The organism is Chryseobacterium sp. 2VB, assembly GCF_005503635.1.
Classification (GTDB): domain Bacteria; phylum Bacteroidota; class Bacteroidia; order Flavobacteriales; family Weeksellaceae; genus Chryseobacterium; species Chryseobacterium cupriresistens.
This window is the reverse complement of sequence record NZ_SCNC01000003.1, coordinates 115,343-173,013: the sequence shown is the minus strand read 5'-3', so window position 1 is coordinate 173,013 and position 57,671 is coordinate 115,343. Positions and strand designations below refer to the sequence as shown.

General features: G+C 37.6%; 47 protein-coding genes (1 of these 47 cut by a window edge). 28 read left to right on the top strand and 19 right to left on the bottom strand.

Features of this window, described 5'->3' with window-relative positions; genetic code table 11:
* The 11 genes from FFS26_RS04815 to FFS26_RS04765 all read left to right on the top strand — a co-directional run.
* Nucleotides 1–2,375: the 3' portion of a SusC/RagA family TonB-linked outer membrane protein gene (locus FFS26_RS04815; RefSeq protein ID WP_120232472.1), read on the top strand. Its footprint begins 592 nt before the window's first position; only the last 2,375 of its 2,967 coding nucleotides appear in the window; its start codon lies beyond the left edge, outside the window; its stop codon occupies nt 2,373–2,375.
* A 17-nt stretch (nt 2,376–2,392) separates the two neighbouring features.
* Nucleotides 2,393–4,018 carry a SusD/RagB family nutrient-binding outer membrane lipoprotein gene (locus FFS26_RS04810; protein WP_137904431.1) on the top strand — a complete coding sequence of 542 codons (1,626 nt, stop codon included), beginning with the start codon at nt 2,393–2,395 and terminating at the stop codon, nt 4,016–4,018.
* Between the two features lie 172 nt (nt 4,019–4,190).
* Nucleotides 4,191–5,492 (top strand): MFS transporter, encoded by a 1,302-nt coding sequence (locus FFS26_RS04805; RefSeq protein WP_137904430.1) that lies wholly within the window; start codon nt 4,191–4,193, stop codon nt 5,490–5,492.
* A gap of 31 nt (nt 5,493–5,523) precedes the next feature.
* The gene (locus tag FFS26_RS04800) at nt 5,524–6,495 is read left to right on the top strand and encodes a glycoside hydrolase family 130 protein (RefSeq protein WP_047376309.1); all 972 of its coding nucleotides are present in this window, start codon (nt 5,524–5,526) and stop codon (nt 6,493–6,495) included.
* A 128-nt stretch (nt 6,496–6,623) separates the two neighbouring features.
* On the top strand, nt 6,624–8,855 hold the full coding sequence (locus FFS26_RS04795; protein ID WP_137904429.1) for a GH92 family glycosyl hydrolase: 2,232 nt from the start codon (nt 6,624–6,626) through the stop codon (nt 8,853–8,855).
* Between the two features lie 33 nt (nt 8,856–8,888).
* The gene (locus FFS26_RS04790; protein WP_110008363.1) at nt 8,889–10,316 is read left to right on the top strand and encodes a glycoside hydrolase family 125 protein; all 1,428 of its coding nucleotides are present in this window, start codon (nt 8,889–8,891) and stop codon (nt 10,314–10,316) included.
* Nucleotides 10,317–10,425: 109 nt separating this feature from the next.
* Nucleotides 10,426–12,576: an endo-beta-N-acetylglucosaminidase H gene (locus FFS26_RS04785; protein ID WP_110008364.1), complete on the top strand. Its 2,151-nt coding sequence runs from the start codon at nt 10,426–10,428 to the stop codon at nt 12,574–12,576.
* A gap of 58 nt (nt 12,577–12,634) precedes the next feature.
* Nucleotides 12,635–15,043: an endo-beta-N-acetylglucosaminidase H gene (locus FFS26_RS04780; RefSeq protein WP_137904428.1), complete on the top strand. Its 2,409-nt coding sequence runs from the start codon at nt 12,635–12,637 to the stop codon at nt 15,041–15,043.
* A gap of 130 nt (nt 15,044–15,173) precedes the next feature.
* The gene (locus FFS26_RS04775) at nt 15,174–16,034 is read left to right on the top strand and encodes an ROK family protein (protein WP_110008366.1); all 861 of its coding nucleotides are present in this window, start codon (nt 15,174–15,176) and stop codon (nt 16,032–16,034) included.
* Nucleotides 16,035–16,055: 21 nt separating this feature from the next.
* A complete protein-coding gene (locus FFS26_RS04770; RefSeq protein WP_137904427.1) occupies nt 16,056–18,338 on the top strand; it encodes a GH92 family glycosyl hydrolase in 2,283 nt (760 codons plus the stop codon).
* 24 nt (nt 18,339–18,362) lie between these two features.
* Nucleotides 18,363–18,860 (top strand): phosphoheptose isomerase, encoded by a 498-nt coding sequence (locus FFS26_RS04765; protein ID WP_137904426.1) that lies wholly within the window; start codon nt 18,363–18,365, stop codon nt 18,858–18,860.
* A gap of 269 nt (nt 18,861–19,129) precedes the next feature.
* On the opposite strand, the gene FFS26_RS04760 is transcribed toward FFS26_RS04765, so the two are convergent.
* From FFS26_RS04760 to FFS26_RS04740, 5 genes are all read right to left on the bottom strand, one after another.
* Nucleotides 19,130–21,835, bottom strand: a complete 2,706-nt coding sequence (locus tag FFS26_RS04760) for a TonB-dependent receptor domain-containing protein (protein WP_137904425.1) — start codon at nt 21,833–21,835, stop codon at nt 19,130–19,132.
* A 67-nt stretch (nt 21,836–21,902) separates the two neighbouring features.
* Nucleotides 21,903–22,265, bottom strand: coding sequence for a hypothetical protein (locus FFS26_RS04755; protein WP_171006242.1), 363 nt, complete (start codon nt 22,263–22,265; stop codon nt 21,903–21,905).
* 19 nt (nt 22,266–22,284) lie between these two features.
* Nucleotides 22,285–22,923: a hypothetical protein gene (locus FFS26_RS04750; RefSeq protein WP_228449389.1), complete on the bottom strand. Its 639-nt coding sequence runs from the start codon at nt 22,921–22,923 to the stop codon at nt 22,285–22,287.
* 78 nt (nt 22,924–23,001) lie between these two features.
* Complete coding sequence (locus tag FFS26_RS04745) at nt 23,002–23,688, bottom strand: response regulator transcription factor (protein WP_002982671.1); 687 nt, start codon at nt 23,686–23,688, stop codon at nt 23,002–23,004.
* A gap of 159 nt (nt 23,689–23,847) precedes the next feature.
* The gene (locus FFS26_RS04740; protein WP_062673264.1) at nt 23,848–25,392 is read right to left on the bottom strand and encodes a sensor histidine kinase; all 1,545 of its coding nucleotides are present in this window, start codon (nt 25,390–25,392) and stop codon (nt 23,848–23,850) included.
* A gap of 201 nt (nt 25,393–25,593) precedes the next feature.
* Here FFS26_RS04740 and FFS26_RS04735 point away from each other — a divergent pair, with 201 nt between their 5' ends.
* Nucleotides 25,594–26,085 (top strand): SRPBCC domain-containing protein, encoded by a 492-nt coding sequence (locus FFS26_RS04735; protein WP_110008371.1) that lies wholly within the window; start codon nt 25,594–25,596, stop codon nt 26,083–26,085.
* A gap of 114 nt (nt 26,086–26,199) precedes the next feature.
* Here the strand turns inward: FFS26_RS04735 and FFS26_RS04730 are convergent, their stop codons facing one another.
* From FFS26_RS04730 to FFS26_RS04715, 4 genes are all read right to left on the bottom strand, one after another.
* On the bottom strand, nt 26,200–26,538 hold the full coding sequence (locus FFS26_RS04730) for a hypothetical protein (protein ID WP_110008372.1): 339 nt from the start codon (nt 26,536–26,538) through the stop codon (nt 26,200–26,202).
* 182 nt (nt 26,539–26,720) lie between these two features.
* Complete coding sequence (locus FFS26_RS04725; RefSeq protein WP_110008373.1) at nt 26,721–28,763, bottom strand: S9 family peptidase; 2,043 nt, start codon at nt 28,761–28,763, stop codon at nt 26,721–26,723.
* 171 nt (nt 28,764–28,934) lie between these two features.
* On the bottom strand, nt 28,935–29,675 hold the full coding sequence (locus FFS26_RS04720; protein ID WP_034691594.1) for a uroporphyrinogen-III synthase: 741 nt from the start codon (nt 29,673–29,675) through the stop codon (nt 28,935–28,937).
* A 12-nt stretch (nt 29,676–29,687) separates the two neighbouring features.
* A complete protein-coding gene (locus FFS26_RS04715; protein WP_110008374.1) occupies nt 29,688–30,356 on the bottom strand; it encodes a DUF4271 domain-containing protein in 669 nt (222 codons plus the stop codon).
* A 240-nt stretch (nt 30,357–30,596) separates the two neighbouring features.
* On the opposite strand from FFS26_RS04715, the gene FFS26_RS04710 reads away from it, so the two are divergent.
* The 4 genes from FFS26_RS04710 to FFS26_RS04695 all read left to right on the top strand — a co-directional run bounded on the left by FFS26_RS04710 (nt 30,597) and on the right by FFS26_RS04695 (nt 34,004).
* Nucleotides 30,597–31,313: a polyprenol monophosphomannose synthase gene (locus tag FFS26_RS04710; protein WP_110008375.1), complete on the top strand. Its 717-nt coding sequence runs from the start codon at nt 30,597–30,599 to the stop codon at nt 31,311–31,313.
* Between the two features lie 5 nt (nt 31,314–31,318).
* The gene (locus FFS26_RS04705) at nt 31,319–31,687 is read left to right on the top strand and encodes a DUF4296 domain-containing protein (protein ID WP_228406427.1); all 369 of its coding nucleotides are present in this window, start codon (nt 31,319–31,321) and stop codon (nt 31,685–31,687) included.
* Nucleotides 31,688–31,754: 67 nt separating this feature from the next.
* The gene (gene tgt / locus FFS26_RS04700; protein WP_047097445.1) at nt 31,755–32,885 is read left to right on the top strand and encodes a tRNA guanosine(34) transglycosylase Tgt; all 1,131 of its coding nucleotides are present in this window, start codon (nt 31,755–31,757) and stop codon (nt 32,883–32,885) included.
* Nucleotides 32,886–32,891: 6 nt separating this feature from the next.
* On the top strand, nt 32,892–34,004 hold the full coding sequence (locus FFS26_RS04695) for an LptF/LptG family permease (protein WP_034691587.1): 1,113 nt from the start codon (nt 32,892–32,894) through the stop codon (nt 34,002–34,004).
* On the opposite strand, the gene FFS26_RS04690 is transcribed toward FFS26_RS04695, so the two are convergent.
* Nucleotides 33,998–34,711, bottom strand: a complete 714-nt coding sequence (locus FFS26_RS04690; RefSeq protein ID WP_137904422.1) for a biotin--[acetyl-CoA-carboxylase] ligase — start codon at nt 34,709–34,711, stop codon at nt 33,998–34,000. The two genes, FFS26_RS04695 and FFS26_RS04690, sit on opposite strands and share 7 nt — an antisense overlap.
* Nucleotides 34,712–34,798: 87 nt before the next feature.
* On the opposite strand from FFS26_RS04690, the gene rsfS reads away from it, so the two are divergent.
* The 9 genes from rsfS to FFS26_RS04645 all read left to right on the top strand — a co-directional run bounded on the left by rsfS (nt 34,799) and on the right by FFS26_RS04645 (nt 43,838).
* Nucleotides 34,799–35,164: a ribosome silencing factor gene (gene rsfS / locus FFS26_RS04685; protein ID WP_047097448.1), complete on the top strand. Its 366-nt coding sequence runs from the start codon at nt 34,799–34,801 to the stop codon at nt 35,162–35,164.
* Nucleotides 35,165–35,185: 21 nt separating this feature from the next.
* Entirely contained in the window at nt 35,186–37,207 is a 2,022-nt protein-coding gene (gene ftsH, locus FFS26_RS04680) for an ATP-dependent zinc metalloprotease FtsH (protein ID WP_120232489.1), read from the top strand.
* Between the two features lie 136 nt (nt 37,208–37,343).
* Nucleotides 37,344–37,925 carry an LUD domain-containing protein gene (locus FFS26_RS04675; protein WP_110008379.1) on the top strand — a complete coding sequence of 194 codons (582 nt, stop codon included), beginning with the start codon at nt 37,344–37,346 and terminating at the stop codon, nt 37,923–37,925.
* Between the two features lie 24 nt (nt 37,926–37,949).
* Entirely contained in the window at nt 37,950–38,822 is an 873-nt protein-coding gene (locus tag FFS26_RS04670) for a phosphatidate cytidylyltransferase (RefSeq protein WP_110008380.1), read from the top strand.
* A 4-nt stretch (nt 38,823–38,826) separates the two neighbouring features.
* Nucleotides 38,827–39,483 (top strand): phosphatidylserine decarboxylase family protein, encoded by a 657-nt coding sequence (locus FFS26_RS04665; protein WP_110008381.1) that lies wholly within the window; start codon nt 38,827–38,829, stop codon nt 39,481–39,483.
* A 438-nt stretch (nt 39,484–39,921) separates the two neighbouring features.
* A complete protein-coding gene (locus tag FFS26_RS04660) occupies nt 39,922–40,914 on the top strand; it encodes a helix-turn-helix transcriptional regulator (protein ID WP_110008382.1) in 993 nt (330 codons plus the stop codon).
* Nucleotides 40,915–41,011: 97 nt separating this feature from the next.
* Nucleotides 41,012–41,425, top strand: coding sequence for a transposase (locus tag FFS26_RS04655; protein WP_137904421.1), 414 nt, complete (start codon nt 41,012–41,014; stop codon nt 41,423–41,425).
* 1 nt (nt 41,426) lies between these two features.
* On the top strand, nt 41,427–41,750 hold the full coding sequence (locus FFS26_RS04650; RefSeq protein ID WP_110008384.1) for a transposase: 324 nt from the start codon (nt 41,427–41,429) through the stop codon (nt 41,748–41,750).
* Nucleotides 41,751–42,035: 285 nt separating this feature from the next.
* A complete protein-coding gene (locus FFS26_RS04645; RefSeq protein ID WP_110008385.1) occupies nt 42,036–43,838 on the top strand; it encodes a hypothetical protein in 1,803 nt (600 codons plus the stop codon).
* Nucleotides 43,839–43,887: 49 nt separating this feature from the next.
* Here FFS26_RS04645 and FFS26_RS04640 read toward each other — a convergent pair whose 3' ends face one another.
* The 4 genes from FFS26_RS04640 to FFS26_RS04625 all read right to left on the bottom strand — a co-directional run bounded on the left by FFS26_RS04640 (nt 43,888) and on the right by FFS26_RS04625 (nt 47,779).
* Complete coding sequence (locus FFS26_RS04640) at nt 43,888–44,235, bottom strand: DUF1801 domain-containing protein (RefSeq protein WP_137904420.1); 348 nt, start codon at nt 44,233–44,235, stop codon at nt 43,888–43,890.
* A gap of 17 nt (nt 44,236–44,252) precedes the next feature.
* Nucleotides 44,253–46,091, bottom strand: coding sequence for an ABC transporter ATP-binding protein (locus FFS26_RS04635; protein ID WP_110008387.1), 1,839 nt, complete (start codon nt 46,089–46,091; stop codon nt 44,253–44,255).
* Between the two features lie 234 nt (nt 46,092–46,325).
* A complete protein-coding gene (locus FFS26_RS04630) occupies nt 46,326–47,246 on the bottom strand; it encodes a M28 family peptidase (protein WP_110008388.1) in 921 nt (306 codons plus the stop codon).
* Nucleotides 47,247–47,389: 143 nt separating this feature from the next.
* Nucleotides 47,390–47,779, bottom strand: a complete 390-nt coding sequence (locus FFS26_RS04625; protein ID WP_137904419.1) for a DUF4293 family protein — start codon at nt 47,777–47,779, stop codon at nt 47,390–47,392.
* Nucleotides 47,780–47,923: 144 nt separating this feature from the next.
* Here FFS26_RS04625 and rho point away from each other — a divergent pair, with 144 nt between their 5' ends.
* Complete coding sequence (gene rho, locus FFS26_RS04620; RefSeq protein ID WP_137904418.1) at nt 47,924–49,753, top strand: transcription termination factor Rho; 1,830 nt, start codon at nt 47,924–47,926, stop codon at nt 49,751–49,753.
* Nucleotides 49,754–49,781: 28 nt separating this feature from the next.
* On the opposite strand, the gene FFS26_RS04615 is transcribed toward rho, so the two are convergent.
* A complete protein-coding gene (locus tag FFS26_RS04615; RefSeq protein ID WP_137904417.1) occupies nt 49,782–50,531 on the bottom strand; it encodes a 4-hydroxy-tetrahydrodipicolinate reductase in 750 nt (249 codons plus the stop codon).
* Between the two features lie 281 nt (nt 50,532–50,812).
* Here FFS26_RS04615 and FFS26_RS04610 point away from each other — a divergent pair, with 281 nt between their 5' ends.
* The gene (locus tag FFS26_RS04610; RefSeq protein WP_110008392.1) at nt 50,813–51,409 is read left to right on the top strand and encodes a superoxide dismutase; all 597 of its coding nucleotides are present in this window, start codon (nt 50,813–50,815) and stop codon (nt 51,407–51,409) included.
* A gap of 133 nt (nt 51,410–51,542) precedes the next feature.
* On the opposite strand, the gene FFS26_RS04605 is transcribed toward FFS26_RS04610, so the two are convergent.
* The 4 genes from FFS26_RS04605 to FFS26_RS04590 all read right to left on the bottom strand — a co-directional run bounded on the left by FFS26_RS04605 (nt 51,543) and on the right by FFS26_RS04590 (nt 54,542).
* Nucleotides 51,543–52,310, bottom strand: coding sequence for a GLPGLI family protein (locus FFS26_RS04605; RefSeq protein WP_110008393.1), 768 nt, complete (start codon nt 52,308–52,310; stop codon nt 51,543–51,545).
* A 57-nt stretch (nt 52,311–52,367) separates the two neighbouring features.
* A complete protein-coding gene (locus tag FFS26_RS04600; RefSeq protein WP_137904416.1) occupies nt 52,368–52,631 on the bottom strand; it encodes a hypothetical protein in 264 nt (87 codons plus the stop codon).
* 249 nt (nt 52,632–52,880) lie between these two features.
* The gene (locus FFS26_RS04595; RefSeq protein ID WP_137904415.1) at nt 52,881–53,300 is read right to left on the bottom strand and encodes a DUF6146 family protein; all 420 of its coding nucleotides are present in this window, start codon (nt 53,298–53,300) and stop codon (nt 52,881–52,883) included.
* Between the two features lie 51 nt (nt 53,301–53,351).
* Nucleotides 53,352–54,542 (bottom strand): endonuclease, encoded by a 1,191-nt coding sequence (locus FFS26_RS04590; RefSeq protein WP_110008396.1) that lies wholly within the window; start codon nt 54,540–54,542, stop codon nt 53,352–53,354.
* Nucleotides 54,543–54,789: 247 nt separating this feature from the next.
* On the opposite strand from FFS26_RS04590, the gene FFS26_RS04585 reads away from it, so the two are divergent.
* On the top strand, nt 54,790–57,666 hold the full coding sequence (locus FFS26_RS04585) for a carboxypeptidase-like regulatory domain-containing protein (protein ID WP_137904414.1): 2,877 nt from the start codon (nt 54,790–54,792) through the stop codon (nt 57,664–57,666).
* Nucleotides 57,667–57,671 lie beyond the last annotated feature (5 nt).

Genomic DNA, 57,671 nt, shown 5'->3' with positions numbered 1-57,671 from the left:
GTCTTCCAAAACTACAGCACAGTTATCTGTCTTATGACCCTTCTGTATCGGGATCACAGCCGGGACAGTCAGTAGAAAGCTGGGGCGCAAAAGGATCTTCTAAAGATTATCTTAAAGACTTCCTTCAGACAGGAACAACTTGGGTAAATAGCCTTTCTTTCCAGTCAGGAAATGAGAGATCAACAAGTTATTTCTCAATCGGAAATACCACCAACAAAGGAGTGGTTCCCATGTCTTATTTTGATCAGTATAACGTTTCTTTCAGAAATTCAAGTAAGTTTCTGGATGATAAGTTAACATTAGATGCCAACTTCATCGGTTCATTACAGGAAAGTAAGAACAGACAGACTCCCGGAGCATCTTTTTCTCCTTTGACGAGTTTGTACTGGTTGCCAAGAGGAGTAGATTTTGATCAGTATGGTCCAGATAATTACACTTATTTAAATAAAGAAAGATTTTTACCTGCTCAAAACTGGTGGGAGGTTAATCCGGATGGAAGTTTTAAAGGAAACCCACCAACACAGAACCCTTATTGGATTTTAAACCGTAATCCTGTTACTGTAAGCAATAAAAATACCTATGGAGCGCTTTCATTATCTTACCAGATCAATCCTTGGTTAACGGCAAGAGTGAGAGGAAATTATAGCTGGAATATTTCAGACAGTCAGCGTGATATTGCTGCTTTTTCAGCACCTACTTTACTGGCTGTTAAGGAAGGAATTAATGGAAGAATTCTTAAGAATACCTATGAAAACTCTTCAACATATGGGGACGTGTTGCTTATCGGTAGTCCTAAAATTAGTGAGTCTTTCTCTTTAGATTTTACGTTAGGAGGAAGTATCAATACAACAAGAAATAAAATAGGACAAATTGATAACGCATATCTGACAAACCCTAACCTTTTCACTGTGAGTAATCTTGAATGGGGTAAAAAAAGATCCCCTGGTGATGGATATCATAATATCTATACCAATATGAAGAAGCAGGTACAATCTGTATTTGCAAGTGCTACAGTAGGGTATAAAAATATGTTTTATGTGGACATGACTTTTAGAAATGACTGGGATTCCAGTCTGGCCTTAACAGGGAGAACGGGATTTGACTATGAATCTGTAGGAGCTAATGCTGTGTTATCTTCTGTTTTCAAACTTCCGGAAGTCATTAGTTTCTGGAAAGTAAGAGGATCTTATGCAACGGTAGGATTAGGGTTGCCTACCAATATTTCCAATGCTATGATTGAATATAATAAAGGATATACTGTTGGTGTAGATGCGGGAACACTTGTGTTTCCAAAGAGTTCATTCATTACTGATCCTAAGTATAAAGACCTGTTTCCGAAACCTGAATTTAATAAAACTTTTGAAGTTGGAACAGAGCTAAGGATGTTTAGTAATAAATTAAGTTTTGATATTACTTACTACAACTCCAATACGAGTAATCAATTGTTAGAAACAAAAATAGATTCTTATTTCGGAGGAATAGCTCCTGGATCATATTATATCAACGCAGGAAAAATCCGAAATACAGGTTTTGAATCTTCATTGTCATATAAGGTCTTCAGTTCAGAAAAATTTGGATGGACAACTACATTAAATGCATCGGCTAACAAAAATACTATTGTTGAATTATTTCCACCAAGCTTACCTATATCAGAAAACCAACTTTTCTCATTAACAGGTGGAGGGGAATACACCAAACTGAAATTGGGAGGATCTTTCGGTGATCTTTACGGAATCAAGTTCAAAAGAGACGATCAGGGACGTATTTTAGTGAATGAAAAAGGAATCCCATTAGCAGAAGGTACTCCTTCTTATCTTGGCAATCCGAATCCTAAGTTTATTATGGGATTCAATAACTCCTTTAATATTGGTAAGCTGGGAATCTCTTTCCTTATTGATGGTAAATTTGGAGGGAAGGTACTTTCCCTTACAGAAAAAGCAAACGATATCTATGGAGTTAGTCAGTCTACAGCTGATGCAAGAGATGCTGGAGGTGTATCTATTCCAAATGCAGTATATGCACCGGGAACACCAAATGCGGGACAGGCTTACACGGGTTTAACCAATGCAAAAGATTACTATAAAGCAGTAGGAACAACAGAAGGGTTTGGAAAAGGTATTGATGAAGCCTATCTGTACAGTGCTACAACAATACGTTTACGCCAGGCTTCCATTTCATATACTTTCGATATTCAATCTAAATATATGAGAAACGCAACCGTAAGCTTAGTAGGAACCAACTTATTTTTCTTCTACAAAAAAGCACCATTTGATCCTGAGCAGGTATCAGGAAATACACCTGGTGGAGTAGGGGTAGATTCATTCGGATTACCGGTTACCCGATCTATTGGATTATCATTAAAAGCTAACTTCTAACTTTTACAATTAAGAAAATGAAAATCAATCATATTAAAATATTGGCATTCGGAGCTGTACTGTTATTTTCTGCTTCAGGATGTACAAATGACTTTGAACAGTATAATCAGGAAAAAGCAGGAGGTCCTGAAAATTTTTACGCTGATTTCATCGCTGTTGTTGATCCGATGAAATCCATGCAGAGAGGATTACAGTCAGATTATCAGCTGTACCCTAACCTTAGTGCAGATATGTACAGTGGAATGTTCAGTACAGCAACACCATTTAATGGAGGGGTAAATAATCTTACTTATTCGATGATGGACGGATGGAATAACAGAATCATTGCCAGACAACAGGATATTTTCAATTACTCCCTTATCATCGATAATACGGCTAAGGAAATCTATAAAGGTGTAGATTTTACAGGAACATTTGCTGTTAAAAAAATTCTGAAAGTTATTACGGCAGCAAGAGTTTCAGACAGTCACGGCCCGGTAGTCTACAGCAAATATGAAAAGCCCAATCCGAATGGAGTTACAGATTTTGATTCTCAACAGGAAGCTTACAATTATTTTATTGCTGATCTTAGCGCAGCTATTAACGATTTGCAGAAAGTAATTGCCATGCCAGCGACACAGAACGTAGAAGATAAATCGGCATTGAAAAAAGCAGATTTAGTATACGGCGGAAATATGGCGCAATGGGCAAAATTTGCCAATTCATTAAAGCTGAGGTTAGCCATGAGAATGAGCTACGCTGATCCTGCGAAATCTAAACAATATGCAGAAGAGGCACTGGCTTCAACAGCAGGATTGATTACGGATAACGCGGACAATGCATTGATCAGCGTAGGACAGTCAGAATTGAGTTTTATCATTTACTCATGGGGAGACTGTTTAATCGGAGCCCCTTTGATGGCATATATGAACGGATATAATGACCCAAGACTTCCAGCATATGCTATTCCGGCATCTGACCCAAGCTTGCAGGGAAAATATATAGGAATCCGCCAGGGAATTGATTTATTAAATGGTAAATCAACATACGGAGGGTTCTCGCAGCCACAGGCAAAATCTGCCAGCGGAGATTATTTTTCCGGTACCGACGGTAAAATGAAATTGTTCACCGCTGCAGAAACGTGGTTCCTGAAGGCCGAAGCAGCTTTAAGAGGATATGCCGGAGCAGGTGACATTCAAACCAACTATACTACCGGTGTTCAGCAGTCTTTCGGGGAATGGGGGAAAAGTGCAAGTGTTGCCACTTACCTTGCTGATACAACCTCTACAGAAGCTCCTTATATTGATCCGAAAAATCCAGACAATAACGTACCTGTTGGAAATCCACAGTTAAGTACCATCACCATTGCATGGAATAACGGTGATACCAACGAAAGAAAATTAGAAAGAATCATTACCCAAAAATGGCTTTCACTTTATCCCAACGGACCAGAAGCATGGGCTGAGCAGAGAAGAACAGGATATCCGGTTCTTTTCAAGGTAAGAAAGAATGACAGCGGCGGAGCCATCAGTACAGAAGCAATGATCAGAAGAATTCCTTTCACTATTGATACCAAAACATCATTATATAATTACCAGCAGGCCGCTCAAATGCTTAACGGTCCTGATACCGGAGGAACAAAACTTTGGTGGGATAAGAAATAAAAATATTCAGAATCACTCATTAGTAAAGAGACATCTCAACATCAGATTTTTATTTGATGTATTCATTAAGGCGGGAGAATAGAGTAGAATCTCCAAAAAATTTATAGTTTCGTTTTTTTAGCCTGAATGTATTTTTGAGATGTTCTCTTTTATTTAGAACCTTATTTTAAATATGGGAAAAAACAACTCCGGAACCCGTAGGATCCAGCCAATTCTCTGGATTTCCACATTATATTTTGCAATGGGTGTTCCCTTTGTAACCATTAATGCGGTTTCGGGAATCATGTATAAAGATATGGGTGTCTCGGATTCGCAGATCACGTTCTGGACAGCTCTTATCCTTTTTTCCTGGACCCTGAAGCCACTGTGGAGTCCGTTCCTGGAAATTTATAAAACCAAAAAATTCTTTGTTGTTTTTACTGAGTTTGCGATAGGAATTCTGTTTGCTCTCATTGCATTAAGTCTGCCTTTACATGATTTTTTTAAATACAGTATTGCTCTTTTTGCGGTAGTAGCATTTTGTGGGGCTACCCATGATGTGGTAGCGGACGGGACCTATATTGGCTTTTTGACCAATAAGGAACAGGCAAAATATATCGGCTGGCAGGGTGCTTTTTACAATCTGGCGAAGATTATCAGTAGTGGTGCTCTCGTTTATTTTGCAGGTATTTTAGAAAAGACAAAAGGCGTAACCCATGCCTGGATGATCATTATGGTGATCTATGCATTGTTGTTTTTTGTATTGGGAGTTTATCACTATTTCATTCTGCCGAAAGAAAACAAGGAAGAAAATAAAGAAGAGAAAACGGCTGGAAACGTTCGTCAGGAACTATTGGAAGTGATTACTTCTTTCTTCACCAAAAAGAAAATTCTGTGGTGTATCCTCTTCATTATACTATATCGTTTTGCAGAAGGATTTGCCATCAAAATTGCGCCTTTATTTTTTAAAGCTCCAAGAACGTCGGGAGGATTAGGGTTATCTACTTCAGATATCGGACTTATTTACGGAACATACGGTTCGGCAGCATTTATCTTAGGATCCGTACTGGCAGGATATTTTATCTCAGCCCGCGGATTGAAAAGATCTCTGATATGGTTATGCTGTGCATTCAATATTCCGTTTGTGGTGTATGCACTACTTGCACATTACCAGCCGTCAGATCTTCTTCCGGTAGGAATTGCTGTGGTCGTGGAGTATTTCGGTTACGGATTTGGTTTTGTGGGACTAATGCTTTACATGATGCAGCAGATTGCACCCGGAAAACACAAAACGGCACATTACGCATTTGCAACAGGGATTATGAATCTTGGCGTAATGATTCCCGGAATGTTCAGTGGAATGATCAGTGACTGGATCGGATACAAAATGTTCTTTATCTGGGTACTGATTGCTACCATTCCTGCATTTTTGGCCACTGTATTCGTTCCTTTCCCTTACCCTGAAAATCAGAAAGAACAACAAATCAATTCATAATAATAAAAAAATAAAAAGTAAAAAATACTTTATGACAGCTCAATCAGTAATGATCCCCTGGCAGGATCGCCCGGAAGGTTGTAATGATATCATGTGGAGGTTTTCCGAAAACCCGATCATTAACAGATACGCGATACCAACATCCAACAGTATATTCAATAGTGCCGTAATTCCCTTTGAGGACGGATTTGCCGGAGTGTTCCGTTGTGATAACAAGGCAGTACAGATGAATATTTTTGCCGGTTTCAGTAAAGACGGAATCAATTGGGATATCAATCATGACCCTATTGAAATGCAGGCAGGAAATACGGATATGATTGAATCCGATTACAAATACGATCCCCGCGTAACTTTTATTGAAGACCGTTATTGGATCACCTGGTGCAACGGATACAATGGTCCTACCATCGGAATCGGATATACTTTTGATTTTAAAGAGTTTTTTCAGTGTGAAAATGCCTTTCTTCCATTCAACAGAAATGGTGTTTTGTTCCCTGAGAAAATCAATGGTAAATATGCCATGTTGAGCCGTCCGAGTGATAACGGACATACGCCTTTCGGAGATATTTATATCAGCTATAGCCCTGATATGAAATACTGGGGGGAACATCGTTGCGTGATGAAAGTAACGCCTTTCGAAGACAGTGCCTGGCAGTGTACCAAAATCGGAGGAGGGCCGGTTCCTATCAAAACAGAAGAAGGATGGCTGCTTTTCTATCATGGTGTGATCAATACCTGCAGAGGATTCAGATATTCAATGGGAGCAGCTTTGCTGGATCTTGAAGATCCTACAAAAGTGTTGTACAGAACGAAGCCTTATTTATTGGCTCCGGCTGAATTGTATGAACTGACAGGAGATGTACCGAATGTGGTTTTCCCTTGTGCAGCATTGACTGAAGGAGACAAAGTAACAGTATATTACGGTGCTGCCGATACCGTGGTTGCGATTGCCTTTGGATATATCTCAGAAATCATTGATTTTATGAAAAAGAATTCAATTTAATACAGTAATATAAAGTTTAGGAAAATAGGTTAATCATCTTAATTTTTCCGTTTGCTGGGAATTTTATAATGGTTTTCCTATTTTTAAACCAACTTTTAAACAAAACAATCTCCGATACCTCTCTTATCATGAAAAAAGAACTGTTAATCTGCTTTTTTACCACCCTGATGTCTGTAGCCAGTGCCCAGCAAAATAAAAACGATGTTTTATCCTGGGTAGATCCTTTCATAGGGACTGGTGGTCATGGACATACATTTCCGGGAGCAACTACGCCATTCGGGATGATACAGCTGAGTCCGGATCAGAATACAAAAAGTGGCGACTGGGACTGGTGCTCAGGATACCACTACAGCAGCAAAACCATCATGGGATTCAGCCATAACCATTTGAGCGGAACGGGATGGGCAGACCTTGGAGATATTCTGGTAATGCCTACCGTAGGACAGGTTAAAATGGTTCCAGGATCTGAAGACAAGCCGGAAACGGGTTACCGTTCAAAATTTACCCATGATAAAGAAATTGCATCTCCGGGATATTATTCCGTAATGCTGGACAGCTATGGGATTAAAGCAGAGCTTACTGCTTCTCCAAGAGTAGGATTTCATAAATATACTTTCCCGAAAAGTAGTGAAGCCAATATCATTATTGATCCTACCAACAAAATCTTCGGAAATATCTACCATACTTTAGTGAGTGTAGAAGGCAATAATAAAATCAAAGGATACTGCTACAGCAATGGCTGGGGAGGTAAACGGTTTGCTTACTTCGTGATGGAGTTTTCCAAACCGTTTAAGTCTTACGGTGTTTATGCTGACGGAAAAATCAAAAATGATGAAAAAATTGCCCTTGCCAAAGATGCCAAAGCTTTTGTAAGATTTTCAACCGAAGATCAGGAAAGCATTGAAGTAAAAGTATCATTATCTCCGGTGAGTACAGAAAATGCACAGGAAAATTTTGATACAGAAGCAACAAATATTGATTTTGCCAAAGCAAAAGAAACCGCTCAAAAGACCTGGAGAGACCTGATAGGAAGATTCCAGGTGACAGGAGGTACAGAGAGCCAGAGAAAAATTTTCTACACGGGAGTTTACCATACCTTCATTGCCCCAAATTTATACATGGACGTGAATGGAGATTATGTGGCCGCTCAGGAAAACATGAATACCAAATGGTTCACCAACTACAGTACGTATTCTTACTGGGACGGATTCAGAGCAACACATCCATTATTGACTATTATGGATCAAAAACATACGAAAGAATTTGCCAACTCTCTGATCAGCAGATATACGGATCGTAAAGATCACATGCCAATCTGGGAGCTTTGCGGATATGATAATTTCTGTATGCTAGGCTATCACAGTGCTTCGGTAATCTGGGATGCCATTTCAAAAGGAGTTCCGGGTATTGATGCAGAAAAAGCATTTGCCGCGATGAAAGATGCTTCTTTAACAGATAAAATGAGCAGCAGCGATGGTGGTGGCGGTCTTAATGATTATATCAAATTAGGCTATACTCCATCAGAAAACGGAGCTTCAGTTTCTGCGACATTAGAATATTCATATGATGACTGGTGTATTCAGCAGCTTGCAGAAAAATTAGGTAAAAAAGAAGAATCGGAAGTCTATAAAAAACGTTCTATGAACTTCCTGAATACCTTCAATAAAGAAAATAATCACTTCTGGCCAAGACAAAAAGATGGGAAATTCTTAGCAGATTTCACCCTTAACGATTGGAAAAAACTTCAGCCACACTGGGTTTCCGGAAACATCTGGGCGTATGATTTTTTTGTTCCTCATCAGATTGACGAAATGATGAATCTGTATGGAGGAAAAAAAGGATTTGAAGAAAAACTGGATAAAACCTTTACAGAAGCGCTTCATATGGAAGGAGAGCAGCACGTAGATATCTCAGGATTCATCGGATCTTTAGGATTCGGGGACGAACCGGGTCATCATGTTCCATACCTGTACAACTATGCAGGAAGTTCTTATAAGACTCAGAAAATGGTAAAATATATCCGTGACAATATGTATGCAGCAAAACCTGATGGAATCGTTAACAATGAAGACTGTGGTCAAATGTCAGCATGGTATATTTTCTCATCATTAGGATTCTATCCTGTGACACCTGGGAAACCTGTATATGCCATCGGAGCACCACAATTCCCGAAGGCTTCTTTAAAGCTTGAAAATGGGAAAACTTTCACCGTGATTGCAGACAAAATATCTGACAAGAATATCTACGTACAGAAAATGTTCCTGAACGGAAAAGAATACAAAAGCTGGGAGCTGAACCACAGCGATATCATGAACGGTGGCGAATTGAGATTCGTAATGGGAAGCAAACCAGTAAAATAAGACTCATAAAAATAAACGAAATAAAAAGTATCAATGGAAAGGAGAAATTTTATTAAAACAAGTGCACTGGCGGGAGCCGGATTGCTGTTTACCCAAAATGTTTTTGCTAAAAATTTAGTACTGGACGATTTTCCTGTTGTCCGTGTTCCTAAAGATAAAAGACATTTTACCAGCGAATCCGTAGAAAGTGCTATTGCAGCGTTTAAAAAGAAAGTAAAAAACAAAGAGCTGAGCTGGCTTTTTGAAAACTGCTTCCCGAATACATTGGATACTACTGTTTACTATACGGAAACCGGAGGAACACCGGATACCTATGTGATCACCGGAGATATTGACGCCATGTGGCTTCGTGACAGTTCCGCACAGGTTTTTCCTTATCTGCAGTTCTCGAAAAAAGATGAAAAACTGCATAAGCTTATCTCAGGAGTAATCCATAAACAAACGACATTCATCCTGAAAGATCCTTATGCGAATGCTTTCTATAACGATGATCAGAAGATCAGTAAGTGGAAAGAATATGACCATACCGATATGAAGCCGGGCACCCATGAAAGAAAATGGGAAATCGACTCGCTTTGCTATCCTATCCGTCTGGCCTACCACTTTTGGAAAACTACAGGAGATACAAAACCTTTTGATGTGAACTGGCTGAAAGGAATCAAACTTACCATGCAGACTTTCACAGAACAGCAGAGAAAAAATGATCTGGGTCCTTACAAATTCGAGCGTACAACGGCTTGGGCAACAGATGGAGTTCCTATGGGAGGATATGGTTACCCAACGAAACCTGTAGGATTGATAAGCTCTATGTTCCGTCCAAGTGATGATGCTACCATTTACGGATTCCTGATCCCTTCCAACTTATTTGCGGTGGTAAGCTTACGTCAGGCTGCGGAAATGGTTGCTCAGATTAAAAATGAAAAAACGTTGGCTCAGCAACTGAACAGCCTTGCTGATGAGGTAGAAGCAGCCATCAAAAAATACGGAATTTACAATCATCCTGAATTTGGAAAAATATATGCTTTTGAAGTAAATGGCTTTGGAAGTTACAACCTGATGGATGATGCAAACTGTCCAAGCCTGCTGGGACTGCCTTATCTGGATGCGGTGAAAGCTGATGACCCTGTGTATTTGAATACAAGAAAATTTGTGTGGTCAGAAAACAACCCGTTCTTCTTCAAAGGTAAGCTGGCAGAAGGAATAGGAGGTCCACATATAGGATTGGATATGATCTGGCCAATGAGTATCATCATGAAGGCACTCACTACCAAAGACAAAAGTGAGATCAGATGGTGTATAGATACCTTGCAGAAAACGCACGGAGGAACAGGCTTTATGCATGAATCCTTCCATAAAGACGACTCCAAAAAGTTCACCAGAGAATGGTTTGCATGGGCCAATACCTTATTTGGAGAATTATTATGGAAAACCTTTAACGAAAACCCGGAGCTACTGACATAGCACACCCTTTTATATGGCTTTTTCATCTGAGATTCCTTCCCGAAAAAGAAGGTGTCAGGGGATTGCTATATAAAATTCAGACACCAAAACACCTTAAAAAAATTATACAATGAAAAAAAAATCCATCTTTACCGCACTGATTGCCATGATGCTTCAGTCTGGTTCTCTGATTAACGCACAGCAGCTTAGCCCTACAGGAATATGCTATGTGGAAGTGAATAACAACAACCTCCTGAATGCGGGAGCGTACAAACTGCAGACATCGAACAGCTACCTGTTTAATGTGGTGAATATTTTTGCGGCTAATATTAATTATGATACCAGCCGTGGTAGAGCATATCTGTATTCCAATAATAACGTAACCAAGGTTCTTACTAATGCAGATACTTACATAAAGCCACTTCAGCAAAAGGGAATGAAAGTAGTACTGACTATTTTAGGGAATCACCAAGGGGCCGGGATCTGTAATTTTCCTACCCGTGAAGCCGCAAAAGACTTTGCTCTGCAGCTTGCCAATACAGTGAATACCTACGGTCTTGATGGAATTGATTTTGATGATGAATATTCTGAATACGGAAATAACGGAACAGGACAGCCTAATGACAGCTCATTTGTAATGCTTGTTCAGGAGCTCAGAGCTTTATTACCGAATAAAATTATTTCATTCTACTATTATGGTCCCGCAGCTTCAAGACTTTCCTGGAACGGAGCCAGAGTAGGAGATAATGTCAACTACAGCTGGAATGCCATGTACGGAACATTCTCTGCTCCCAATGTACCACCTCTTACCAAAGCACAAATCTCTCCTGCAGCCGTATGGATGGGAAATACTTCCAATTCTACCACCACCAGCCTGGCAACCCAAACGAAAAATGGCGGCTATGGCGTATTCATGTGGTATGATTTACATGGAACGAATGAAACGGCACAGCTTTCAGCAGGAACTCAGACATTATATGGAGAACCAACTGTTTTAAGCGGTACTTTACAATCCTGGACACAAGGAACCAATTGTGATGCCCCTATCGGATTGTACACAAGCAATCTTACAGGAACAAGCGCTAAATTAAACTGGTCAGCCGTAGGAAGCAATACCTATGATGTTGATTATAAACCAGCTTCTTCAACAACATGGACGAATGCAGTAACAGCAACGAGCTCCACTTCTGTAACCATTTCCGGATTAACAGCCAATACCGAATATGACTGGAGAATTAGAACCAACTGCAGTGTGAAAAGCGCCTATATGTTTGCTCCAAGATTTAGAAGCACTTCAGGAACAACTCCTACAGGATCCTATGCTCTGTCTTTGGATGGAAGTACTGAATCAGGAGCGGCCGGAAGTATGAATCTAAGTGGCTCAGCATTGTCTTTTGAAGGGTGGATCAAACCGTCATCGTTCAAATCTGCGTCGCCATATATTTCTTCTATCATGGGAACAGAGGTAAGCGACAGCAATTCTGCATTCTTACGATTAGGAGATGCAAGTCTGGCGAATAATAAACTTCAGTTTGTGGTAAGTATTAATAATGTACAGCAAAAACTGGCTTCTGCAACAGCTCTGAATGCCAATACCTGGTATCACGTAGCAGCTACTTACGATGGATCCAATATGAAAATTTATATCAATGGTGTTCTGGATGCCACCAAAGCACAAACCGGAAGTGTGAATTCAACAGGGGCATTCAATGTAGGATATTTATATAATACTTCCAGAAACTTCAATGGGAAAATAGATGAGGTAAGAGTTTGGAAACGCGCATTAAGCCAGACAGAAATCAGTCAGAATATGTGTAATGTATCCGTTCCGGCAACTTCACTGGCTGCTTATTGGAAGTTTAACGAAGGAAGTGGTTCTACAGTTCAGGATACTTCAGGAAATGGTGTGACTTTAACGTTAACGGGAGTTGATTCTTCTAACTGGGGAACAGATGTACCATGTACAACAGGAAGTTCAGCATTAGCAAGAACTGCAGGGCAAAAGGCGGTCAATGTCGGAGAGACAAGCATTAAAAATCAAATCAAATTATATCCTAATCCGGCAAGCAAATCTTCATCACTGACAGTTTCTGTTCCGGATGAATACAGCAAAGGAAAATTGACAATTTATGATTTTAACGGAAGAATCGTAGATACAAAATCACTGAACTTAGGAGATAACCAATATGAATTGAGCAGAATTTCCGCAGGAAACTATATCGTTCAGTTTGAATCTCATGATGGAAGCCTGAAACAATCCGAAAAACTAATTGTAAAATAACAAACCCAGTCATTGGGTTTCGGCCCAATGATTTTTTCTACTACAAAATTGATATACTATGAGAAAAAAATCCTTTTTTATTCCCTTAATGGCCCTGATGCTTCAGTCAGCTCCGGCACTCAAAGCACAGCAGCTTGATCCTTTGGGAGTCTGCTATGTGGAAGTGAACAACAACAATATGCTGAATGCAGGTTCCTATACTTTACAGAATACCAACAAACAGCTTTTTGATGTAGCCATTATTTTTGCAGCCAATATCAACTATGATGTTTCCAAAAACCGTGCTTACATTTCAAACAATAACAACGTTACCAAAGTTCTGAATGATGTCAATACCTACGTAAAACCTTTACAGCAAAAAGGAATAAAAGTATTGCTTGATCTTTTAGGAAACCACCAGGGAGCGGGAATTTCCAATTTCCCTAACCGTGAAGCGGCTAAAGATTTCGCCTTACAGGTGGCTCACACTGTTTACACCTACGGACTCGATGGAGTAGACCTTGATGATGAATACGCAGGATACGGAAATAACGGAACAGGACAGCCTAATAACAGTTCTTTTGTCATGCTTTTACAGGAACTGAAAGCCGCAATGCCGGATAAGCTGATTACGTTTTATTACTATGGTCCGGCTACAACCAGACAAACGTATAATGGAGATTTAGCCGGAAATTATATCAATTACACCTGGAATGCCATGTACAGTACGTACAATGCGCCTGTTGTTCCGCCTCTTGATAAATCTAAAATCTCTGCAGCGGCAACCTGGATACAAAACTCGAATCCAAGTTCAACTTCTTCCATTACATTGGCAAGCTTAGCAACCAGCACAAAGAATGATCAATATGGTGTATTTATGTGGTACGATCTGCCGGGAACCAATGTAGCCAGCTACCTGAGTACAGGATCCAATATTCTTTATAATGAAAATACACTCTTAAGCGGTCAGTTGTATCCATGGTCACAGGGACAGGCTTGTGATCCGCCATTGGGACTGGATGTTTCCAACGTGACAGGAACTTCAGCTCAACTGAACTGGACTTCCAATGCTTCCCAGTCTTACAATATTGACTATAAACCAGCTAATTCAACGGTATGGACGAACGTTGCCAGCAATTATTCAGGAAATAATATTGTCATCAACAATCTTACTCTGAATACCAATTACGATTGGAGAATCCAGTCTAACTGCTCACCGACATTAACAAGTACTTATATTTTTGCACCAAGGTTTAACTCCGGAAGTGGCTGCACTACGCCATCAGGATTGACTTCCGGAAGTTTCCTTGGCAATACCACTCAGTTATCATGGGATGCCGGAAATGCAACTTCATATACGTTACAGTATAAAACTGCTGCTGCCACAACCTGGACTGAAATTCCAAATATTACAACCAATTCCTATTCATTACAAAACCTGACACCTAATACAAGTTATGTATGGAAAGTACAGGCTTCATGTACAGGAGGAACGACAAGTACTTATTCAGGAGAAGGATCATTCAACAGTGGTTTTGCTCCGGTTACAAGTCCGGGTGCAAGATCTCTTGCTTTCAACGGAAGCACGCATTATCTTAACGCAGGACAATTTAACCTGAGTGGAAACGCGGTGACCTTTGAAGGTTGGGTAAAAGTAAATGCTTTCAAAACAGGCTTTCCGTATATTTCATCGGTAATGGGTATTGAAGTAGGAGATAACAACTCGGCGATGCTTCGTTTCGGAGACGGAAACCTTGCGAATAATAAGCTGCAGTTTATATTAAGTTTTGGTTCGTCACAGGTGAAATTGAATACGAATACTTCATTCAACACTAATACATGGTATCATATAGCAGCCACTTATGATGGTGCAGCCATGAAAATTTATGTCAACGGTAATCTTGATGCAACGTTTGCGGTGACGGGTAACTTTACGGCAAACGGAATCCTTTATCTGGGAAGAAACTATGACAATTCACGTACAATCAATGGTTTCCTTGATGAATTCAGAGTTTGGAAAAGAGCACTGACACCACAGGAAATCATGAATAACAGCTGTAATGTTCCTGCCAATTCTACAGGTCTTGAAGCCAACTGGAAAATGGATGAAGGCAGTGGAATGGGAGCTTTGGATGCTACAGCCAATACCCATTTTGCAACCCTGATCAATATGACAGATGCCAACTGGAGAACAGATGTTGCCTGCGCTTCTAATCTTGCAGTGAAAGATGTTGAATCTGTGAAAGACAACAGCGCAGTGTACCCAAATCCTGTGAAACGAGGAAATGATATTCACTTTGCTATCAGTGACAACTCTGCAAGTGAAGTGGCATTGTACGATGCGTCAGGAAAATTATTCAAAAAACAGAATATTAATCAAAATAATAACGCAGTGAATACGCAGGATTTAATCAGTGGTACTTATATTTACAAAATTACACCCGCAAACAGTAAAGTAATATCAACCGGTAAAATTATTGTGAAGTAAGATTTTGATAATAAAATAGTAACCGGGACTAATGAAATAGAGTCTGAAATACAAAGCAGGCAGACAGAGGTGTACTTCTGTTTGTCTGTTTTTTCAGTCACAGGAAGACTTGAATTTAAAATAAAAAATAATGCAGAATATAGTAGGAATCGATATTGGAGGGTCGCACATCACGCTGGCTCAGGTAGATCCGGAAAAACGTGAAATCATTTCATCCACCTATGTAAGAGAACATGTAGATGCTTTCGAAAACAAAGAAGTTATTTTCAACGCCTGGGTTTCAGCCATTAATAAGGTGGCTCATGATCTGGTAAAAGAAGATCTTTTAATCGGTATCGCAATGCCGGGACCTTTCGATTATGAAAATGGAATATCTCTTATGCGGCAGGGAAAATTTATTGATATCTATCAGGTCAATATTAAAGAAGAACTGGCAAAAAGGCTGGCCATTTCTCAGAAGCAGATTCATTTTGTAAATGATGCGGCTGCGTTTATGGAAGGAGAAGTATTCGGAGGATGTGCCCAAGGTTTCAACAGTGCTTTTGGAGTGACTCTTGGAACAGGATTGGGAACTACTTTCTTCAATGGAAAATTTGCTGCCGATGAAGATTTATGGGATGCTCCCTTCAGAGATTCCATCAGTGAAGACTATCTGGCGACACGCTGGTTTGTGAATCATTATAAAGAACTGACCGGAGAAGAAATCTCAGGAACGAAAGATCTTCTGGATAAACCTACAGAGATACAGACTCAAATGTTTAACGATTATGCAGACTCCTTTTCTGAGTTTATTGTCAGATATGTAGATCATTACAAACCGGAAGTTTTAGTTATAGGAGGAAATATTGCCAAGGCTTATCCTCATTTTGAGCAAAGATTTATTCAGAACTTAACCAAGAATAATATTAACTTGCAGGTTAAAATTTCTGCCATATTTGAAGATGCGGCCATTCTTGGAGCTGCCAGCTATGCATTAAAAAAGCGTATATAAATTAACAAACGAAAAGATACAATGAAGTTTATATTTTCTACTTGCTTACTGTTATTACAGGCCTGGGCTTTAGGTCAGAATGTATCTCCCGTAGACTATGTGAATCCTGTGATGGGAACCCAATCCAAACCTTCATTATCCAATGGAAATACCTATCCGGCAGTCGGACTTCCATGGGGAATGAATATCTGGACACCCCAGACCGGTAAAATGGGCGATGGATGGGCATATACCTACGATGCAGATAAAATAAAAGGATTTAAACAAACCCACCAGCCGTCTCCCTGGATGAACGATTATGGCGCATTTGCCATCATGCCTGGAGTTGGAAAAGTGAAGTTTAAAGAAGACGAAAGAGCAAGCTGGTTCAGCCATAAAGCTGAGGTTACCACACCTTATTTCTATAGCGTTTATCTTGCTGATATCAATGTCACAACAGAATTTACACCTACTGAAAGAGCCTCTTATTTTAAATTTGATTTTCCAAAGACAGACAGCGCTTACGTAGTGGTTGATGCTTTGAACAAAGGATCTTATATCAAAATTTTACCAAAAGAAAGAAAAATCCTCGGATATACTACAAGATATTCTACCGGGAAATACGAAAACTTTAAAAACTACTTTGTTATTCAGTTTGATAAAGATTTTGAACTCACAAAAACCTGGAAAGATGATAAACTGGTGAATGATCAGTTAGAAATTACCAGTGATCACACCGGAGCTGTGGTAGGATTTAAGCTTAAAAATAAAGAAACGGTGTATGCAAAAGTAGCTTCTTCATTCATCAGCTTTGAACAGGCAGAACTGAATCTTAAAAGAGAAATCGGAAACAGAAATTTTGAACAGGTCAAGACCGACGCTAAAAATATCTGGAATAAGACATTAGGAAAAATAGAAGTAAAAGGAGGAACAGATCAGCAGATGAGAACCTTTTATTCCTCTTTATACAGAACTTTATTCTTCCCGCAAAAGTTATATGAGATTGATGCTCAAAATAAAATAAAACATTGGAGTCCATACAATGGCAAAATTGTAGACGGAAGAATGTTTGCAGGAACCGGTTTTTGGGATACTTTCCGTGCTCTATATCCTTTCCTGAATCTGGTGTATCCAAGCATTAATGTGGAAATGCAGGAGGGACTGGCCAACGCTTATAAAGAAGGTGGTTTCTTACCAGAGTGGAGCAGTCCGGGATATTCTGATATTATGATTGGAAACAATTCCGCATCCGTAGTAGCAGATGCTTACATCAAAGGACTTCGCGGATATGATACAGAAGCGCTGTGGCAGGCTGTAAAACACGGAGCAAACAATGAAGGTCCTATAGAAGCTGTAGGCCGCGCAGGAGTAAAGTATTATAATGAATTGGGCTATGTTCCTTACGATGTAAAGATCAATGAAAATGCAGCAAGAACATTGGAGTATGCTTATGATGATTTTTCAATCTATCAATTAGGAAAAGCACTAGGAAAACCTGCTTCAGAAATTGATATTTATAAGAAAAGAGCTTATAATTACAAAAATGTATTCGACAAGGAGACGGGCCTTATGCGTGGTAAAAATAAAGATGGTAACTTCCAGAAACCTTTCAATCCTTTCAAATGGGGAGATGCTTTCACAGAAGGAAACAGCTGGCATTACACATGGTCGGTTTTCCAGGACATTGATGGTTTGGCAGAACTGATGGGTGGGAAAAAGAAATTTGAAGCCAAATTAGATGAAGTATTTTCATTGCCTCCGGTTTTTGATGACAGTTATTATGGAGGCGTGATCCACGAGATCAGAGAAATGCAGATCATGAATATGGGTCAGTATGCCCACGGAAATCAGCCTATTCAGCACATGATTTATCTGTACAACTATGCAGGTGCACCTTACAAAACTCAATATTGGGCGAGACAGGTGATGAATAAATTGTATCATGCCACTCCGGACGGATATTGCGGTGATGAAGATAACGGACAAACGTCTGCATGGTATATTTTCTCAGCCCTTGGATTTTATCCGGTAACACCGGCGACAGATCAATACGTATTGGGAGCGCCATTATTTAAAGAAGCTACCATCCATTTGGAGAATGGTAAGAAAATTGAAATAAAGGCTCCGGAAAACAACGCAGAAAATCTATATGTAAAATCACTGAATGTAAACCAACAGCCTTATTCCAAAAACTGGCTGAGCCACAAGGAATTGATGAAAGGTGCTGTGTTAGACTTTAAAATGGATAGCAAACCTAATAAAGAAAGAGGTACACAGGAAAAAGATTTCCCATATTCAATGTCAAAAGAAGAGTCAAATAAATAAATTTTAAATTAAAAATATAGCTGTATGAGTACAGAGAAAAAAGAAATATTCGATAGAGTAGAAAGCATGCTGCAAGGACAAGGTTTTAACATCGCAGCAAAAGACGATACAAGACCATGGGGAGGATTTTTTGTGATTGATGAAACACAGGCACAGGATTTTGCCAACCAATATTTCGATGGGATTGATGTAGACAGCCTGAGAATAGGAGGGAAGCTAAGCCCTAAAATTCTTATCGTGGCTCCGGAAGCAAGATTAAGCTGGCAGTATCACCACAGAAGAGCCGAAATCTGGCAGGTAGTGGAAGGAACGGTAGGTATCAAAAGAAGCAATACCGATGAAGAGGGAGAATTGAAAGAATATGGCCCGAAAGATCAGGTGAAGCTTCAGCAGGGAGAAAGACACAGATTAATTGGTCTTGCAGGCTGGGGAATCGTAGCTGAAATCTGGCAGCATACCGATGCCTCCAATCCTTCAGATGAAGATGATATCGTAAGAGTACAGGACGACTTTGGAAGATAAATAAAAAATCCGCTTCAAAAATTGAAGCGGATTTTTTATTGGTAAGGAAGCTTGAGGCTGGAAGAGGGGAGTTTCTGTAAGTTTTCATAACTCTTGGATTTCCTTCGTTATTAGAGGCAATTTTACCTGCGTATGGTAATAATCAAACCTTATAGGTTTCTGAAACCTATAAGGTTTTGTTTATTCAGAAAAGTATAAATCAGTAATTTATTCCTAAATAAGAATTCTACCGGCTAGCACTTCCAGCATCATTCTTCCATCTTCCCGCCTTAAAACGTCACATCCAGTCCCACATAGAAGTTGGCCTTCATAATCGGAGCATATACCATTCCTCCGTCAAAATAGCTTCCGAAAGGATTTTTAAAATCTACAATCGCATTTTTCTGATAGTAAGAAGTAAGGTTTTCTCCTCCTAAATAAGCCCTGATTTTTTTATTGAAATTTCTTGAGATCTGAGCATTAAGAACTGCATAGGATTCTGAATACGTCGGTAACTGAAACTCTGCCGGATTCGTTGAAGTATCAGGAAGTCTTTGCTTTCCAACCCAGTTTAAAGTCGTATCAAAACTCCAGAATCCGCCATTATCATTTTTATTGGTTGAATAGGCCAGATTCACAAACCCTCTGTGCTTCGCCATAAAAGGAACTTCTCTTCTTCCACCGATATAATCTGCCTGTACGTCATAGTATTTATAAGCCAGTCTTACTTCAAGGTTTTTGACAGGCATGAAATCCCATTGGGTCTGGAATGAATTGGCAAAAGATTTTCCATCCAGATTATAGAATGTCAGCTGTTGAGGAGATCTGTCCAGATCTACCAATACCTGATCCTGGAAATCTGTTCTGAAGAAGTCTGCAACAATGCTCGATTTCCTTCCGAATAACTTAAATTCCTGTTGTAAACTCGCTCCATAATTCCATGCGATTTCAGGTCTTAATCCATAAATATTTCCTCCGTTAGGTAAAATATTAATCGCTCTGTTTGATGCAAAATACTGCTGGCTCTCTGCAAATACATTCGCTGTTCTGAATCCTCTTCCGGCAGAAAGTCTTAAAATAGTTTGAGGCGTGAAGTCATATTTAAAGTTCAATCTTGGCGTAAACTGTGTTCCTGCCAGATTGTGAAAATCTACTCTTGAACCTGCTACTAAAGTATATTTTAAACCAGTTAAAGTATATTCAGCAAAAATGCCCGGTACAATTTCATTTCTTCTCATATCATCCAGCAAATACGTTTCTTTGTATCCGTCATATAAGAAACTTGCTCCAGCCTTATATTTGTGGTTGGTATTTCCGATGATGCTTTCAAAAATTAAATTGGAATAGTATGTATGCTGCTGTCCCGCATAATTTCTTAATCCAAAGAAGCTGTCCTGCTGATGGTAAACATACTGGTTCATCCATCCGATACTCTGGTAAGGTTTTCCTTTAAAAACATACCCAGTTTTATTCCAGACCTGGAATCTTGAAATATCGATTCCAACCCCATAAAAAGGCTGTTTGTCCTGACCCAGTTTTTTATCAAAACCAATCTGTCCTGCCGTTCTTTCATCTCTGATAAAATTAATTCCAAAATGAGACCCGAACCCCGACTTTTCAAGATCATTATAATTAAGCAAATATGCTGCATTAATCTGTGTTCCTTTCGGTCTATCCAGAAAACCATCATGGTTCATATCCGTATTTCCAAACGTTCCGTTGCCGTGAAGAAGGAAAGTTTGCGACCATTTATCGTTGATAGGAGAAACATTGGTAATATTCACTTCAGCTCTTCCATTAAAATCAGAAAAAAGATTTAATGATGTTTCAGGAGCCTTTGCATTCTTCAGAAGTTCAGTGTTGATTTGTCCCGTGATACTTTCGTAGCCGTTGGTTACGGTACTTCCTCCTTTGGTAAGCTGAATACTTTCAATCCATCTTCCCGGGATAAAATTTAAGCCATAGGCAGAAGCCAGACCTCTGATCTCAGGTAACTGTTCTTTTGTCAAACTCGTGTATTTCTGATCCAACCCAAGCATTTTCAACTGTTTTGTTCCGGTAACTGCATTGCTGAAAGAAACATCTACCGTTGCATTGGTTTCGAAGCTTTCAGACAGATTACAGCAAGCTGCCTTTAACAGCTCTTTTTTATCAATATTAAAAACAAGTCCGGCTTCTTTCTTACTTAAAGCTGTTGCTGCCTTAGAACCCGTTACCACAACACCATCAATACTTTTTTCATGTTGAGAATGATCCTCTTTAGCTGGTGAAGTCTCATTGTCTTTATGGTCGTCATGCTTTGTTGCTTCTTCGTAATGAACCTTTGGATTAGGCTGCCCGAAAGTAAACTCTCTGTCATAAAGACAGCATCCCGGAAGGCCATTGTAAACAGCATCTGAAGCTTTGTATTTTTCATTATCATGTCCTGCATCAGCAATAGCCTTTAAAATCTTATCTGATGAGGTTTTTGAAGGGTCAAAATGTAAAGTAACCGTTTGCTTTTCAGCATTCCATTCTGCAGTATTGGCACCGGCATCTTTGGATGCTTTTTCAATTCTGGCTTTACATGAAGCACAGTTTCCTCTTACGTAGAATTCATTTTCTTTTTTAGGGGAAATAGTAGCATCCGCATGGTGCTCATGGTTGGTTTCTGTCTGGGAAGGCTGCAGATCTCTGTCGTAATGACAACATCCCGGAAGTCCTTCATAGGTTGTATCAGAAGCTTTGAATTTCTCATTGTCATGTCCTGCTTCTGCTACCTTTTTCAGAATATCATCAGAAGATACCTTATCTGTTTCTAAGGTTAGTGTCTGAAGATCAACAGAGTAAACGGCTGTTTTGGAACCCGCTTTTTTTGCGGCACTTTCAATTCTTGTTTTGCACATTTCACAGTTCCCTTTTACCTTGAACTGATTTTTTGAAAGTGTCTGAGCAGATATAAATTGTGTAAATAGGAATAATGCACCAAGTATGAACCTGGAAATATATAATTTCATTTTGTTTAAAGTTTTAATTAATTAAAAAACAGTTCATTATAAGGCATAATGAACCCATGCTATTTAATTAACCTATCTTGGGCGGTTGCCAGATTTCCTTCAAACGGTCTGAAAGATAAGGATCTGCATATTGAAACTGAAGATTCTTATTCGCTTTGTAATAAGACAGTTCCAGACGTAGATTTTTTGAAAAAGGGGTTTCAATAAAAGTATAGCAGGCAATGCATGATGAGCAGCAGTCGTCATTACATGATTTTGTGTTATCATGTTTGCTGTCTTTTTTTGAAGAATGATTTTTACAGCAGTCCATTTTCTTGGAAGATTCTGCTTTACAGCATGTTTCCTGCATTTCCTGCGCATAGAAATAGTCCTTGGGAATCAGAAAAACTCCCAGACAAAAAACTATGGCAAGTATGTGAAACAGCTTCATCTCTGCAAAAATACAAAATTTATGGTAAAGGATCACCAACTTTTAGAGAACAGCTATGCCATGGCTCACCATGAGCGGGGTTCAGTTTCGGTTTTTCTCCCATTGCCAGGTTCTGTGCTGCGGGTGCAGGAGCCGGACCTGGAGTTGCTTGAACTGCATTTTGCACTGCCTGTGGCGCAGGAGCTGGCTTACTGTTTAAGGGCTGTCCCACGGGAATATCACATCGGTGTCCAGGCTGTCCGTGTGGAGGATTCATTCCTGGTGCGGTTTTTACCTGCTTCCCGTTATTATCAAGTGTGATTTTTCCTGATGATACAGCATTCGGATCAATCTGGATGGTATTGCCTCCGCTCACATTTACATTTTGTGTTGCAGGAGTAGCTGCAGCAGGTTGCCCATTCAAAGGCTGTCCTACGGGAATATCACATCGGTGTCCCGGTTGCCCGTGAGGAGGATTCATTCCCGGAGCTGTAGCCATAGGAGCAGCGTTGGACTGGATGCCTGCCTGTTCCATCAGAGCGGTTTTTGAGGTGGTATTTAGAGCTACGTTGGGCTGGCCAGCGTTGGCTTCTTCTTTTAAGTAAGTAGCTCTTTCATCCTTTTTACAGGATGCAGCTAAGAGTGATACGGCGATCAAACCTATAAATGTATTCTTCATATCCATGGGTATGAAACAAAATTAGCAAAACATTTTCAATTGTTTTGCTAATTTTATACTTATAATTTGATTTTTGGATTAATTTTTTACCAAAAGTCTAAATCCTTCCCCGTGAACGTTGATAATTTCCAATCCTTCGTCGTCTTTTAACAACTTACGAAGCTTGGCAATATAAACGTCCATACTTCTTGCTGTAAAATAATTTTCCTTTTTCCAGATCTTTCTTAAAGCAAGGTCTCTCGGCATGAAATCATTTCTGTGGATGCAAAGAAGTTTTAATAATTCGTTTTCTTTAGGAGATAGTTTATATTCTTTATCACCTACTTTCAGCTGTCTCAGCATAGAATCAAAGAAAATATTACTGATTTTAAACTGCTCCTGTTCTTCATTTTCCAAGGTAGAACTTCTCTGAAGAATTGCTTTTATTTTGTATAAAAGTAGCTCGGTATCAAATGGTTTTGTAATATAATCATCAGCACCTAACTGATATCCTTTCAAGATATCTTCTCTCATGTTTCTTGCAGTAAGGAAAATGATAGGTGTATTTTTATCAATCTTTTTTACATCTTCCGCTAATGAAAATCCGTCTTTTTTAGGCATCATTACGTCAAATATACAGATATCGAATTCATTTTCTGTAAATTCTTTAAGTCCCTGCTCCCCGTCAGTGGCAAGAGTCACTTCAAAATTATTGATGGTCAAATAATCTTTAAGCACCGCCCCGAAACTCTGATCGTCCTCTACTAATAATATTCTGTTGCTCATAATTTTAATAATTAAAAATTAACAATTAAGAATGAACTTCCTCACTCTATCTTCTATATTTTGATATTTGGTTTAACTTTATAATTGATGAATGATCATTGATAACTGATGTGAAAAAGATCTGTATCATTTATCGCTTATCATCTATCATTTATTTTTCTAGCTCATTGGCAGTTTTATCGTAAACGTACTTCCTTTTCCTTTATGAGAGTCTACAATAATCTGTCCTTTGTGCAGTTCTACAATTTTCTTCACGTAAGAAAGACCTAATCCCTGGCCTTTTACGTTGTGAATATTTCCGGTTTCTTCCCTGAAGAATTTTTCGAAAATTTTGGTTTTATTCTGTGTATCCATTCCCATTCCTTTATCGGAAATTTCAATCACATACCAGTGTCCTTCATTTCTTGTTTCCACATGTATTTCCGGTGCTTCAGGAGAATATTTATTGGCATTATCCAGTAAGTTGACCAGCATATTGGAGATGTGGAATTCATCTATTTTAAAATTATACTGAGTGGCCGTGAACTTCTGTGTAAGCGTTCCGTTTCTTTGTTGTACAATCAGGTTGAAAGATTCTGTCGTTTTTTTGATCAGCTCTCTTACGTTGGTCTCTTTTAAAAATAATTCCACTTCATTTCGTTCAAGCTTGGACATGTTAAGTACATTTTCCACCTGTTTTTTCATCCTTAAATTCTCCTGCTTGATCAGTTCGGAATAGTATTTTACTTTATCCGGATTGGTGGCAATTTTATCATTAGCCAACGAATCCGTTGCAACAGAAATGGTTGCCAATGGTGTCTTAAACTCGTGAGACATGTTGTTGATGAAGTCTGTTTTCACTTCAGCAAGTTTTTTCTGCCTCATCATATAATTGATGGAAATAATATAAATCCCAAGAATGGTAAGGAGAGAAAGAAATGTTCCCAAAAGCATCGGCCAGTTATTCATCGCCAGGGAATATTCTTTTTTAGGAAATACCAGAGCAAGGCTGTATAATGTATTTTTCTTATCGGCAAACAGAGGAAAGCTGTAGGTATTACTGTCTTTCTTTTCTTTATAAGCCTTATTCGCAATGCTTGTAAGCTTATTATTACGATCCAGAACTCCATATCCGAACTTGGCAGTGATCCCTCTTATTTTAAGCTCTTTGGCAATAACGGAGTCCAGTGTTTTAGGATCCACTCTTTTGGTGATAGGAAGGTTGTTTCCATATACTTTCACAAACTCTTTCATGGAGTAATCTCCCGTCTCAATCTCCTGATTGATATCTTGCGTTAAAAGTTCGCGATTGGTGGTGTCTCTTTTTATTTTATAAGCAGCTTCGTCTGTATACAAAGTCGTCAGCTTGATAGAATCTCCTTTTTGAGAAATAGGCAGCTGCGTTTTTTCAATGATATTTTTGGAATAAATAATCTGTCTTTGAGTCCCGGAGTCTTCTACTTGCTGAATAGTAGTTAAAGACGGCTGTTTGCTGTTCGCAAGAATGTTTTTTCTGAAATCTTTATAATCCTGATTCAGGTATTTGTCAGCTTCAATCTCTTCAATACTTTTTGAAGTACTTTCCAAAACCGCATACACTTTATTTGAAAAATCCTGTTCCAGTACGCCGTAATAGCCTTTCAACCAATAAAATTGGAGCGTTACAAAGACAATCAGTGAGATCGTCATAAACACTGAAATTATTGGGATGAATTTGTTATTCATTATTTAAAATATATATGTTTTGGAAAAATGAATGTTAAAATTAATTTTTTTAAGAGTACATAAACAAAAAACGAGCCAAAAAATTGTTTTTTTTTTCTTAAAAGAGTGTTTTTTAACAATTATTTATGAATTATCTTTTACTTGTCATATGAAAAGTCCTTTCAATAAATAAAATGCTAACTTTAATAAAAATAAATATATATGGAATCTACTATCATTTTCAACAAAGATTTTGATGCATCAAGTGCTTATGTTATGAAGATTTTTAAGGCTGATGTTTCAACCGTATGGAACTATTTTACACAAGCAAGATTATTGGATCAATGGTGGGGACCTAAACCGTGGAAATGTGAAACGGTAAGTCAGGATTTCAAGGAAGGAGGCACCTGGATGTATACAATGGTAGGTCCGAACGGGGAAAAAGGACCTATGTATGCTCAAACTCAATATGGAGAAATTACAGAACACAGAAGTCTTGACTGGATGAGTGCTTTCTGTGATGAAAAAGGGAATATCAATGAAGACTTCCCAAGGTCAAAATGGCTGATTGGCTTTACTGGATTGGAAGAAGGAACTAAAGTAACCATCAATATCTATTACCATTCTCCTGAAGTGATGAAAAAGCTTATGGATATGGGATTTGAAGAAGGCTTTAAAATAGGACTGAATCAATTGGAAGAATTGATTGGATGATTTTGAAAATGTAAAAAGCACTTATTTATAAAAAAGAGGATTTTCCATTAGAAAACCCTCTTTTATTTATCACCAGGAATTAACTTCCTGCTTCCATCTTCAAACTTCCAGGCTTTACAAAAGCTCTTCTTCCTGAAAATACTGGATAATCGCCTTTTTCATAAGCAAAGTCTGCTCATTAGGTTTGAGTTCCGGAAGTTCTTCCACAATTTCAAAGTGGGGCCATCCGTCTTCATAGTGGGTAAATTTATAATATCCAAATGGCTCAAGCAATCTGCAGACTGCAATATGGATCAGGTTTACTTTGTCTTCTTTTGTATATTTTTGCTGGCCGCTTCCCAGTTCCTGCAACCCTATCAGAAATAAGAGGGTTTCAATGGGCGGGTTCTTCTCTGTCTGGAAATTGTCTTCAAAGAATTGTTCTATTTTTTTCCAGTATTCAGTTTCGTTCATATAATTGATAAATGATGATTAATAATTGATGTTTTAACGTTTTAATTCTTCACCTAATTTCCTTTATAAGCAGAAGTTACTTTTAAAATTTCAGTAGCTTCGTTAATAAGAACATCTGATCTTTGATAGATCTGGCTCTGCACATTGCTCTATAGTTACTGGTTGTTGATGAAACAGATCTATCAATGATCATCTATTTTCAACAGAAACGCATACTCCAGTGCATCTTCTTTCAGAGATTCAAATCTTCCGCTTGCTCCTCCATGTCCGGAGCTCATATCAGTTTTGAAGATTAAAATGTTATTGTCCGTTTTTAATTCTCTTAATTTGGCGGTCCATTTTGCAGGCTCCCAGTATTGTACCTGAGAATCATGGAATCCTGTCGTGATCAGCATATGAGGATAATCTTTCGCTTCTACATTATCATAAGGAGAGTAGTCTTTCATGTAATGATAGTATTCCTTATCATTAGGATTTCCCCACTCATCATATTCTCCGGTTGTCAAAGGAATCGTATCATCCAGCATGGTTGTAACAACATCTACAAAAGGTACCTGTGCCACAATTCCGTTGAATAACTGAGGTTCATAATTTACCACAGCACCTACCAGCAATCCGCCGGCACTTCCTCCCATGGCATACATGTGTTTTGATGAAGTATAATTTTCTCTGATCAGGTATTTTCCGGCATCAATAAAATCAAAAAATGTATTTTTCTTAAACAGCATCTTCCCGTCTTCATACCATTCTCTTCCCAGATATTCTCCACCACGGATGTGAGCAATAGCATAAATAAATCCTCTATCCAGCAAAGACAATCTTACATTGGAAAAGCTGGCATCAACAGTATGTCCGTAGCTTCCATATCCATATAAAAGAAGCGGAGTGTCAGGTGATTTCTTAGTGTCTTTATGATAAACCAGGGAAATAGGAACTTTTGTCTTTCCATCTCTTGAATCTGCCCAGATTCTCTCTGAAATATAATTTTCAGGAGCAAACTTTCCACCCAAAACTTCCTGTTGTTTCAGAAGTTTTGTCGTCTTTTCCTTCATGTTATACTCATACGTGGAACTAGGCTGTGTAAGGGAAGTATATCCATAGCGTAAAATTTCCGTATCAAATTCCAGATTGATCCCGATATAAGCTGTATAAGTAGGATCGGAGAAAGGTAAGTAGTAAGACTCCTGTGTTTTCTCGTCAATGATTTTGATCTGAAGCAATCCTCTTTCTCTTTCCTCAAGAACCAGATAATCTTTAAAGATCTCAAAACCTTCCAGTAAAACTTCTGCACGGTGCGGAATCACATCAACCCAGTTTTCCATGCTGCAGTTATCAATCTTTGCCTTTACAATCTTGAAATTGATCGCATCATCCGCATTGGTAATGATATAAAATTCGTCTTCATAATGCTCTACTGAATATTCAAGATCATCTATCCTTGGCTGGATCACCGTCCATTCTGCAAATACATTGTCTGAAGGAATAAAACGATGTTCATCCGAAATAGTGCTTGAGCTTGCAATGAAAATGTACTCTAATGATTTTGTCTTAAATACATTAACATCAAAAGTCTCATCTTCTTCATGGAAGATCAGAACATCTTCCGCTGAATCTGTTCCCAGCCGATGTCTGTATACCTGAAATGCACGAAGGCTTTTGTCTTTTCTGATGTAAAAAATATGCTGGTTATCATTCGCCCAAACGGCTTTCCCTGTAGTATTAGGGATCGTATCCGGCAAAATTTCCCCTGTCTTTAAATTTTTAAAATTAAGCGTATAAATTCTTCTTCCTACATCATCTGAAGAAAAAGAGGCCAGTTCGTTATTGGGGCTTACTGCTACACTTCCTACTTCAAAAAACTCTTTGCCGTCTGCCAGAATATTAACGTCAAGTACAATTTCCTCATCATTCTCAAGGTTTTTATACTTTCTGCAGAAGATAGGATATTCTTTGCCCTCTTCATAACGCACAATATACCAGTACTCATTAAAGAAATAAGGCAGAGACTCATCGTCCTTTTTATAGCGGGCTTTCATCTCTTCGAAAAGCTCTTCCTGAAGAGCTTCCGTATCTTTCATGATGAATTCTTCGTAGGCATTTTCCTCCTCAATGTATTGGATCACTTCGGGGTTTTCCCTTTCATTCAGCCAAAAGTAATTATCAGTTCTTCTATCGCCGTGTTTTTCTAATATTTTTTCAATTTTTTTTGCCTGTGGAGCTTTCATCCGGGGTATTTTTATTTTTTTATTGCATAGGATGTTCTTATACTTTTTCTTCTGAAAGTAAGTAATTTAAGCAGAAATCCTTTCAATATTAATTTTTGTTCAAATTTAGGTAAAAAAAAACCATCTTTCCTTTATTGAAAAGATGGTTCATTGTATTTTTATAATTAAAGACTATTTGTGAAGTGCTTTAATATACTTTTCAAGGGCCATTGTCATAGAAGGAGTTTCCTTCGTTGGTGCCATTAAATCTACTTTTAATCCTGCTTCTTCCGCAGCTGCCAAAGTCGTGTTTCCGAAAACTCCGATCTTTGTTTCATCCTGCTTGAAATCAGGGAAATTTTGCTGTAGCGATTTGATTCCCTGCGGGCTGAAGAAGATCAGCATGTCATAATCTTTGACATTGATATCCGTAAGATCACTGCATACGGTACGGTACATAATCGCTCTTGTCCAGTCTACATTAGATGCATCCATGGTTTTTACAATATCCGGGCTCAAAACATCTGAAGATGGCAGCAGATATTTTTCAGTCGGGAATTTTTTGAAAAGAGGAAGCAGGTCTGAGAAGTTCTTCTCCCCAAAGCTGATTTTTCTTTTTCTGTACACGATATGCTTTTGAAGATAGTTGGCAATTGCTTCCGACTGGCAGATGTATCTCATCGTATCCGGAACGGCAAAACGCAATTCCTCTGCTAGCCTGAAGTAATGGTCAATCGCATTTTTACTGGTAAAAATAATACCGGTATACTGCGTCAGATCTATTTTCTGTGTTCTGAGCTCTTTATTGTCAACCCCTTCGACGTGGATAAATGGACGGAAATCAATCTTTATTTTTTCCTTCTTCGCTATATCCAGATATGGAGAAGACTCACTAGGCGCTGGTTGAGAAACCAATATAGACTTTATTCTCATCATTGACTTTTATTAAAAAAATAACAACTTCCAAAGCAATAATAATGGTGCGATTTGGAGGGTGCAAATATACAAAAATTTATAATACCATTTTTCAGGAAGAATCTTGTTCTTGTGAAATAAATAGAAAAAAACTTTGAAAATGAATACAAAAGCGAAGAAGCAGAAATAATATAAAAACATTTTATTTCTGTCTATCGGGAAGTAATAATGGGCTACACAAAGAATTATTAGCAAAAATGAAAGAATGAAATAAAACTTTGTGGAGGTAAAATAAAAAATAGTCCATTTTTTTCCATCCCCTATACTTTGGTAAAATAAAAAGCCTAATGTTGATTTTATTACATAAAAAAGCAGCACTGCCAGCAAAGTATAACCCAATTTATTAAGCTGATATCCCAAAAGCTGAAGATCCGCAATATATTTCGGTACTACAGGAACATACTGTGAAATTAATACAGACAGAGTAAGTGTAGTCACACAGGAGGTGATGATCCAGCTGGGAAGGTTGTTGCTTGCATCAAAATATTTCTGAAGCAGAAAATCTCTGAGACTGGCATCTCTTTCTATGACGTTCATCATAAAAACGTATAAAAATATACAGCCCACAAGGATAAAGATTACCCAATCATTATTTTCAGGTATTCTTACGTGATTGATGAAGTGTTGTGATGATGGCAAAATTTAATTTTTTTATTTATTATTTAACTTCAGATAACACAGCCCGGCACAGATTTTCCTGTCACAGGATCCATGAATCTGCAGTTAAAATATTTGCTCTCGTCGATTTTACGTATTGTTCAGATCTGTTGAATAAAAGGATCTGTTTCATCCGCTTAATCCCCGAGAAATATTTTTGCAAAATTATAGATTATTTTGTATAAAATAAAAAGGTTAAATAAACTATCTTTGCAAACTGAAATGAAAAAACTCGTCATCATCCCAACCTATAACGAAAAGGAAAATATTGAAAATATTATTTCCGCGGTTTTTGCATTGGAGGACGACTTTCATATCTTAGTAGTAGATGATTCTTCTCCCGACGGAACAGCAGAAGTTGTAAAAGAATTGCAGAAGAAATATCCGCATTATCTCCACTTGTCAGTAAGACATGTGAAAGATGGACTGGGGAAGGCTTATATTCATGGATTTAAATGGGCCATCGAAAATAAATATGATTATATTTTTGAGATGGATGCCGATTTTTCACACAATCCTAACGATCTGCCGAAACTTTTTGAAGCCTGCAGAAATGCAGATGTGGCCATCGGATCCCGTTATTCAAAGGGAGTAAATGTAGTGAACTGGCCCATGGGAAGAGTATTGCTTTCTTACTTCGCCTCAAAATATGTACGGTTTGTACTAGGCCTTCCCATTCATGATACCACAGCAGGATTTGTCTGCTTTTCAAGAAAAGTACTGGAAGAGATAGGATTGGATAACGTAAAACTGAAAGGATATGGATTCCAGATTGAAATGAAATTCAGAGCTTTTAAAAAAGGTTTCAGAATTGTAGAAGTTCCTATTATATTTACCAACAGGATTTTAGGAGAAAGTAAAATGAACGGCGGAATTATCCATGAAGCAGTTTTTGGAGTATTGAACTTAAAATGGAAATCAATCATCAACAGATTATGATACTGATGAAAAAGTTAATCTTTATTTTCGTTTTGCTGGGCCTGTTTTCGTGCGGCGATTATATTGATAAGCCCAAAAATCTGGTCGATAAAGGTTTGATGGCAGAAATCATTGCCGATCTTGCGATCAACGATCAGGCTATCTTTATCTATCCTGACAAAAATATGGAAGCAGGGACAAGGGCTGTTTTGAAATCATATAAGATAAAACCGGATGATTTTGTAGATAGTTTCAAATACTATGTAATTAAAGAAGAAATGGACGGGATCGCTAATGATGCACAGGAAATATTGCTGAAAAAAGATCCCAAAGCAGATAAATATGTAAAGGAAAAACTGAAACAGAACGGTGCTGTAATGCCTGTAGTAAGGTAAAAATAACCTCGAAGTTTCTGTTTTACAAAAATCACTGGCAAAACAGTGTATGTAAAAAAGTATAGAGATGAAATTTTTTAATATAGAAAAGACCTCTGAAGGAAAAGCAAGAGCAGGGGAAATTACCACAGATCACGGGAAGATTCAAACTCCTATTTTTATGCCTGTGGGAACTGTAGCAAGTGTGAAAACAGTTCATCAGAGAGAATTAAAAGAAGACATTAAAGCTCAGATTATTCTGGGAAATACTTATCACCTTTACCTTCGTCCGGGCATGGAAACGATGCAGGATGCAGGTGGTTTACACAAATTCATGAACTGGGATCTTCCTATCCTTACTGATTCTGGAGGTTTTCAGGTATTTTCATTGGCAAGCAACAGAAAGATGACAGAAGAAGGTGCGAGATTCAAATCTCACATCGACGGAAGTTACCACATGTTCTCTCCGGAAAGATCAATGGAAATTCAAAGACAGATCGGAGCCGATATTTTCATGGCTTTTGACGAATGTACACCTTACCCTTGTGATTACAACCAGGCAAAATCATCGATGGAGCTTACCCACCGCTGGCTGAAGAGATGTATTGATTGGACGAATGATAATCCTGAATTATACGGACACAAGCAAAGGCTTTTTCCGATTGTTCAGGGATCTACCTATTCTGATCTTAGAAAAATCTCTGCAGAAGTGATTTCCGAAGCAGGGGCAGAAGGGAACGCGATCGGAGGACTTTCTGTTGGAGAGCCTGAAGAAGAAATGTACAGAATCACTGACGAAGTGACAGATATCCTTCCAAAAGAGAAACCAAGATACCTGATGGGAGTAGGAACTCCGTGGAATATCCTTGAATCGATCGGGCTGGGAATTGATATGATGGATTGCGTAATGCCAACAAGAAATGCAAGAAATGCAATGCTTTTCACATGGCAAGGGGTGATGAACCTTAAAAATGAAAAATGGAAACGCGATTTTTCGCCTTTGGATGAATTTGGAACCAGTTTTGTAGATCGTGAATATTCAAAAGCGTATCTTCGCCACCTGTTTGTATCTAAAGAATATCTGGCAAAACAGATTGCTTCGATTCATAACCTTGCATTCTATCTCGATTTGGTAAAAGTAGCCCGAGAACATATTATTGCAGGTGATTTCTATGAATGGAAAAACTCTGTAGTACCGGTTCTCAGACAAAGACTGTAAAAAAATATGCTTAAAATTGTAGACAGATATATCATTAAAAAATACCTTGGAACTTTCAGTTTCATGTTGGTATTATTGTCTATAGTCGTATTGGTAATCGATGTTCAGCAGAAGATTCCAAGGATAGAAAATGCCAAGGCCATTGATCCGAAACTGGATCTGACCTATTTTCTTATCCATTTTTATCCTTTCTGGATCATCAATCTTGTGGTGACTTTCCTTTCCATTCTGGTTTTTATTTCGGTGATTTATTTTACTTCCAGAATGGCAAATAATACAGAAATTGTTGCTATTATCAGTAGTGGAGCCAGTTTTCACAGATTTTCCAAGCCTTATCTGGTTACTTCCATTTTTATTGGATTGATTGCTCTTGTAGTCTATCATATGGTGCTGCCGTGGGCCAATATCAAGAAAAATGAATTGGAAGCGTATACGTATAATGCAGCCAATAAAGAAAAGATTTTAGGAACGGCACCTGCTTCTTCACAGCTGAGTAAAACAGAGTATATCTTCGTTGATTCCTGGAATAAAAGAGAAAAAAGAGGGTCGAGTTTTGTCTATCAGAAATATGATAAAGACAGAAAAATGACCTATGAGCTGAAGGCAAGTGAAGTGTATTGGGATAAAGCTAAAAAACAGTTTGTTTTAAATAACTATCTGGAAAAAACAATCAATAAAGACAATACCGAAAAACTCGGTAACGGAATAGAATTAAGGAAAAATTACGGGCATTCTCCGGAAGAACTTTTCCCGAATGAACTTTTGGGACAAAATAAAACCACTCCGGAACTTCTGAAATTTATTGAAAGGGAAAAAGAAAGAGGAAACAGTAACCTGAATTCTTACCTGAATGAACTTCACCAGAGGACTTCCATGCCTGTTTCAATCATTATTCTGACATTTCTGGCGCTTTCCCTGTCATCACAGAAGAAAAGAGGAGGATTAGGAGTCAACCTAGCCATCGGTATTTCATTGGCCTTTATTTTCGTGTTTTCATTCGAAGCCTTAAAAGTGGTTTCGGAAAATAAAAGTTTGTCTCCGGCTGTAGCCATGTGGCTGCCTAATATGGTGTTTTTGCCGCTTACCCTTTATTTGTATATCAAGAGAGCCAATCAGTAAAGGAGCTTTACTTCTTTGTGATAAAAGGAATGCATTCCGTCTTCCAGTTCGATCCATAGTTCACCCTTTTCGTCTGCACGCCGGATAATGCCATTTTGTCGCGCTTTTTCAATTTCAAAGACCGATATCTGATCTTTTCTGAAAAGGTTTTTATTAAATCCATCCAGGATTTCCTGATCTGAAGGTATGTTTTTAAGCTTTTCACACAAATATTCATGAAGGTTTAAGGCAAGTTCTTCCAGGTCAAATTGCATCCCCGTCTGCGTCAGAAGTGATCCTGCATTGGATATTTCATCAAAATTTTCCTGCAGAATATTGATTCCGGCTCCGATGATGAAATAATTATTTTGATTAATTTTTTTCTTTTCTATTAAAATTCCAACGATTTTTTTACCTTTAAGGATAATATCATTCGGCCATTTGATTTTTACCTCAGAGTCAGACAATTTGGCAAGGAAATCCCGGATCACCATTGCGGTATAATAATTGAACATAAAGTCGGAGCACAGGATGTTCTGAGTATTCACTGCCAGCGTATAAGCCAGATTTTTTCCGGCGGTCTGAGTCCAGATATTTCCATACTGACCACGGCCTTTAGTTTGATTAAAAGTATGAAGCCCTATAAAATTTGAATCTCCGTAAAGTAAAAACTTTGATATTTCGTCATTAGTAGAAGAACATTCTTTCAGGTAAAAGAGTTGGCTCATTTAAGAAAACTTTAAGAGATTAAGAAGGTAAAAGTAAGGTTAAAGTAAAGAAAAAACAATAAATTTGCAGATTATAGTATTTTTTTAATGAATAAAACAGCAGAAAAACAAGCGTTAATAGATAAAATCGTTGAAGCTATCCAGGATGTAAAAGGAGAAGACATTATGATCTTTGATCTTTCCAACATCGAAAACTCAGTAGCAGAGACGTTCGTGATATGTAGCGGAAACTCAAATACACAGGTGGCTGCATTGGCAGGAAGTGTAGAGAAGAAAGTAAGAAACGAACTGCAGGACAGACCTTGGCACGTAGAAGGGACTGAAAATGCGATGTGGGTATTGGTGGATTACGTTTCAGTGGTGGTTCATATATTCCAGAAACAGGTACGTGAGTACTACGACATAGAAGAACTTTGGGGTGACGCAGTCATTACCAGAATTGAAAATGAATAATAAAAATTTTAAAAAGTCTAAATGAATAATAAAGGATTCAACTGGTTCTTTCCTATTGCAATCGTAGCTCTTTTGCTATTCTTTGGCTCCAACTTCCTTGGAGGTGATGCAGCAAAATCTATTGATGAAGATGGTTTCTTTAGAGAAATGCAGGCGGGCAAAGTCCAGAATATAATTATATACAAAGACATAGAGAAAGCTGATGTTTTCCTAACAAAAGAAGCAAAATCGGCAATGGTTTCCAAAGCCGGAAAAGAAAACAACCCCCTTTCTGCCTTCGAAATGGCTCCAAAAGCAGATTTTTCTGTGAAATACGGAGATCTTCAACTTTTCCTTCAGAAATTTGAACAGGTCAAAGCCAGCAATCCGGTTATTAAAACAACCAAAGATTACGGTACAGGGAAGAGCGCATTAATGGATATCTTAATCCCTGCGCTGGTTTGGATTTCAATTTTAGGATTATTCTACTTCCTTCTTTTCAGAAAGATGGGCGGTGGCGGAGGTCCTGGCGGACAAATTTTCTCTATCGGAAAATCCAAAGCAAAGCTTTTTGACGAAAAAGAAAGAATTCAGGTGACATTTAAAGATGTTGCAGGGTTGGAAGGAGCTAAAGAAGAAGTTCAGGAAGTTGTGGATTTCTTGAAAAACTCTGAAAAATATACAAAACTGGGTGGTAAAATTCCTAAAGGTGTCCTTTTGGTAGGGCCTCCGGGAACCGGTAAAACCTTATTGGCGAAAGCGGTTGCAGGGGAAGCTAAAGTTCCGTTTTTCTCACTTTCAGGTTCCGATTTCGTTGAAATGTTTGTTGGGGTAGGAGCTTCCAGAGTAAGAGACCTTTTTGCTCAGGCAAAAGCAAAATCTCCGGCCATTATTTTCATTGATGAGATTGATGCTATCGGACGTGCCAGAGGGAAAAATAATTTCTCCGGCGGAAACGACGAAAGAGAAAATACTTTGAACCAGCTTCTTACTGAAATGGATGGTTTCGGAACAGATACCAACGTTATCGTAATGGCAGCAACCAACAGAGCGGATATCCTTGATAAAGCTCTGATGAGAGCAGGACGTTTTGACAGATCTATTTATGTAGACCTTCCGGAACTTCACGAAAGAAGACAGATCTTTGATGTTCACCTGAAAAAAATCAAGCTGGATGATAATGTAGACAGAGAATTCCTTGCAAAACAAACCCCTGGTTTCAGTGGGGCAGATATTGCCAACGTTTGTAACGAAGCAGCACTTATCGCAGCAAGAAATAATCATACTTCAGTAACAAAACAGGATTTCCTTGATGCTGTAGACAGAATCATTGGCGGTCTTGAAAAGAAAAATAAGGCAATCAAACCTTCTGAAAAAAGAAGAGTGGCTTACCATGAAGCAGGACATGCTACAATTTCTTGGTTGGTAGAACACGCATCTCCACTTTTAAAGGTTACGATCGTCCCCAGAGGACGTTCATTGGGAGCAGCATGGTACCTTCCTGAAGAAAGACAGCTTACCACTACTGAACAGATGCTGGACGAAATGTGTGCAACATTGGGAGGTAGGGCAGCAGAGCAGGTGATCTTCAATAATATTTCTACAGGAGCACTTTCTGATCTGGAAACCGTAACAAAGAGAGCTCAGGCAATGGTTACAATCTACGGATTAAGCCCGAATATCGGTAACATTTCTTACTATGACAGCTCAGGCCAGTCTGAATACAATTTCGGAAAGCCTTATTCTGAAGAAACCGCTACAAAAATTGATGCGGAGATCAAATCAATCATCGAAAATCAATATGAAAGAGCGGTAAGAATTCTTGATGAGAATAAAGATAAGCTTGATGCTTTAGCAAGTAAATTGCTTGAAAAAGAAGTGATTTTCCGTGAAGACCTTGAAGAGATTTTCGGAAAAAGAGCATGGGATCCTGAATTGACAGAGAAACCTGTAACCAATACTATTCCTGAAAAAGATCAGCCCATTGTAGAGGAAACACCTCAGATCAAAGAGAAAGAAGAAGAAAGCGAAATACAGGCTCCCGAAAGCCCGACACAGCTTTAAGATTCTTAAAAAATAGAATTAATAAAAACCTGACAATCGCAAAATTGTCAGGTTTTTTCATATTTAAGGAGATATTTTGGACACTATTGTAATTTATTTTCTATTTTTGTATAAAGTTGACTAAAAATAGATTAAGTTGAATTTATTCAAGAGGATTGTAAGCAAACTTACCAACCAGCCTGAAGAAGAGGACAAACAGAGCCTGGAAAAACTTGGGGATTCGCTGAAAAATGCGGATCTTGACTATAAGTTTGCGCAATTATTTACGCATTCGGGAGGATTTTTTAATTATTGTGCAGATGAAGCGGAAGCTCTACAAACTTTAAATCAAATTATTAAAATAGAAGGTGTTCACAACCTTTTCTGCTGGGATAAAGAACTGCAGAACTTTTTGAACGTTGTGAAGTCTTCATATACGTCAGAACTACAGCCGTCTAATGACGCCGCATTCATCACCTGTGAATATCTCATTGCCTATGACGGCAGAATCATGCTTTCGCATAACAATATCCTGCATTATCATTCCTCAAGGCTTCCTGATAAAATTATCATTATTGCCAATGTTTCTCAGATTGTAAACAACCTGAATGATGCCATGGGTAAAATAAAAAGAAACGGAAATATCAAGAACCTTACTTCCATCAGCGGAAGCCAATCGAAAATGGACAGTTCTTCCAATTCCAATACAAAACTGTTTTTATTGCTGCTTGAAGATTAAGCAACCACTTCTAAATTTTAAATTTTGGACAAAAATCTCATTCAAAGAACCGTATCAGGTATCGTTTATGTAGCCATCATTATTCTTTGTTCTACTCCGTTGGGAGCGCAGCTGCTGAACAGTATTGCACCTGGTCTTGCCAAACAGCAGTATCTGTATCACGGTTTAATGAGTCTTCTGCTGATTGTAGGAACCTGGGAATGTGTTAAAATTATGAAGTTTGGAAACGGCTATGAAAAATGGGTCGTATATCCATTGGTCATTTTTATTTTCTACATGTTTTCCAAAAGGTATTTTAATCACGATTTCTTTTTTGATTTCAGACTTAGTGAAATATTAGCACTAGCCTTGATTGGAATAGCTGTAGTAACCTTATTCAAATATCCTAACGAATTATACTTTGACAGCGGGAAACTTATTTTTACCGTTATTTATGTGGCTCTCCCGTTCAGTTTTGCATTAGGACTGCCCAAATTCTCCAGTTATAATGAAAACTTCTCTCTGGAAGTTCTTTTCCTGTTTATCCTGATCTGGAGTAGTGATACTTTTGCCTATCTGGTAGGAAAATTCTTTGGAAAACATAAAATGGCTCCTAAGATTTCGCCTAAAAAAACATGGGAAGGTTATGCCGGAGGTGTTGTTTTAACATTGGTGTTGTCTTATTTTATCGAACACTATCAGCCCGAGCTGAGAGGAAACTGGATGATCGTAGGATTTCTGGTGGCAGCCTTTGCTCCATTAGGAGATCTGGTAGAAAGTCAATTGAAAAGAAACTTCGGTGTAAAGGACAGTGGGAACATCATTCCGGGACATGGAGGAGTTTTAGACAGGCTGGATAGTTTTATTATCTGCGTTCCTGTCGTATATTTGTACTTTATTTTAGAAAAATTTATATAATCTCATGAAATTACATAGAGAATCAAAAGGAACGATTACCGTTGCGACCATACTTTTTATCATTCTGGGCGCTTTAGCAATTTATTTCCTTGAAATATGGTCCCTGCTGATCATTATGCCTTTGTTGGTTATTTACAGTTTAGTATTCTGGTTTTTCAGAGTTCCGGACCGTAATATTCTTGACCACAGAGAAAATGTGATCGCTCCGGTGGACGGAAAAGTGGTTATGATCAAAGAAGTGGAAGAGGATGAATTTATAAAAGGTAAAGCAATCCAGGTTTCTATTTTTATGTCTCCACTGAATGTTCACATCTGCAGATATCCGGTTTCAGGAGAAGTGATTTACAAAAAATACCACCCGGGAAAGTATCTGGTAGCATGGCATGAAAAATCTTCTACAGAGAACGAAAGAACTACGGTAGCAGTTCAGACGATGACCAATCACAAAGTAGTCTTCAGACAGATTGCCGGATATGTAGCAAGAAGAATTGTATTCTACTGTAATGAAGGGGATAAAGCCAAAGCCGGGCATGAGTTCGGATTTATAAAATTCGGTTCAAGAATGGATGTATTCCTGCCTTTAGACACAGAGATTATCTGTAAGATCGGAGATATTACAAAAGGAGGTGAGGATGTTATCGCCAAACTGAAAGAAAACTAAAATTCTTATCGCTGATAAAAAACCAAAAGAGAGCTTTTAAAGCTCTCTTTTTTATTTGGGGTATGAAGGGTATATTTTGTTATTTGAGTTTAATTACGCATGAGTATTATTGCGTATCCGAAGACTAATACCTTTCCGTTGGGATTGATAATTTTACCTGCTTAAAAACACAGGCTCATGCTTTTTTAAGTGATTTAAGGTAAATGATTGTTAATTTATTGTCAAAAATGGCATTTCATTTGATAATTTTAACATCGAATTTTAGTAAATTGTAGCTAGAAAAACACCTTAATCATCTCCTTTTTAATGCTGAAAAGACTGATACATTTCGTTTTGTAGATTTCTGTTTTGCATGAAAGGCTGTTAATATTGGAAAATTTATACTTTCAGGAGTACAAATGCCAACTTAAGCTTGTGAGAGCATAAAAAAACAACAAGATGATTTATAAGTTTTTCTTTAAGATGATTAACGACGAAACTGAGAAGATGGATGATGATTTTGAAAGTAGTTATCTTCATCTTATTAACCGGTATTTGCTTTTATTGTTTTTCATATTCCTGTTTTACTCCATTTTTATTATTACTTTTTTTGGGGATATGCTGATCTCCATATTTCTTACCATTATTACCTTCTTCTGGCTGCTGCTCATGGCCATCAAAGGAAAAACCAAACGGTTCAGAAAGGTTTTAAAACCTTTCATTATCGGGATATTTGTTTTACTCACATTTATAGTAAGTTTTTTTCATATTTATACTTATAAAAACGCTGGTGTAGAGTACTTTTACTTTTGTCTTCTGTTTGCTGTTCCGTTCTTTCTGAAATACAAACAGGACTCCCTTACGATCTTTTTTATTACATTCATCATCAGTATCAATTTCATTGCATGTCTGTATTTTGATTTTGATTTCCTGCCAAAGAGCAGATTCATAGAAAAAGAAGATTTTAAAACAATAAAACTGCTGAATATTTTATTCTCTGTTGCTTCCTTTTTAATGGATATCGTATTTATTACCCAGAAAGACGCATTGATTCATGGCTTAATTTCCGATAAAAAAGAAAAGGATTCCACCATCAAGGATCTGGTCAAAACGAATTCGGAACTGATGAAACACCAGATGTTGATTAACCATCTTTCAGAGGAAAATATTCAGGAAATATTGAATTTAGCGGAAAGTAATTCACCCATGTTTTTTGAAAAATTTCAGGTATTTTTTCCTCATTTTATTCCGGATATTTTACAAATAAATCCTAATCTGATCCATTCTGAGCTCTATTTCTGTGCACTGATGAAGCTGGATTTTGATACTAAAAAAATAGCACAGTGTACCAATAACAGTATCCGGGCTGTAGAAAGTAAAAAATACAGGATCCGGAAAAAACTGAATATTCCCTCAGAGATCAATATCAACAGCTTTTTGATAAAAATTTAAACAGAATTCCGATTTTTGTTACGCATACGTAATTTTGAGTAGGTTCTGATGGTGTTTTTTGATTTTCTTGTCAATATTTTTACTTAAAAACATTGTGATGAATATTAAGAACATTCATATTGGAAGCCTAATCCGATCCAAAGTGGAAGAGTATCAGATTTCAATAGAAAGAATTTCCCGGTTTTTAAACAGTACGGAAGATGAAGTGGAAAAGATGTATCATGCAAAAAGTATGGATACTGATGTTCTCCTGAAATGGTGTAAACTTTTAAAATTCGATTTCTTCCGGTTCTATACCGGACATCTGATTTTATATGCTCCACAGGCAAGAATTGATAATGTCTTCACTCAAAAAGAAAATACCCTGGTTTTCAGAAAAAGCATTTATACGCAGGAGGTTAAGGATTTTATTCTTGATAAAATAAAGACAGGGAAAATGACGGCCAATGATGTGGTTAAAAGGTATAAAATACCCAAGACCACTTTATATAAATGGATGAAAAAGATATAAGATGATGCCAGATTATAAGCAGATTTATACCGACATTCTTGAAGAAAAATTTCCCGAAAAATTATCAGACACCACCATCAGGCTTAAGTTGGAAACATTACATTCAGCTTTTGATATTCTGAAATTTAATCAACTGATTTTTGGAGAAACAGAATATACTATGGAACGTAAAAACCAGAGGCTCCGTTCTTATGATAAGGAATCAATTCTGAAAATTCTCAGTTATCAGAAAAGAAATGAACTGACTAATCTTCAGGTGAGTGATCGTTTTAAGATAAGCCGAAATACCATTGCGAAATGGAAAAGAATTTTAAATGATGACTGATATTGCGTTTTTTAAACCTAATGATTTTATTTTTTATGATAAATAAGTAGTTATGATTCTTTTAAGTTGTTTTGCTTTTGATATTTAAATTTATGGTTGGGTTTTGTTAAAAAGCTCAACTTTTTATTTGTATTTTTTATCAGGATAAGTTATTGGCATTTGTGAGTTTTACTACGCGTGAGTAGTATTGCGTAGCAGGGAACTATTTTCTAACCGTCTGTGGTTGATAATTTTGTGGAAGATAAATGTCTGGATTAATATTATCAAACAATTATAACTTATACAATGATGGAAACAAAATTTACAATGCCTCCAATCAAAGTCCTGCTCATAGCAATGCTCTTTGTTTTTGGAAAATCTTTTTCTCAAACCAATAATGGTGCAGTAGGGATTAATACTACTACGCCGAACTCTAATTCCGTTTTGGATGTTATTTCAGGAAATAACAACAAAGGAGTACTTATTCCAAGGTTAACAGAAGCGCAACGAAACGCAATTGTAATCAATCAATCCAATGATGATGGATTGACGATTTACAACACCACAGAAGACTGTTTCAATTACTGGAGCTTTGCGGATAAAGAATGGAAAAGTGTGTGCGGACAGCTGGGTAAATCTGTTTTTACCATAGACTGTTCCACTTCCAAAGCAATGGGAAGCTATGTAAAAGGAAAAGAACTTACCAATTCCAATTACCTGAAGATTGCCGTGAATGTGACTAAACCCGGTAATTATACCATTTCCGGAACAACCACAAACGGATATAATTTTTATGGAACCGGAGTATTTCTAAACACTGGAACACAAACAATACAAATTCCGGGACAGGGAACTCCTCAGAATATTCAGACAGATAATGTTGCTCTTGAAGCCAACGGAACTGAGGTAACTTGTACCCCTGCGATTTCGATTGCTGTTCTGAGTCCTGCAGGTACCTATACCATGAGCTGTGGAACTGCAACGGTAAATGGAGTATACAAGGTGGGAACAGCTCTTACTGCTTCGAATACAATTACTTTACCTGTGAATGTTTCAACACTGGGAAGTTACACCGTTACCACCAATACGGTTGACGGAATTTCTTTCAGTGGATCAGGCACATTTACTTCTACGGGAAATCAGAATATTACATTAAGCGGAACAGGAACTCCAACTTCTACATCGGTGAAAACAATTACCATTACTTCCGACAGCCAGGGTGGGGTATCTACAACATGTTCTGTAAATGTAGTGGTTGTCATTCCTAAAAAAACGGTTCTCCATATCGGATTAGAAACAGCTTACGGGTATAGCGCCTATACCGGTCCGTCAAGAAGTCTGATGGATTCTCCAACAAACTTTGGTACCACTGCTTCCAGTATTGTTAAATATGAAGGCTTTACGCATACCTCTTTAGGAAACTCACCTTCATCAGCAGCTCTTCAGACGGCTCTTAATAATAAGCCGGATATTGTTGTCATTGGCTACAACTATACACCTAATGCTACAGATGCTGGTTATATTGCTTCCTATCTTAATAAAAAAGGAGTTGTCATTGCGATGACAGATGATACGGGCACTGCACAGAATTTATTCAGAGGAATATTCTCAGATCCTACCATTTCAGCATCTTATGGAGGCGGTGCAGGTTCTGTGTATGCTCTTACCAATTCTGATGATCCCATCCTTAACGGACCTTTTGGAGATGTAAGAGGGAAAAACTGGGGTGAAGATGCTTCTACCACAGTAAATATTTCAGGGTTGACAAGCGGATTTGTTCCTTACAGCTATGCGCAGCCTATCAACAGCACCACTGCCAGAACAGGAATTTCAGGATTAAGAAATACCAGCCTGAACTTTATATGGTTTGGTGACGGTGGCTTTTTAAGTAATGAAAATGCCAACGGAAATCAATATTCAAGTAATACCATTGAGCCTTTTGTAGCACCAAGTTCAGGAGGATATTTCCCGGTTCAGAAGTCTTCTTACGGATACGCAGGAAACGGATATACGACAGGAGGAATGCAGGTTCAGAATTCAATCCTCTTTGCCAATATGATTGCCTGGGCAATTAAGCAGGCAGAATTCAACGGAATAAACACACAATGATAAAAGGTTTTTAAAGATGACTCCGGCACGATTATTCTTGCCGGAGTTTTTATTTTATATGTCTTTTAACTTCCTGTACAAGGTTTAATATGAATTCTACAGGAATATCCTCCTCCGTATCAATAAGAAGGATTTTAAACTTCTTTCTGCCGTCCTGGATCAATTCAGGATAATCAAGCCGGTCACCATGATAAAAACTCAGGTAGTGCTTTTTGTATTTTTTGCTGTAATAGAAATAGCACAGCATTTTCTTTTTGTATTTGATAAACGGAAGCCCGAAACTGAATGTTTCTGTAATATTTTCCGGATCTGAAGCTAAGATCGTATCACGCAAAAATAAAAGAGTACTTCTTTCAGGCTCTTCAATTCTGTAGAAATACTCTTGTATAGGATTCATTGTATTCAGTTATAAGATTAGTCGAAGTTTTGAAGTTCGACAAGTTTGTGATACATTCCTCTTTTTGCAATCAGGTCGTGGTGGGTTCCCTGTTCTACGATATCACCTTTTTCCATCACTACAATCCAGTCTGCTTTCTGAATGGTTGAAAGACGGTGGGCAATCACTAAAGAAGTTCTGTTTTCCATCATCTTCTCCAGTGCATCCTGTACGAATCTTTCTGATTCTGTATCCAAAGCTGAAGTTGCTTCATCAAGAATCATTATTGGTGGGTTCTTCAATACTGCTCTGGCAATAGAAACCCTTTGTTTCTGACCTCCGGAAAGTTTACCTCCATCATCCCCGATATTGGAATCATACCCTTCAGGAAGTCTTGTGATAAATGAGTCTGCATTGGCAATTTTAGCTGCTGCAATCACTTCTTCTCTGGTAGCATCAGGTTTACCCATCAGAATATTATTATATACAGAATCGTTGAATAATACAGATTCCTGGGTTACCATTCCCAGCAGCTGGCGGTATTCCTGTAGTTTTAAATGTTTAATGTCTGTTCCGTCAATCAGAATTTCTCCTTCCGAAACATCATAGAATCTGGCTAAAAGATTGGCAATCGTTGTTTTACCGCTTCCACTTTGCCCAACAAGAGCAACTGTTTTCCCTTTAGGAATAGAAAGTGAGAAGTTTTTAAGAATGGTGTGATCCTTATCGTAGTAAAAACCAATATTATTAAATTCGATGGAATGATTTAATGTTGAGATCGAAACAGGATTGGGTACTTCATCAATTTTTACATCAGCATCAAGAATAGCCAACACTCTTTCCAGAGAAGCTTCTCCCTTCTGAACATTCGAAATAGACTGAGAAAGACTTTTCACTGGAGGCAAAATCTGGAAGAAAATACCAAGGAAAACAAGGAAGTCTGCGGGTGAAATACTCTGCTCCACAATAATCTGTTTTCCCCCATACCAGGCAATAATTAAGAATGTTACTGAACCTAAAAATTCGCTCATCGGAGATGCTAATTCTTTTTTTCTTCCCAGACTTATAGAACTGTTAATCCATCTCTGCATAGACTGCATAAAACGGTTGTCCATTATTTTTTCTGCACTAAAAATTTTAATAACCTTTGTAGATTTCAATGTTTCGTCTACAATTGAGAAGATATTCCCCATTTCATTCTGCGCTTCGTGGGAGTCTTTTTTCAGACTTTTTCCAATTAAAGCAATCATAGTTCCCATTACCGGTAATACCAGAAGTGAGAAAAGAGTCATTTCTGTACTTAAAAAGAAAAGAGTCACCAATGTACTGATCAGCATAAAAGGTGCATTGATTAATTCAACTAAACTTCCTAAAATATTCCCTTCAACTTCACCCACATCATTGGACATACGAGACATCAAATCTCCCTTTCTGCTTTCTGTAAAAAAGGAAACAGGTAAAGCAAGAATCTTTCTGTACATTGCTCCACGAAGGTCTTTAGTAACCCCTACACGGTAATTGATCAATAAAAATGAACCTAAATATCTGAAAAGGTTTCTCAGTAAAAACATAAACGCTGTTACCACGCAAAGCCACGCCAAAACGTTAAGTGCTCCATACTGGGTTACTAAACTCTGAACATAGTAATTGGCATATTCTTTTGCGTAGGAGAAGAAATCTAAAATTTCTCCCGAATACACAGGTGGATGGCTGTATTTTTTAGCCTCAATGGTTCCGAAAAGCATTCCCAAAACAGGTAGAATAGTTCCTAAGGAAGCAATCTGAAATACAGAATACATAAGATTGAAAAACAAACTTCCGTAGATGTATTTTTGGTGAGGTCTTGCGAACTTTAGTATTTTAATATATTGGTTCATTCAATGAAAAAATTGGATAGCAAAATTACGTAAAATTAAAAGATAAGACGTTCTTAATCCTGTTTTACTTTACCGGATAAGTTTCAAAAAGTGTCTTTTTGTTACAACTCAGCACTATTAAGCATTATTTTTTGCCTAAATAAACCTGAACTTGGCTTAAGAACCGGAAATCGTAAGGTGTTGCTGTTTAATAAAAAAAACTGCTGAAAGAGCAGTTTTTTATAATGATTCCACTTAAAATTTCACCTGATCATTGTATTTAGGAGCAAAATTTTTAGGACTCAGTCTATCCAGTGTTTTTCCCAAATTATTGATGATCTGAGTCATATTATCAAAATCGACAACGTTGATGTCATCATTTTCATGGTGATAATGAGACGCTTTGGTCATATCAACAGTAGAAAATGAATGGGCAATGATTTTCTTTTTTACAAAGCTTACATTGTCTGAACGGTAAAACAGCTGCTGTTTTGCATAAGGGTCAGCATTAATTTTTAATCCGTTTACTGCATTTTGATTGAAAAGTTCATCAAGGTCAGAGAATCCATCTCCCGTCATATATAATGCATTTTTTCCCCATTGAGATTCTGTAGCAACCATTTCGAAGTTAAAAAGAGCTGTCATTTTATTATAAATGTGATCCAGATTCTTATCAGTGGAAATCGCTCTTGAACCCAGCATTCCTTTCTCTTCTCCATTAAATGCCATGAACACCATAGAGAATTCCGGTTTTTTGTTTTTAAAATAATCGGCGATACCTACCAGAGTCGTGATTCCGCTGGCATCATCATCTGCTCCGTTATAAATATTATCTCCGCTTTTATCACTGGTTCCGATATGATCAAAATGTCCTGAAAAACCAAGGTACTGATCAGATTTTCCTTTTTTGATTCCGCAGACATTGTATACCGTCTTTCCATTGTAATCAAAAGGTACCAGATAAGATTTTCCGGTACAGTATTCCAGATTATTTTCTTTGAAAAGTGCAGCGATGTAATTGGCTGCATTTTCATTTTCCTGGGTTCCGATTTCACGGCCTTTCATTTCATCTGAAGCGAGAGTGGAAAGAACTGTCTTTACCCTTTCTTTGGAAACCTCCTGAGCAAAAGTGAATATGGAGAATAGTGATAAAGTAAGATACGTTAGCTTTTTCATTGTCTTTTATTAAAGTTATAGGATCTGTCGTATTTTTAACTCAAAAGTTGCAATGAATTTACATAAAATAAATTAAGAGTGTATGACAAATAAAAAACAGCTCCTTAAAAGAAGCTGTTCTCACTCAAAAAATCGTTGTAAGGCTATCGAAGTCTGTCTACAGATTTTACGAGCCTCTCATCTTTACGGATATAAATGTTTGCTATGAACAAACAGATTACCGCAATCAATGGGAAAATCGGCTCAATACCCTTCTCAGGAATTTGAACTCCTCCGGATAAGTTTAGTAACCAGTACGCCAATACACCAATCAACAAAGCGTTTATAATGATGCTGATGGTATTCAGCAAAATTTGTCTTTTTCTGTTTTTGAAACTGAAAATACTTAATGCTCCGATAACAACAAGTACGATACAGCCTATATTAAGTAAAGGAATACTGTCTGAAATGACAACATCCTGTCCTGTTATAAAAAGGAAAGCCGCAGCTAAAACTGCTAATAAGGTCCATATGGTTTGTATTCTCTGTAGCATTGAATATTAAATTCTTGGCAAAAATAATATAAATTTTGCACAATTCAAAAATAAGTGTAGATTTGCATTATACAATGTACTTGAAAACAAAAGTCACCGGACTTACTTTTCTTACTCACAATTAATTACATTTTTACATTAAATATGTTTAACATAGAAACGTTAAGGTCAAAATCCGTAACGGAACTGACTAAAATCTTGAAAGATTTGGGCGTTAAAGTTGCAAGAAACAGCAATGAAAATGACAAGATCTTTGCTATTCTTGACTTTCAGGCTTCTAACCCTAAAGTCGCAAAAGATTATTTCAACGCCACCGAAACCGCCAGTATAAATACTGAAGAGGCTCCAGCAGAAAAACCTGCCAAAGCCCCGGCAAAAAAAGCTGCCCCTAAAAAAACAGCAGCCAGGCCAAAAGCAAATGCAAAAGCTCCGGTAGAACCTAAAACAGAGGAAATAGTAGAAGAAAAGGTAGCTGCTCCTGAAGAAATTAAACCGGAAGAACCCAAAGTGGAAACTGCAGCAGCCACGGTAACAGAAGAAACCGCAGCAGGCGCTCAGGCAAAAAAGAAAAGAAAAAGAGTTTCAACGAATGCCACAAACGCAGAAGTATCTCAGGAAAGAACTGAAACTCCAAAAAACACAGAATCTCAAGAGCCTGCCCAGGCTGAAGAAAAGCCTAACAATCCTCAACAACCACAGGCTAACAGACCTCAAAAAGGACACAACCATCCACAGAACGGTGGAAACCAACATAAAAACCAAAACCAGCAACATCAGCAGCACCAAAACCAAAATCAGAATCAAAACAGACATTCTGAAAAGGCTGAGGAGCAGAATGACCATAAAAAAGAATTTAATTTCGATGGATTGGTAAGCATTGAAGGGGTTTTGGAAATCTTACCGGATAACTACGGATTTTTACGTTCTTCAGATTTCAGCTATATCTCTTCTCCTGATGATGTGTATGTTTCTACCGCTCAGATCAGAAATTTTGGTTTAAAAACCGGAGATACGGTAAAAGGAATTGTAAGACTTCCGAAAGAAGGAGAGAAATACTTTTCATTATTGAGACCTACAGAAGTGAACGGCCGTGATCTTGCATTTATCAAAGACCGTGTTGCTTTTGAATATCTTACCCCGCTTTTCCCTGAAGAGAAATTTAATCTCGCTGGAAGCGGTTCTACAGTGTCCACACGAATTGTAGATTTATTTGCACCTATCGGAAAAGGGCAGAGGGCAATGATCGTTGCACAGCCTAAAACAGGTAAGACGATGCTGCTTAAAGATATTGCTAATTCTATTGCAGCCAACCACCCGGAAGTATATATGATGGTTCTTCTGATCGATGAACGTCCGGAGGAGGTTACTGATATGGAAAGAAGTGTGAATGCAGAAGTAATTGCTTCTACATTTGATGAAGCTGCTGAAAAACACGTAAAAGTAGCTAACCTTGTTCTTGCAAAAGCACAAAGAATGGTAGAATGTGGGCATGATGTAGTTATCTTACTGGATTCTATCACCAGACTGGCAAGAGCATACAACACGGTAACTCCTGCATCAGGAAAAGTACTTTCCGGTGGTGTAGATGCCAATGCACTTCACAAACCGAAAAGATTCTTCGGAGCTGCAAGAAAAATTGAAGGCGGAGGATCTCTTACAATTATTGCAACAGCATTGATTGATACAGGATCTAAGATGGATGAAGTAATCTTTGAAGAATTCAAAGGTACCGGTAACATGGAACTTCAGCTGGACAGAAAAATTGCCAACAGAAGAATTTATCCTGCTATTGATCTTGTCGCATCAAGTACCCGTAGAGATGATCTTCTTCTTGATGAAGTAACTTCGCAGAGAATGTGGATCCTTAGAAAGTATCTTTCTGAGATGAACCCTGTAGAAGCGATGGAATTTGTAGATAAAAACATCAAAGGAACTCTTAATAATGAAGAATTCCTGATGTCTATGAATAAATAATAAGTTAAATTGTTAATAGGCCGGGCTTCTATACTTTGAAATAAGGATGTAATAAATCCTCAAATTTATAGAAGCCTGGTTTTTTATTGATCAGATGTTCGGCAGCAAATAAAGCTCCGTTACCAAAGGCATCTCTTGAAATAGACTCGTGAATAAGCCTTACCGTCTGGAATGGAAAACCGAAAATAACCTCATGTTTTCCTACAATTCCCCCGGCTCGGATCGTATTTATCTTTTCATCTTTCAAATCCAGAACATCTGCTATACGGATAGCTGTTCCTGAAATTCCCTGTTTATCTTTAAAATGCTCTTCCACTATTTCAATATCTACAGAAGGAGCAATCTTTTTTAAGAACTGAGCGGCATAAAGCAGATAATTAATACCCAAAGTAATATTAGGTGACCAGAATACAGTGGCTTTCTGAGCCAGTTTATTCAGGAAACGCACTTCCTTATCTGAATAATGTGAAATGGCGGATATGATTCTTACTTTCTTTTGTGCGGCAGATTCTCCGTAAGTATAAATTCCATCTTGTGATGAAAAGTCGATAATGGCATCTACGGGATGCTCTTCTAGTAATTCTTCCACACTCATTTTTTTCTCTGAATAAAAATGACAGGGATCATCACTTTCCACCCCAAGAAAATCTGCAGCATCTCTGGCAGATGATCTGCTTGATTTTCTGTATATCCATTGCAGAGAATGATCTTTGTTTTGAAGAATAACTGAGGCTACAGCTTTTCCTGCTTTTCCGAATCCAAAAAGTCCAATTTTCATAATAATAAGTATATAAGGTTAAATATTCGGTGATAGAAGTGTTTTTTGTATAAAAATTTACTTCATATTGTGGAATTTACGAAATTGAAAATAAACGATGCTTTGAATAGGATATAAGGCTTGACAATGAAGAGTTTTTTTTGATGAGATTAAAAATGATTACAATTTAATTCATTCTAAATCAATATATCAATGTTAAAGATTTATTAAAGTAATCCAGAATCCTTGATAATCCCTTAAATATTGGCTAATTTTGAATTATAACATTAAAAATAAAGATTATGTCATTTGAATTACCAAAACTAGGATATGCATACGATGCATTAGAGCCAACGATCGATGCAAGAACTATGGAAATCCACCATACAAAACACCACCAGGCATATATTGACAATTTAAATAAAGCAATTGAAGGAACTGAATTAGCAGGAAAAACTATTGGAGAAATCTGCCAGACAGGGACTGATAAACCAGCTGTAAGAAATAACGGAGGAGGTCACTTCAACCACTCTTTATTCTGGGAAATTTTAACACCTGGAGGAAGCAAAGAGCCTGTAGGAAATGTAAAAACTGCTATTGAAAACTACGGAGGTTTTGATAAATTCAAAACTGATTTTTCTGAGGCTGCTAAAACAAGATTCGGTTCAGGATGGGCTTGGTTGGTAAAAAATGCTGACGGTTCTGTATCTGTTTCTTCTACACCCAACCAGGACAACCCGTTAATGCCTGTAGCAGACGTTAAAGGAACTCCTGTTTTAGGATTAGATGTTTGGGAGCACGCTTATTATTTAAACTACCAAAACAGAAGACCAGACTATGTTTCTGCATTCTTCGATGTAGTAAACTGGGATAAAGTAGAAGAATTATTCAATAAATAATTTTCAGCCATTATAAAAATTAAAAGGAGACTGTCTCAAAAGGTAGACCAACACTCTGAGAATTTCTTAAATGACAAAATTTGTCACACAAGAGTCTGAGGGAAAGGTGCTTTTAGACAGTCTTCTTTGTCCTTTAATCTATGAATAGATTGTCTTTTTTAAATTTTTCGTTAATAACCTTTGGGTCTGTTAATTGAACACTATTCCCCATATACATTTTGGCTTTTCCAGCAGGATCAGCGTAAAAATCGTTTCTTTCTTTAATGAAATTTACTTTTGTTGTTTCAATAAAGTTTTTTGGTAAGGTTATATTCAAACTTTGTTTCTTAATACCAACCAAACTAAATGTAAAATAATGGTTTAGATCATACACTTCAACAATCAGTCCTGGGAGACCTTTAAATCGAAATGGTCCATCATGAGATGGTATGTCAGAAGTAAACCAAGCAGTAAACTTTCTGTTGTCGAGCATACAAACTGCTTTCTGACAATTAAATTCACCTATTCTCTTTTTCTCATTTTTTATTGCCCAGTGTATTGTTTCGGCGGGATATCCGTAAAACTTATTGACAATTTTATCAAGTACTTTGATTTTTTTGTCTATACTGTAAAATACCTCATGATTTACCCTTGCTTGAGGCATGGAAGCAAAGTTTATAGTATAATTTCCTTTGTCAAAGTTGCTTTGTACGATTGAATCTCTACGCATTTTTGAGAAGCTTTTATAGATAGATTCTTTACCATCTGAAAGTAGTACCATCGTCTCTTCAAATTTCCGGTCTTTATCTAAGGAATCACGCATGAACGTGTACTTATAATAAAATACGGTACTTGATTTCACTTCTTGTGCTTGAATGAAAGTTGTTATGCTAATAATAAATAGTAGTAATAATTTTTTCATTTTTTACATAATTATAAAACTCAGATAGTTTATTTACTATCTGAGTTATTTTTTTGATTACTGATGACAGTTAATTTGTTCAACGGCTTCTGCATCGCTCATTAAACACTCGGTTCCCCATTCGCTACACCATGTTGTGTATGAATTAAGTCCGCAAGATGTTTGAACAAAAACTTGCATACATCCAAATGCTTTTACTTTGTTTTCCTTTTCCTCTTCTTTGATTTCTGTAACCTTGGAATAAAGATTTGATGCCACTGTGCTTTTAGCATTTACTAATCCAGCAACTCCGAAAGCTGCTAATAAAATAATTTTTTTCATAATGAGTTTTTTTAAATTCATTACTAAAATATAAAATAAAATCAATTTGTCGTGAACTATTTTTTATGTTAAGTCTCTGTTTTTTAGTTATTTTTGTGTCGTTAAATTAAAGGGTTATATTTTTACTACGGAAATTCGAAATACTATTAAGAAAGACTTTCTATTGAGTATTTCAATGGAATTTAAACAGCATTTATATAAAAAAGGTTCAAAATTACTTTGAACCTTTTTATTGAGGATGTTTTAAATTTATCTTATTGCATCGTTTCCGGATAATCCATTCAATCGTAGCTTATACTTCCAGTTTACATAGACAAAAACCTGGTATAATTTATATTCAAACTTGATCCCGTAATTTTCCTTGGGATCATAATCTATCCCCGATTCTATAATATTTCTGTATCTGCCGGAATTATAATAACTGTTCCATTCGTTGACCAAAAAAGTATTTTTTGTCTTGAGATAAGATTCTGAATACTGGCTGATCGGTTTGGCAACAGCATTTAGAAAATAATCAAATTGGGTATCGATAACGGTAAGGTCCCATTCTCCGTCTTCATTTTTAGAAGGCTTCATTTCATGTTGCTCTTTATCTTTCTTCGGCGTTTCCTGAGAAAAGCAGCTGAAAGGTACCAATGCAATCATTACTAATAAAATAATATTTTTCATGACACAGATATTTATATAAAAAAAGCACTCCAATAAGAGTGCCTAAATTTTTTATGGTTCTTTCTGAAGAACTACAAATGCCGGGAAGTGATCACTGTAGCCTCCTGTGAACTGGTCTCCATTCCAGGATCTGAAAGGATATCCTTTATAATTTCCTTCTTTATTAACGAGATAAGCCGGGGCAAAGATTTCTGTTTTATACACAGAATATTCTTTAGTCACCTGATCTGAAATTACATTTTTAGAAACAATAATCTGGTCAAAAAGGTTAGGAGCGTCCTGATAAGCCAGAGAAGCAACTCCTTTCTTATATAAAGGATACATCAGATTAAGATAAGGTGTTTCCTCGCTCAGGTCTTTTGGATTTGCCTGAGCTTTCAGGTGGTTTTTTAAACTTGGGCTTACAGGGTCATCATTAAAGTCACCCATTGCGAAAAGCTTCGTCGTTGGATCTGCAGCTCTTACACTGTCCATTTGTTGTTTTAATAACGCCGCAGCTGCATTTCTTTTAGGTAGAGAAATGGCTTCACCACCTCTTCTTGAAGGCCAGTGGTTCATGAAAAATGCTACTTTCTCATTATCTAAAAATCCTGTTACCACAAGGATATCTCTTGTATATTCTCTTCTTCCGTTGTCACCGTAAATAACCAGTTCTTTTTTTAATGAATTGGTAGGCGTGAATCTTCTTTTCTGATAGATCAGTGCGACGTCGATTCCTCTGTAATCATAAGAATTGTAGTGTATAATTCCGTAATCATATTTCTTTAGGGCAGGTTCGTTCACAAGATCCTGGATAACCTGTCTGTTTTCAACTTCAATCAAGCCTACTACTGCAGGAGCTGTTTTGGTATACTGAGCTCCCATTTCAGAAATTACCTTGGCTTCGTTAGCCAGTTTTGCCTTATAAATTTTACTTCCGTAATTCTTTGGGCTTTTTGGGGTAAATTCTTCAGAACCGCCTTGTTCTCTGACTACTTTTTTACCAATTAAAGCCCCGTCACTCCACGGCCCGTCATATTTTTCAGCTTCAAGAAATTTAATAGAATCCATAGGAATGCTTCTGTGGAATGCCGGATTCTTAATGTCTTTGGTTCCGTCTATATAATCTGCTGAACGAATAGTATCCCAAAGGTTTTCTACATTTAAGAAACCTACTGTTGCTACTTTTCTCAGTTTTCCTTGTTGTTGGGAGAATGCCACGATCGAAATAAACAGGGCAAACAGACTCGAAAATCTCTTCATCTCTTTGGAGTTTTATTATTCTATTAATTACAAATTTACTTTTTTTTAACTCACTGCGTTTTAAATATTTGTAAATTTAAAAGCAGTAATTCGAATCTCTCTTTTATAATGATTCTTAAAAGATTGCAATGTTAAGAAAAAAATACGTTAAAAAAGTTCTGGATTGCAAAATTTGTTTAAATTTGTGCCCCCAACTTTTAAACTGTTGAAAATTAACAATAAAAGTATTAAAAAAATAAATATACTCATGATTAAAAAATTATCATTGATCTCTTTATTTACCTTGCTGCCTGCGTCCTATTATTATGCGCAGACAACAGTGTTTGCGTATCTTAAGGATGCGGAAGGCAAGCCCGTTGAGCAGGCAAGTGTAGATTTAAAAGGAGCAGGGAATGATGCAAAGGCAGACAAAATCGGATATTTCCAATTTACGGATTTGATGCCCGGACATTATCAGATTATGGTTACAAAACCCAATTTTGAAACTAAAATTTTTGAATTTGACGTAACCAGTGATGAGAAAAGAAAAGATCTTGGAGTAATTACCCTTTATTCTGCATTAAATGGTGCAGATCAGGGGTTGGCTATCATAGAAGATTCTGGGGAAAGCGATAGCGGTGGTGCACAGCAGACTGCAACCGTAGGGTTATTACAGTCATCTCAGGATGTTTTCAACAGGATGGCAAGTTTTGATTTAGGTCCCTACTGGTTCCGTCCAAGAGGAATTGACAGCAGAACAGGTGAAAATATGATCAATGGAGTTTCTATGGCGGCTGCAGATAATGGAGATGTAGACTTCAGTACCTGGGGAGGATTGAACGAAATTACCCGTTACCCGGAAATTGCAGCTAATCATGCCCCTTCAGAATATGCTTTCGGAGGAACTACCGGAGTATTTTATAAGAATACAAAAGCCAGCGAGTACAGAAAAGGAAGTCAGTTAACGTACTCTCTGACCAACAGAAATTACAGGAACAGGTTATCTTACAGATTCTCTTCCGGAATGAACAAGAACGGATGGGCATTTACCGGAATGATCGCCAGAAGATGGGCACAGGAAGGGATCCAGGATGGTACTGCTTATGATGCATACAGTGGATATCTTGGTATTGAAAAAAAATTCAGTGATAGTCATAGCATGACTTTAAATGCCATTGGTTCCAAATATGCAAGAAGTTCTTCAAGTCCAAGTACTCAGGAAGTATATGATTTCAGAGGTGTTCATTACAACTCGTATTGGGGATGGCAAAACGGAGATAAAAGAAATGAAAGAGTGAAAAGAGGTTTCCAGCCGATGATTCAATTGCAGGATTTCTGGAAAATTAATAAAAACTCTCAGTTATGGACGTCTGTTTCTTACCAGTTTGGGAAAGAATACAGTTCAAGACTGGACTGGTACAGAGCCAATAACCCGTCTCCAACGTATTACCGTAATCTACCAAGTTATTGGTTAAACTATACAAATCCGTCTCCTGAGCAGGCTGCCAACATCGGAATCACAAGAGACTGGTGGATCAATGATGACCAGTCACACACACAGATCAACTGGGATAATCTTTATAATGCCAACCGAAATGTAGAATACAATGCATTATTGGGCGGAAGAAGAGCAGCTTATTATCTTGTAGATGATGTGAAAGACGATAAAGTATGGAATGTGTCTACCCACTATACTTATAACTTCACCGATACTTCCCGTTTTATTTTAAATTTATCTTATCAGAATTACAGATCTGAACAGTATAGAGAAGTAAATGATCTTTTGGGTGCTGATTTTGCCCTGAATATGGACCCGTTTGCATCCAATACGAATGCTGGAAGTGTTTGGGGAAAATTCAATACAAGAGAAAGCGATACTGATGTTGCCAAAAGAGAGGGTGATAAAATCGGGTACAGCTATATTTTCAGAAGACAGGAATTCAAAATAAACCCCGCTTTCAAATTCTCCACAGGAAAATTTGATGTTTTCATCTCGGGATTATTCGGTTATACGACAAACAGCAGAGAAGGATTGTTCCAACACTATCTGTATGAGTCTTCTTATGGTAAAGGTGCAGATCAGAATTTCTGGAATGCAGGCGTTAAAGGTCAGGTTACCTATAAAATCAATGGAAGAAACTTCCTGGTTTATAACGGAGCTTACTTCTCGCAGTCTCCTTTCCTGAATGATATTTACTTTAATACAAGAGTAAGTGGTGTTACCACTCCTGGTATCGAAAATGTTGTTGTTGATGCCAACGACCTGAGCTATGTAATCTCTACTCCGATTGTTAAACTTAGACTGACCGGTTATCTTGTTAACACCCAAAACGAAACAAGTGTACAACGATATTTCGCACAGGGAGTTAAACTGACAAACCTTACTGAAAGTGGTGATCAGGCTCCGGTTCAGGATGGTGCTTTCATTACGCAGGTACTGGCAGGAGCCAATAAGAGAAATATGGGGATTGAACTGGGAGCACAGGTAAAAGTGACACCTACTTTAACGGCAAGTGGTTTATTAAGCTTAGGACAATACACTTATACTAATAATCCTACCGTTTATTTTGCATCTGATGCTGTTGGAACGTTCAGAGAGCTCGACGGGAACGGAAATATCGTATCAAGGTCTTATACCAATATGGGGGAAGCAACGCTTAAAAATTACAGACAGGGCGGAACTCCTCAGGAGGCATATACTTTAGGTCTTCGTTACAGCAGTCCTCAATACTGGTGGGTAGGAGCAACATGGAACTATTTCGGGCATTCATTCCTTGATCCGTCTCCGGTAACCAGAACCGCAAGATTCTATACCAATCCTAACACACCGGGAGTTCCTTATGATCAGGTAACTGATGAGGAACTTGCAAGAGTTCTTACGCCTACAAAGCTTCCTTCGGCATTCTTCTTCAATGTCAATGCAGGGAAATCGTGGATGATCGGTAAGTATTATGTGCTGGTGTCTGCATCTGTCAATAATATCCTTAATAACAGAAATTATATTACAGGAGGATTTGAACAGACCAGAAACGTTAACTATATTGATTATGCAAATGATTACGACAGCGGAAATATGGTATTCGCTCCAAAGTATTGGTATAATCAGGGTAGATCTTATTTTGTTAATCTTCAATTCAGATTCTAAAAAAC

Excerpts from the sequence above, each read along its gene's own strand:
- FFS26_RS04810 (WP_137904431.1), top strand. The coding sequence starts at position 2,393 with ATGAAAATCAATCATATTAAAATATTGGCATTCGGAGCTGTACTGTTA.
- FFS26_RS04805 (WP_137904430.1), top strand. The coding sequence starts at position 4,191 with ATGGGAAAAAACAACTCCGGAACCCGTAGGATCCAGCCAATTCTCTGG.
- FFS26_RS04800 (WP_047376309.1), top strand. The coding sequence starts at position 5,524 with ATGACAGCTCAATCAGTAATGATCCCCTGGCAGGATCGCCCGGAAGGT.
- FFS26_RS04795 (WP_137904429.1), top strand. The coding sequence starts at position 6,624 with ATGAAAAAAGAACTGTTAATCTGCTTTTTTACCACCCTGATGTCTGTA.
- FFS26_RS04790 (WP_110008363.1), top strand. The coding sequence starts at position 8,889 with ATGGAAAGGAGAAATTTTATTAAAACAAGTGCACTGGCGGGAGCCGGA.
- FFS26_RS04785 (WP_110008364.1), top strand. The coding sequence starts at position 10,426 with ATGAAAAAAAAATCCATCTTTACCGCACTGATTGCCATGATGCTTCAG.
- FFS26_RS04780 (WP_137904428.1), top strand. The coding sequence starts at position 12,635 with ATGAGAAAAAAATCCTTTTTTATTCCCTTAATGGCCCTGATGCTTCAG.
- FFS26_RS04775 (WP_110008366.1), top strand. The coding sequence starts at position 15,174 with ATGCAGAATATAGTAGGAATCGATATTGGAGGGTCGCACATCACGCTG.
- FFS26_RS04770 (WP_137904427.1), top strand. The coding sequence starts at position 16,056 with ATGAAGTTTATATTTTCTACTTGCTTACTGTTATTACAGGCCTGGGCT.
- FFS26_RS04765 (WP_137904426.1), top strand. The coding sequence starts at position 18,363 with ATGAGTACAGAGAAAAAAGAAATATTCGATAGAGTAGAAAGCATGCTG.
- FFS26_RS04760 (WP_137904425.1), bottom strand. The coding sequence starts at position 21,835 with ATGAAATTATATATTTCCAGGTTCATACTTGGTGCATTATTCCTATTT.
- FFS26_RS04755 (WP_171006242.1), bottom strand. The coding sequence starts at position 22,265 with ATGAAGCTGTTTCACATACTTGCCATAGTTTTTTGTCTGGGAGTTTTT.
- FFS26_RS04750 (WP_228449389.1), bottom strand. The coding sequence starts at position 22,923 with ATGAAGAATACATTTATAGGTTTGATCGCCGTATCACTCTTAGCTGCA.
- FFS26_RS04745 (WP_002982671.1), bottom strand. The coding sequence starts at position 23,688 with ATGAGCAACAGAATATTATTAGTAGAGGACGATCAGAGTTTCGGGGCG.
- FFS26_RS04740 (WP_062673264.1), bottom strand. The coding sequence starts at position 25,392 with ATGAATAACAAATTCATCCCAATAATTTCAGTGTTTATGACGATCTCA.
- FFS26_RS04735 (WP_110008371.1), top strand. The coding sequence starts at position 25,594 with ATGGAATCTACTATCATTTTCAACAAAGATTTTGATGCATCAAGTGCT.
- FFS26_RS04730 (WP_110008372.1), bottom strand. The coding sequence starts at position 26,538 with ATGAACGAAACTGAATACTGGAAAAAAATAGAACAATTCTTTGAAGAC.
- FFS26_RS04725 (WP_110008373.1), bottom strand. The coding sequence starts at position 28,763 with ATGAAAGCTCCACAGGCAAAAAAAATTGAAAAAATATTAGAAAAACAC.
- FFS26_RS04720 (WP_034691594.1), bottom strand. The coding sequence starts at position 29,675 with ATGAGAATAAAGTCTATATTGGTTTCTCAACCAGCGCCTAGTGAGTCT.
- FFS26_RS04710 (WP_110008375.1), top strand. The coding sequence starts at position 30,597 with ATGAAAAAACTCGTCATCATCCCAACCTATAACGAAAAGGAAAATATT.
- FFS26_RS04705 (WP_228406427.1), top strand. The coding sequence starts at position 31,319 with ATGAAAAAGTTAATCTTTATTTTCGTTTTGCTGGGCCTGTTTTCGTGC.
- tgt (WP_047097445.1), top strand. The coding sequence starts at position 31,755 with ATGAAATTTTTTAATATAGAAAAGACCTCTGAAGGAAAAGCAAGAGCA.
- FFS26_RS04695 (WP_034691587.1), top strand. The coding sequence starts at position 32,892 with ATGCTTAAAATTGTAGACAGATATATCATTAAAAAATACCTTGGAACT.
- FFS26_RS04690 (WP_137904422.1), bottom strand. The coding sequence starts at position 34,711 with ATGAGCCAACTCTTTTACCTGAAAGAATGTTCTTCTACTAATGACGAA.
- rsfS (WP_047097448.1), top strand. The coding sequence starts at position 34,799 with ATGAATAAAACAGCAGAAAAACAAGCGTTAATAGATAAAATCGTTGAA.
- ftsH (WP_120232489.1), top strand. The coding sequence starts at position 35,186 with ATGAATAATAAAGGATTCAACTGGTTCTTTCCTATTGCAATCGTAGCT.
- FFS26_RS04665 (WP_110008381.1), top strand. The coding sequence starts at position 38,827 with ATGAAATTACATAGAGAATCAAAAGGAACGATTACCGTTGCGACCATA.
- FFS26_RS04660 (WP_110008382.1), top strand. The coding sequence starts at position 39,922 with ATGATTTATAAGTTTTTCTTTAAGATGATTAACGACGAAACTGAGAAG.
- FFS26_RS04655 (WP_137904421.1), top strand. The coding sequence starts at position 41,012 with ATGAATATTAAGAACATTCATATTGGAAGCCTAATCCGATCCAAAGTG.
- FFS26_RS04650 (WP_110008384.1), top strand. The coding sequence starts at position 41,427 with ATGATGCCAGATTATAAGCAGATTTATACCGACATTCTTGAAGAAAAA.
- FFS26_RS04645 (WP_110008385.1), top strand. The coding sequence starts at position 42,036 with ATGATGGAAACAAAATTTACAATGCCTCCAATCAAAGTCCTGCTCATA.
- FFS26_RS04640 (WP_137904420.1), bottom strand. The coding sequence starts at position 44,235 with ATGAATCCTATACAAGAGTATTTCTACAGAATTGAAGAGCCTGAAAGA.
- FFS26_RS04635 (WP_110008387.1), bottom strand. The coding sequence starts at position 46,091 with ATGAACCAATATATTAAAATACTAAAGTTCGCAAGACCTCACCAAAAA.
- FFS26_RS04630 (WP_110008388.1), bottom strand. The coding sequence starts at position 47,246 with ATGAAAAAGCTAACGTATCTTACTTTATCACTATTCTCCATATTCACT.
- FFS26_RS04625 (WP_137904419.1), bottom strand. The coding sequence starts at position 47,779 with ATGCTACAGAGAATACAAACCATATGGACCTTATTAGCAGTTTTAGCT.
- rho (WP_137904418.1), top strand. The coding sequence starts at position 47,924 with ATGTTTAACATAGAAACGTTAAGGTCAAAATCCGTAACGGAACTGACT.
- FFS26_RS04615 (WP_137904417.1), bottom strand. The coding sequence starts at position 50,531 with ATGAAAATTGGACTTTTTGGATTCGGAAAAGCAGGAAAAGCTGTAGCC.
- FFS26_RS04610 (WP_110008392.1), top strand. The coding sequence starts at position 50,813 with ATGTCATTTGAATTACCAAAACTAGGATATGCATACGATGCATTAGAG.
- FFS26_RS04605 (WP_110008393.1), bottom strand. The coding sequence starts at position 52,310 with ATGAAAAAATTATTACTACTATTTATTATTAGCATAACAACTTTCATT.
- FFS26_RS04600 (WP_137904416.1), bottom strand. The coding sequence starts at position 52,631 with ATGAAAAAAATTATTTTATTAGCAGCTTTCGGAGTTGCTGGATTAGTA.
- FFS26_RS04595 (WP_137904415.1), bottom strand. The coding sequence starts at position 53,300 with ATGAAAAATATTATTTTATTAGTAATGATTGCATTGGTACCTTTCAGC.
- FFS26_RS04590 (WP_110008396.1), bottom strand. The coding sequence starts at position 54,542 with ATGAAGAGATTTTCGAGTCTGTTTGCCCTGTTTATTTCGATCGTGGCA.
- FFS26_RS04585 (WP_137904414.1), top strand. The coding sequence starts at position 54,790 with ATGATTAAAAAATTATCATTGATCTCTTTATTTACCTTGCTGCCTGCG.